At 66.7% G+C, this 54,925-nt stretch carries 62 protein-coding genes and 1 tRNA gene (2 of these 63 cut by a window edge); 42 read left to right on the top strand and 21 right to left on the bottom strand.

Annotation, left to right across the window (positions count from 1 at the left end):
- The 4 genes from mftD to mftG form a co-directional block, all read left to right on the top strand.
- Window positions 1-82 carry the final stretch of a pre-mycofactocin synthase MftD gene (gene mftD / locus AB4879_RS22480; RefSeq protein ID WP_370509346.1) on the top strand. 1,112 nt of this gene lie to the left of the window's left edge, so only the last 82 of its 1,194 coding nucleotides appear in the window; its start codon lies beyond the left edge, outside the window; its stop codon occupies window positions 80-82.
- A gap of 126 nt (window positions 83-208) precedes the next feature.
- The gene (gene mftE, locus AB4879_RS22485) at window positions 209-952 is read left to right on the top strand and encodes a mycofactocin biosynthesis peptidyl-dipeptidase MftE (RefSeq protein WP_370509347.1); all 744 of its coding nucleotides are present in this window, start codon (window positions 209-211) and stop codon (window positions 950-952) included.
- Window positions 949-2,361 carry a mycofactocin biosynthesis glycosyltransferase MftF gene (gene mftF / locus AB4879_RS22490; RefSeq protein WP_370509348.1) on the top strand — a complete coding sequence of 471 codons (1,413 nt, stop codon included), beginning with the start codon at window positions 949-951 and terminating at the stop codon, window positions 2,359-2,361. The genes mftE and mftF overlap by 4 nt, the downstream gene beginning before the upstream one ends.
- A gap of 4 nt (window positions 2,362-2,365) precedes the next feature.
- Complete coding sequence (mftG, locus tag AB4879_RS22495; RefSeq protein WP_370509349.1) at window positions 2,366-3,808, top strand: mycofactocin system GMC family oxidoreductase MftG; 1,443 nt, start codon at window positions 2,366-2,368, stop codon at window positions 3,806-3,808.
- On the opposite strand, the gene AB4879_RS22500 is transcribed toward mftG, so the two are convergent.
- Entirely contained in the window at window positions 3,719-5,365 is a 1,647-nt protein-coding gene (locus AB4879_RS22500) for an MFS transporter (RefSeq protein WP_370509350.1), read from the bottom strand. The genes mftG and AB4879_RS22500 overlap by 90 nt on opposite strands.
- Before the next feature lie 94 nt (window positions 5,366-5,459).
- Here AB4879_RS22500 and AB4879_RS22505 point away from each other — a divergent pair, with 94 nt between their 5' ends.
- Complete coding sequence (locus AB4879_RS22505) at window positions 5,460-6,110, top strand: TetR/AcrR family transcriptional regulator (RefSeq protein ID WP_102807126.1); 651 nt, start codon at window positions 5,460-5,462, stop codon at window positions 6,108-6,110.
- On the opposite strand, the gene AB4879_RS22510 is transcribed toward AB4879_RS22505, so the two are convergent.
- On the bottom strand, window positions 6,076-7,326 hold the full coding sequence (locus AB4879_RS22510; protein WP_370509351.1) for a cytochrome P450: 1,251 nt from the start codon (window positions 7,324-7,326) through the stop codon (window positions 6,076-6,078). The genes AB4879_RS22505 and AB4879_RS22510 overlap by 35 nt on opposite strands.
- 191 nt (window positions 7,327-7,517) lie before the next feature.
- On the opposite strand from AB4879_RS22510, the gene AB4879_RS22515 reads away from it, so the two are divergent.
- A complete protein-coding gene (locus AB4879_RS22515) occupies window positions 7,518-9,089 on the top strand; it encodes a carboxylesterase/lipase family protein (RefSeq protein WP_370509352.1) in 1,572 nt (523 codons plus the stop codon).
- Here the strand turns inward: AB4879_RS22515 and AB4879_RS22520 are convergent.
- From AB4879_RS22520 to AB4879_RS22535, 4 genes are read right to left on the bottom strand one after another with little or no spacing between them, the layout of a single operon-like run.
- Entirely contained in the window at window positions 9,086-9,700 is a 615-nt protein-coding gene (locus AB4879_RS22520) for a TetR family transcriptional regulator (protein WP_370509353.1), read from the bottom strand. The genes AB4879_RS22515 and AB4879_RS22520 overlap by 4 nt on opposite strands.
- Complete coding sequence (locus AB4879_RS22525; protein WP_102807130.1) at window positions 9,697-10,482, bottom strand: SDR family NAD(P)-dependent oxidoreductase; 786 nt, start codon at window positions 10,480-10,482, stop codon at window positions 9,697-9,699. Before AB4879_RS22525 ends, AB4879_RS22520 begins: the two co-directional genes overlap by 4 nt.
- A complete protein-coding gene (locus tag AB4879_RS22530; protein ID WP_370509354.1) occupies window positions 10,469-10,936 on the bottom strand; it encodes a VOC family protein in 468 nt (155 codons plus the stop codon). Before AB4879_RS22530 ends, AB4879_RS22525 begins: the two co-directional genes overlap by 14 nt.
- Before the next feature lie 3 nt (window positions 10,937-10,939).
- Window positions 10,940-12,010 carry a dihydrodipicolinate reductase gene (locus AB4879_RS22535; protein WP_370509355.1) on the bottom strand — a complete coding sequence of 357 codons (1,071 nt, stop codon included), beginning with the start codon at window positions 12,008-12,010 and terminating at the stop codon, window positions 10,940-10,942.
- Between the two features lie 108 nt (window positions 12,011-12,118).
- Here AB4879_RS22535 and AB4879_RS22540 point away from each other — a divergent pair, with 108 nt between their 5' ends.
- The 25 genes from AB4879_RS22540 to rplO all read left to right on the top strand — a co-directional run bounded on the left by AB4879_RS22540 (window position 12,119) and on the right by rplO (window position 27,277).
- Window positions 12,119-12,802 carry a hypothetical protein gene (locus AB4879_RS22540; RefSeq protein ID WP_370509356.1) on the top strand — a complete coding sequence of 228 codons (684 nt, stop codon included), beginning with the start codon at window positions 12,119-12,121 and terminating at the stop codon, window positions 12,800-12,802.
- Window positions 12,803-13,246: 444 nt separating this feature from the next.
- Window positions 13,247-13,552, top strand: a complete 306-nt coding sequence (gene rpsJ, locus AB4879_RS22545; protein ID WP_003883485.1) for a 30S ribosomal protein S10 — start codon at window positions 13,247-13,249, stop codon at window positions 13,550-13,552.
- 19 nt (window positions 13,553-13,571) lie between these two features.
- Window positions 13,572-14,225: a 50S ribosomal protein L3 gene (gene rplC, locus AB4879_RS22550; RefSeq protein ID WP_036343506.1), complete on the top strand. Its 654-nt coding sequence runs from the start codon at window positions 13,572-13,574 to the stop codon at window positions 14,223-14,225.
- Window positions 14,222-14,878 carry a 50S ribosomal protein L4 gene (gene rplD / locus AB4879_RS22555; RefSeq protein WP_370509357.1) on the top strand — a complete coding sequence of 219 codons (657 nt, stop codon included), beginning with the start codon at window positions 14,222-14,224 and terminating at the stop codon, window positions 14,876-14,878. Before rplC ends, rplD begins: the two co-directional genes overlap by 4 nt.
- Entirely contained in the window at window positions 14,878-15,180 is a 303-nt protein-coding gene (gene rplW / locus AB4879_RS22560) for a 50S ribosomal protein L23 (RefSeq protein WP_036343508.1), read from the top strand. The genes rplD and rplW overlap by 1 nt, the downstream gene beginning before the upstream one ends.
- 40 nt (window positions 15,181-15,220) lie before the next feature.
- Complete coding sequence (gene rplB, locus AB4879_RS22565) at window positions 15,221-16,057, top strand: 50S ribosomal protein L2 (RefSeq protein ID WP_036343509.1); 837 nt, start codon at window positions 15,221-15,223, stop codon at window positions 16,055-16,057.
- A gap of 15 nt (window positions 16,058-16,072) precedes the next feature.
- Window positions 16,073-16,354: a 30S ribosomal protein S19 gene (gene rpsS / locus AB4879_RS22570; RefSeq protein WP_003892827.1), complete on the top strand. Its 282-nt coding sequence runs from the start codon at window positions 16,073-16,075 to the stop codon at window positions 16,352-16,354.
- Complete coding sequence (rplV, locus tag AB4879_RS22575; protein ID WP_102807134.1) at window positions 16,351-16,857, top strand: 50S ribosomal protein L22; 507 nt, start codon at window positions 16,351-16,353, stop codon at window positions 16,855-16,857. The genes rpsS and rplV overlap by 4 nt, the downstream gene beginning before the upstream one ends.
- Window positions 16,857-17,699, top strand: coding sequence for a 30S ribosomal protein S3 (gene rpsC / locus AB4879_RS22580; protein WP_102807135.1), 843 nt, complete (start codon window positions 16,857-16,859; stop codon window positions 17,697-17,699). The genes rplV and rpsC overlap by 1 nt, the downstream gene beginning before the upstream one ends.
- 3 nt (window positions 17,700-17,702) lie before the next feature.
- Window positions 17,703-18,119: a 50S ribosomal protein L16 gene (gene rplP, locus AB4879_RS22585; protein ID WP_036343514.1), complete on the top strand. Its 417-nt coding sequence runs from the start codon at window positions 17,703-17,705 to the stop codon at window positions 18,117-18,119.
- The gene (rpmC, locus tag AB4879_RS22590; protein ID WP_036343516.1) at window positions 18,119-18,352 is read left to right on the top strand and encodes a 50S ribosomal protein L29; all 234 of its coding nucleotides are present in this window, start codon (window positions 18,119-18,121) and stop codon (window positions 18,350-18,352) included. The genes rplP and rpmC overlap by 1 nt, the downstream gene beginning before the upstream one ends.
- Window positions 18,352-18,648, top strand: a complete 297-nt coding sequence (rpsQ, locus tag AB4879_RS22595) for a 30S ribosomal protein S17 (RefSeq protein ID WP_036343518.1) — start codon at window positions 18,352-18,354, stop codon at window positions 18,646-18,648. Before rpmC ends, rpsQ begins: the two co-directional genes overlap by 1 nt.
- A gap of 131 nt (window positions 18,649-18,779) precedes the next feature.
- Window positions 18,780-21,131 (top strand): sulfatase-like hydrolase/transferase, encoded by a 2,352-nt coding sequence (locus AB4879_RS22600; protein ID WP_370509358.1) that lies wholly within the window; start codon window positions 18,780-18,782, stop codon window positions 21,129-21,131.
- Between the two features lie 21 nt (window positions 21,132-21,152).
- Complete coding sequence (locus tag AB4879_RS22605) at window positions 21,153-21,857, top strand: hypothetical protein (RefSeq protein WP_370509359.1); 705 nt, start codon at window positions 21,153-21,155, stop codon at window positions 21,855-21,857.
- Between the two features lie 4 nt (window positions 21,858-21,861).
- Complete coding sequence (locus AB4879_RS22610) at window positions 21,862-22,740, top strand: formylglycine-generating enzyme family protein (RefSeq protein WP_370509360.1); 879 nt, start codon at window positions 21,862-21,864, stop codon at window positions 22,738-22,740.
- Between the two features lie 256 nt (window positions 22,741-22,996).
- On the top strand, window positions 22,997-23,365 hold the full coding sequence (rplN, locus tag AB4879_RS22615; protein ID WP_003892852.1) for a 50S ribosomal protein L14: 369 nt from the start codon (window positions 22,997-22,999) through the stop codon (window positions 23,363-23,365).
- Window positions 23,366-23,683, top strand: a complete 318-nt coding sequence (rplX, locus tag AB4879_RS22620; RefSeq protein ID WP_036343525.1) for a 50S ribosomal protein L24 — start codon at window positions 23,366-23,368, stop codon at window positions 23,681-23,683.
- Window positions 23,684-23,688: 5 nt separating this feature from the next.
- Window positions 23,689-24,252, top strand: a complete 564-nt coding sequence (rplE, locus tag AB4879_RS22625; protein ID WP_036343526.1) for a 50S ribosomal protein L5 — start codon at window positions 23,689-23,691, stop codon at window positions 24,250-24,252.
- A gap of 4 nt (window positions 24,253-24,256) precedes the next feature.
- Entirely contained in the window at window positions 24,257-24,442 is a 186-nt protein-coding gene (locus AB4879_RS22630; protein WP_019510998.1) for a type Z 30S ribosomal protein S14, read from the top strand.
- An 88-nt stretch (window positions 24,443-24,530) separates the two neighbouring features.
- Window positions 24,531-24,929: a 30S ribosomal protein S8 gene (gene rpsH, locus AB4879_RS22635; RefSeq protein WP_071947464.1), complete on the top strand. Its 399-nt coding sequence runs from the start codon at window positions 24,531-24,533 to the stop codon at window positions 24,927-24,929.
- A 21-nt stretch (window positions 24,930-24,950) separates the two neighbouring features.
- Window positions 24,951-25,490, top strand: coding sequence for a 50S ribosomal protein L6 (gene rplF / locus AB4879_RS22640; RefSeq protein WP_370509361.1), 540 nt, complete (start codon window positions 24,951-24,953; stop codon window positions 25,488-25,490).
- Between the two features lie 3 nt (window positions 25,491-25,493).
- A complete protein-coding gene (rplR, locus tag AB4879_RS22645) occupies window positions 25,494-25,901 on the top strand; it encodes a 50S ribosomal protein L18 (protein ID WP_036343534.1) in 408 nt (135 codons plus the stop codon).
- A 25-nt stretch (window positions 25,902-25,926) separates the two neighbouring features.
- On the top strand, window positions 25,927-26,640 hold the full coding sequence (rpsE, locus tag AB4879_RS22650; RefSeq protein WP_172507332.1) for a 30S ribosomal protein S5: 714 nt from the start codon (window positions 25,927-25,929) through the stop codon (window positions 26,638-26,640).
- 2 nt (window positions 26,641-26,642) lie between these two features.
- Window positions 26,643-26,837, top strand: a complete 195-nt coding sequence (gene rpmD / locus AB4879_RS22655) for a 50S ribosomal protein L30 (RefSeq protein ID WP_102807140.1) — start codon at window positions 26,643-26,645, stop codon at window positions 26,835-26,837.
- On the top strand, window positions 26,834-27,277 hold the full coding sequence (rplO, locus tag AB4879_RS22660) for a 50S ribosomal protein L15 (protein WP_102807141.1): 444 nt from the start codon (window positions 26,834-26,836) through the stop codon (window positions 27,275-27,277). Before rpmD ends, rplO begins: the two co-directional genes overlap by 4 nt.
- A 58-nt stretch (window positions 27,278-27,335) precedes the next feature.
- Here rplO and AB4879_RS22665 read toward each other — a convergent pair whose 3' ends face one another.
- Window positions 27,336-28,262, bottom strand: a complete 927-nt coding sequence (locus AB4879_RS22665) for an LLM class flavin-dependent oxidoreductase (RefSeq protein WP_370509362.1) — start codon at window positions 28,260-28,262, stop codon at window positions 27,336-27,338.
- A gap of 59 nt (window positions 28,263-28,321) precedes the next feature.
- On the opposite strand from AB4879_RS22665, the gene sppA reads away from it, so the two are divergent.
- Window positions 28,322-30,127 (top strand): signal peptide peptidase SppA, encoded by a 1,806-nt coding sequence (gene sppA, locus AB4879_RS22670; protein ID WP_370509363.1) that lies wholly within the window; start codon window positions 28,322-28,324, stop codon window positions 30,125-30,127.
- On the opposite strand, the gene AB4879_RS22675 is transcribed toward sppA, so the two are convergent.
- The 4 genes from AB4879_RS22675 to AB4879_RS22690 are packed head-to-tail and all read right to left on the bottom strand — an operon-like array spanning window position 30,108 to window position 33,775.
- The gene (locus tag AB4879_RS22675) at window positions 30,108-31,022 is read right to left on the bottom strand and encodes a class I SAM-dependent methyltransferase (protein WP_370509364.1); all 915 of its coding nucleotides are present in this window, start codon (window positions 31,020-31,022) and stop codon (window positions 30,108-30,110) included. The two genes, sppA and AB4879_RS22675, sit on opposite strands and share 20 nt — an antisense overlap.
- Window positions 31,022-31,948 (bottom strand): class I SAM-dependent methyltransferase, encoded by a 927-nt coding sequence (locus AB4879_RS22680; protein ID WP_370509365.1) that lies wholly within the window; start codon window positions 31,946-31,948, stop codon window positions 31,022-31,024. The genes AB4879_RS22675 and AB4879_RS22680 overlap by 1 nt, the downstream gene beginning before the upstream one ends.
- A 4-nt stretch (window positions 31,949-31,952) precedes the next feature.
- Window positions 31,953-32,858, bottom strand: coding sequence for a class I SAM-dependent methyltransferase (locus tag AB4879_RS22685; RefSeq protein ID WP_102807145.1), 906 nt, complete (start codon window positions 32,856-32,858; stop codon window positions 31,953-31,955).
- Window positions 32,855-33,775 (bottom strand): class I SAM-dependent methyltransferase, encoded by a 921-nt coding sequence (locus AB4879_RS22690; protein ID WP_370509367.1) that lies wholly within the window; start codon window positions 33,773-33,775, stop codon window positions 32,855-32,857. Before AB4879_RS22690 ends, AB4879_RS22685 begins: the two co-directional genes overlap by 4 nt.
- 284 nt (window positions 33,776-34,059) lie before the next feature.
- On the opposite strand from AB4879_RS22690, the gene secY reads away from it, so the two are divergent.
- The 6 genes from secY (at window position 34,060) to AB4879_RS22720 (ending at window position 38,636) form a co-directional block, all read left to right on the top strand.
- The gene (secY, locus tag AB4879_RS22695) at window positions 34,060-35,385 is read left to right on the top strand and encodes a preprotein translocase subunit SecY (RefSeq protein ID WP_370509368.1); all 1,326 of its coding nucleotides are present in this window, start codon (window positions 34,060-34,062) and stop codon (window positions 35,383-35,385) included.
- Complete coding sequence (locus AB4879_RS22700) at window positions 35,382-35,927, top strand: adenylate kinase (protein WP_102807148.1); 546 nt, start codon at window positions 35,382-35,384, stop codon at window positions 35,925-35,927. The genes secY and AB4879_RS22700 overlap by 4 nt, the downstream gene beginning before the upstream one ends.
- 6 nt (window positions 35,928-35,933) lie before the next feature.
- A complete protein-coding gene (gene map / locus AB4879_RS22705) occupies window positions 35,934-36,731 on the top strand; it encodes a type I methionyl aminopeptidase (protein ID WP_102807149.1) in 798 nt (265 codons plus the stop codon).
- A 141-nt stretch (window positions 36,732-36,872) separates the two neighbouring features.
- Window positions 36,873-37,388: a sigma-70 family RNA polymerase sigma factor gene (locus tag AB4879_RS22710; protein ID WP_083120617.1), complete on the top strand. Its 516-nt coding sequence runs from the start codon at window positions 36,873-36,875 to the stop codon at window positions 37,386-37,388.
- Entirely contained in the window at window positions 37,385-38,098 is a 714-nt protein-coding gene (locus AB4879_RS22715; RefSeq protein ID WP_370509369.1) for an anti-sigma factor, read from the top strand. The genes AB4879_RS22710 and AB4879_RS22715 overlap by 4 nt, the downstream gene beginning before the upstream one ends.
- A gap of 28 nt (window positions 38,099-38,126) precedes the next feature.
- Entirely contained in the window at window positions 38,127-38,636 is a 510-nt protein-coding gene (locus tag AB4879_RS22720) for a MarR family transcriptional regulator (protein WP_370509370.1), read from the top strand.
- Here the strand turns inward: AB4879_RS22720 and mmsB are convergent.
- The 5 genes from mmsB to AB4879_RS22745 all read right to left on the bottom strand — a co-directional run bounded on the left by mmsB (window position 38,633) and on the right by AB4879_RS22745 (window position 44,453).
- Window positions 38,633-39,502, bottom strand: coding sequence for a 3-hydroxyisobutyrate dehydrogenase (gene mmsB, locus AB4879_RS22725; protein WP_370509371.1), 870 nt, complete (start codon window positions 39,500-39,502; stop codon window positions 38,633-38,635). The two genes, AB4879_RS22720 and mmsB, sit on opposite strands and share 4 nt — an antisense overlap.
- 16 nt (window positions 39,503-39,518) lie before the next feature.
- Complete coding sequence (locus AB4879_RS22730) at window positions 39,519-40,685, bottom strand: acyl-CoA dehydrogenase family protein (RefSeq protein ID WP_370509372.1); 1,167 nt, start codon at window positions 40,683-40,685, stop codon at window positions 39,519-39,521.
- Between the two features lie 7 nt (window positions 40,686-40,692).
- On the bottom strand, window positions 40,693-42,213 hold the full coding sequence (locus AB4879_RS22735; protein ID WP_370509373.1) for a CoA-acylating methylmalonate-semialdehyde dehydrogenase: 1,521 nt from the start codon (window positions 42,211-42,213) through the stop codon (window positions 40,693-40,695).
- A gap of 93 nt (window positions 42,214-42,306) precedes the next feature.
- The gene (locus AB4879_RS22740) at window positions 42,307-42,984 is read right to left on the bottom strand and encodes a response regulator (RefSeq protein WP_370509374.1); all 678 of its coding nucleotides are present in this window, start codon (window positions 42,982-42,984) and stop codon (window positions 42,307-42,309) included.
- The gene (locus AB4879_RS22745) at window positions 42,981-44,453 is read right to left on the bottom strand and encodes an ATP-binding protein (RefSeq protein WP_370509552.1); all 1,473 of its coding nucleotides are present in this window, start codon (window positions 44,451-44,453) and stop codon (window positions 42,981-42,983) included. The genes AB4879_RS22740 and AB4879_RS22745 overlap by 4 nt, the downstream gene beginning before the upstream one ends.
- Before the next feature lie 165 nt (window positions 44,454-44,618).
- On the opposite strand from AB4879_RS22745, the gene AB4879_RS22750 reads away from it, so the two are divergent.
- Entirely contained in the window at window positions 44,619-45,995 is a 1,377-nt protein-coding gene (locus AB4879_RS22750) for a cation:dicarboxylate symporter family transporter (protein WP_370509375.1), read from the top strand.
- A 347-nt stretch (window positions 45,996-46,342) separates the two neighbouring features.
- Window positions 46,343-46,416: transfer RNA gene (locus AB4879_RS22755), tRNA-Leu, on the top strand.
- Between the two features lie 32 nt (window positions 46,417-46,448).
- Here the strand turns inward: AB4879_RS22755 and AB4879_RS22760 are convergent.
- Window positions 46,449-47,645, bottom strand: coding sequence for an alpha/beta hydrolase family protein (locus AB4879_RS22760; protein ID WP_370509376.1), 1,197 nt, complete (start codon window positions 47,643-47,645; stop codon window positions 46,449-46,451).
- 611 nt (window positions 47,646-48,256) lie between these two features.
- Here AB4879_RS22760 and AB4879_RS22765 point away from each other — a divergent pair.
- Window positions 48,257-49,480, top strand: coding sequence for a hypothetical protein (locus AB4879_RS22765; protein ID WP_370509377.1), 1,224 nt, complete (start codon window positions 48,257-48,259; stop codon window positions 49,478-49,480).
- Between the two features lie 58 nt (window positions 49,481-49,538).
- Here the strand turns inward: AB4879_RS22765 and AB4879_RS22770 are convergent, their stop codons facing one another.
- Together AB4879_RS22770 and AB4879_RS22775 are read right to left on the bottom strand one after the other, a co-directional pair.
- Window positions 49,539-49,919, bottom strand: a complete 381-nt coding sequence (locus AB4879_RS22770; RefSeq protein WP_370509378.1) for a ChaB family protein — start codon at window positions 49,917-49,919, stop codon at window positions 49,539-49,541.
- 224 nt (window positions 49,920-50,143) lie between these two features.
- Complete coding sequence (locus tag AB4879_RS22775; RefSeq protein WP_370509379.1) at window positions 50,144-51,178, bottom strand: YihY/virulence factor BrkB family protein; 1,035 nt, start codon at window positions 51,176-51,178, stop codon at window positions 50,144-50,146.
- Between the two features lie 148 nt (window positions 51,179-51,326).
- Here AB4879_RS22775 and AB4879_RS22780 point away from each other — a divergent pair, with 148 nt between their 5' ends.
- The gene (locus AB4879_RS22780; RefSeq protein ID WP_102808926.1) at window positions 51,327-52,283 is read left to right on the top strand and encodes a mechanosensitive ion channel family protein; all 957 of its coding nucleotides are present in this window, start codon (window positions 51,327-51,329) and stop codon (window positions 52,281-52,283) included.
- 37 nt (window positions 52,284-52,320) lie between these two features.
- Here AB4879_RS22780 and AB4879_RS22785 read toward each other — a convergent pair whose 3' ends face one another.
- Together AB4879_RS22785 and AB4879_RS22790 are read right to left on the bottom strand one after the other, a co-directional pair.
- Window positions 52,321-52,764, bottom strand: a complete 444-nt coding sequence (locus AB4879_RS22785) for a hypothetical protein (protein WP_233209434.1) — start codon at window positions 52,762-52,764, stop codon at window positions 52,321-52,323.
- A 269-nt stretch (window positions 52,765-53,033) separates the two neighbouring features.
- Window positions 53,034-54,925, bottom strand: partial view of an Ig-like domain-containing protein gene (locus tag AB4879_RS22790; RefSeq protein ID WP_370509380.1) — the 3' portion only. 1,027 nt of this gene lie beyond the right edge of the window; the window shows 1,892 of its 2,919 coding nt (coding positions 1,028-2,919); the start codon falls outside the window, past its right edge — the gene reads right to left on this strand; the stop codon is at window positions 53,034-53,036.

Genomic DNA, 54,925 nt, shown 5'->3' on the forward strand with positions numbered 1-54,925 from the left:
TCACGACCTGACGGCCGAGGACATCTTGGTGCCGGACGGCTTCGTCCGGGCGCTCGGAGTGCCCGGCGGCGGGACGCACTGAACCCGCCATAACCCAGCCTCTGGTGCTGGCGTGACTGACGGGACGACGGTGACGGCTCCGGATGGGCGCCACCGTCCCGATTGCGAAAGAAATCCGTCTTCTCCTCGAACAATTGGCGCACAGCAGGTGAATTCGGCCTACCATCGGCGCGTGGCTTTCCGGAGCGAGCTGGGCAACTCGACATCGAGTCAGCTTCGCGATACCTCGCCAACGATCTTGATCCCGGTCGGTTCGACCGAGCAGCACGGCCCGCACCTGCCGCTGGACACCGACACCCGCATCGCCGCCGCGGTGGCCCGGGCCGCCACCGAGCACCTCAACGGTTCCGATCATGATCAGTTTCTGCTCGCGCCCGCGATCGCCTACGGTGCGTCCGGCGAGCACGAGGGCTTTGCCGGGACGGTGTCGATCGGCACCGCGGCGCTGACGACCGTGCTGGTCGAGTACGGCCGTTCGGCGTGTGGCTGGGCGCGACGGGTGGTCTTCGTCAACGGTCACGGCGGCAATGTGGAAGCCATGCGCTCGGCGGTGCGTCTATTGCGCGCCGAGGGCCGCGACGCCGCCTGGTGCGCGTGTGTCGCCGAGGGCGGAGATGCCCACGCCGGTCATACGGAAACGTCTGTATTGCTACATATTTCGCCGGCGGACGTCCGTACCGACGCCTGGTGTAGCGGGAACCGGGCCCCACTGGCTACCCTTTTGCCGCAGATGCGTCTCGGGGGGGTGGCCGCGGTGAGTGAGGTGGGGGTGCTCGGTGACCCGACGACGGCGACTCCGGTCGACGGTGAGCGCATCTTCACGCAGATGGTCGCCGATTGTTCGCAACGCGTCGGCCGGTGGCGACCGGCCGCCGACGGGATGTTGATATGACCCAGCCGCGGTTGCCCGACGGCTTCGCGGTACAGGTCGATCGTCGGGTGCGCACACTCGCCGAGGGCTCGGCCCTGCTCGGGGGTTCTCCGACCCGGTTACTGCGCCTGGCGCCGGCGGCCCAGACCTTGCTGGACGGCGGCCGCCTCGAGGTGCGCGATGCGGTGAGCGCTCAGTTGGCCCGCACCCTGCTGGACGCCACCGTCGCCCACCCCCGCCCCGCGGGCGGTCCGTCGCATCGTGATGTCACCGTGGTGATTCCGGTGCGTAACAATCCCTTTGGGCTTTATCGGTTGATCATGTCCCTGCGTGGTATGCGGGTGGTGGTCGTTGACGACGGATCTGAGATGCCGGTTCAGGCCGACGATTTCGCCGGTGCTCGGTGCGACGTCGAGGTGATACGGCACGCTCGCAGCAAGGGTCCGGCGGCGGCCCGTAACACCGGGCTTACCTCTTGCGCAACAGATTTCGTCGCCTTCCTGGACTCCGACGTCGTACCGCGGCGCGGCTGGCTCGAGGCGCTGCTGGGTCATTTCTGCGACCCTGCGGTGGCGCTGGTGGCCCCGCGCATCGTCGGGCTCGGACACAGCGATCAACTGGTCGCCCGCTACGAGGCGGTGCGGTCGTCACTGGACCTCGGTGAGCGTGAGGCTCCGGTGATGCCCTACGGCCGGGTGTCCTATGTTCCCAGCGCGGCGATCATCTGTCGGCGTTCGGCGCTGGTGGAGGTCGGGGGTTTCGACGAGACCCTGCCGTCGGGTGAAGATGTCGACCTGTGCTGGCGGTTGATCGAGTCGGGCTCTCGGCTGCGCTACGAGCCGATCGCGCTGGTCGCCCACGAGCACCGCACTCAGATGCGAGAGTGGCTGGGCCGGAAGGCGTTTTATGGCAGCTCGGCGGCTCCGTTGTCGATCCGGCACCCGGACAAGATGGCCCCGGTGGTGATTTCGGCATGGAGCCTGCTGGTGTGGTTGCTGATGACCATGGGCTCGGTGAGCGGTTACCTGGCCTCGCTGGTGTTCGCCGGGGTGACCACCCGCCGCACGGCCAAGGCCATGCAGAACACCGACGCGGGCATGTCCGACGTGGTGGTCCTGGCTCTTCGCGGTATCGGCGCCGCGGCACTGCAGCTGTCGGCGGCCATCTGCCGGCACTACTGGCCGCTGGCGTTGGTGGCGGCCCTGCTCTCCCGGCGGTGCAGGCAGGCGATCCTGGTGGCCGCGGTCCTCGACGGGGTGCAGGACTGGATCACCCGCAATCGCAGCACCGATGTCGAGGGCAAGCCGATCGGCCTGTTCGCCTACCTGCTGCTCAAGCGCCTCGACGATCTGGCCTACGGCGCCGGGCTGTGGACGGGTGTCATCCGCGAGCGCACGTTGCGGCCGCTGAAGCCGCAGATCAAAACCTGACTTGGTGACCGACCACAGCACCCGCAGCGACGTCCTGATCGTCGGTGCCGGAAGCGCCGGATCCGTGCTGGCCGAGCGCCTCTCGGCTGATCCGACGTGCCGGGTGACCGTTGTCGAAGCCGGCCCCGGCCCGGACGAACCGGGTGTCCGGGACCTCACCCGTAACGGCTTGCAGCTGCCGATCGGCGCGGCGAGTCCGCTGGCCCAGCGCTATCGCACCCGCCTCACCGACGATCCGGCCCGAGACGCCGACATCGTCCGCGGTGTGACGGTGGGCGGCTCCGGTGCGGTCAACGGCGGTTACTTCTGCCGGGCGCTGCCCGCCGACTTCGACGGGCCTGCCCTGCCGGGCTGGTCGTGGAGCGAGGTGATACCCCACTACCGGGCCATCCAGACCGATCTGGATTTCCCCGACCGCGCCGACGGTGGCCCCATCGCCATCCGGCGTACCAACGAACTCGTCGGCAGCACAGCAGCTTTCGTCGACGCCGCGCGCGCCGCCGGACTGCGCTGGTTGCCCGACCTCAACGCCGAGCCCATCGGGGAGAACTCGCCCCCCGGCATCGGGGCCGTGCCGCTGAACATCGTCGACGGTGTGCGCGGCGGCCCCGGCGCGGCCTTCCTGGAGCCGGCCGCCGCGCGCCCGAACCTGACCGTGCTGCCGCGGACCCGGGTCCTGCGCGTCCGGCTCTCCGGTGGCCGCGCCGTGGGCGTCGAGATCGTCGGTCCGGGCGGGCCGGGTGTGGTGGAGGCCGACCGGGTGGTGCTCTCGGCCGGCGCCATCTCCTCCGCGCAACTGCTCATGCTCTCGGGCATCGGACCCGCCGCGACCCTGCGCCGGCTCGGCATTGCGGTATCGGCCGACCTTCCCGTGGGGCAGCGGACCTGGGACCACCCGGAGTGGGTGCTCCCGACAACGTGGACCGTCGCCCCGCAGCGGCCGGTGCTCGAAGTGGTGCTGGTGATCGATGGCATCGAGATCCGGCCGTACACAGGTGGTTTCATCGCCATGGTCGGCGACGGCACCGCCGGCCGTCCGGATTGGCCCCATCTCGGGGTGGCGCTGATGACCCCTCGGGCCGCTGGGCGCGTCTCGCTGCAGTCCGCCGACCCCATGGTCGCCCCGTCGATACAGCACCATTACGACAGCGCGGGCGAGGATACCGCCGCATTACGGCGTGGCTGCGAGTACGCCACCGAGGTACTCGGAACCACAACGCAGCTCGGAGAGCCGATGTGGTCGACCTCCCAGCATCTCTGCGGCACGGCGCCGATGGGTCTCGATCCCGATGAGCACGCCGTCGTCGATCCGCGGTGCCGGGTGAAGGGGATCGATCGTCTCTGGGTGGTGGACGGCTCAGTGCTGCCCCGCATCACCAGCCGCGGCCCCCACGCGACGATCGCGATGATCGGCCACCGTGCCGCCGAATTCGTCTCGGCGGGTTAACTTTCGGACCAGCCGCAGTTGGCGACCGTCACGGCCGGGAGCCCACAGCCCGATCAGCACCGCGGCGAGCGCGACGAGAATCGCGAGCACCACGATCGAGCTCTGCATTGCGTGCAGGAATGCCGACTTGCTGATGTCGGCCACCTGAGCGCCGGCCGGCCCCAGCCGGCTGGACACGGCCAGCGCCTCGGCCAGCGACCCACCGGCGGCTTGACGAACCGGCGGCGGGAATGCTGCGAGTTGGTCGCCGAGGCGATGGGTGTATTGGCCGGCCAGCACCGAACCCGCCAGAGCGATGCCGAGCGCGGCGCCGACTTCGCGGACGGTGTCGTTGACCGCCGACGCCACACCCTGCTTGTCGTCGGGTGCGGCGTTCATGATGGCCGAGGTGGTCGGCGCGGTGCACAATCCGACCCCGGTGGCCAGTACCAGCAGCGGCCAGGCCAGGCTGAGGTAGGACGAGTCCACCCGCAGGGTGAGCAGACAGACGAATCCGGCTGTCAGGAAGAGCGATCCGGTGAAGACGACCATGCGCAACCCCAGCCGCGGCAGATACCACGATGAGGTCACGGACAGCACGGCCAGCGGGAGTACCAGCGGCGTCAACGCCAGCGCGGTTTGCAACGCCGAGTACCCCAAAATCAGCTGCGTGTACTGCATGACCAGGAACATGAATCCGAAGTTGGCCAGGAACAGCACTGCGATCGCCGCCGCGCCGGTGGCGAAATCGGCTCGCCGGAACAGGGATACGTCGAGCAGCGGATGCGTGCGATGGACCTCGAGTACGCCGAATGCCACCGCCAGCGCCAGCCCCGCAGCCAGGCAGCAGATCACCAGCGGATCCGACCAGCCCCGTTGGGGCGCCTCCACGATGCCGAACACCAGTACCGCGACGGCGCCTGCGATGAGTACTGCACCGGGCCAGTCGAGCGGGGGAGTGGTCGCGTCGCGGGAATCGCTGACCGTCCAGGTCAGCGCGAACAACAGCACACCTGCGCCGGCCAACGCCCAGAAGATCGACTGCCACGGCCAAAAGCGGAGCAGCACACCGGAACCCAGCATTCCAAGGATCGCGCCGCTGCCGGCCACCGCCGCCCAGATCCCGACTGCCTTCGTGCGTTCCGACTTCGGATAGACCACCGTCAGAAGGGAGAGGGTGGCCGGCATGACGAACGCGGCCCCCGCTCCGGCGACCGCTCGGGCGGTGATGATCTGAATCGGTGTATCGAGGAAGATCGGCGCCAGCGATGCCATCGTGAAAATGGCCAGCCCGATCAGCAGCGCGCCGCGGCGGCCGTAGCGGTCGCCGATGGCCCCGGCCGGAAGTAGCAGGCAGGCCAGCACGAGGGTGTAGCTGTCCACGACCCAGGTCAGCTGGGACTGGTTGGCCGACGTCGAGACGGCGATGTCGCCCAGTGCGGTGTTGAGGGCGATCATCGAGGAGATCACCAGCGCCACGCCCAGGCAGGCGACGGTCAATGTCCACGTTCGCTGCAGAGTCGAGACGTCCCGGAGTCGGGTGTCGGTACCCTTGTCGGGCCGGATCAAGGTGTCCACACGGGAGCCTTCCTTCGGTCGCAGTCCAACTATGGGACTATCCGTCTCAAAAATATTCAAACGTGCTGACCGGGCACCGGGGAGGATTCCACTCATGGCGAGCCGACGCAGCGACCCCAGACCTGCGCGTTCGCGCGCGCGGTTACTGGACGCCGCAACGGCATTGCTGCGCGCCGGCGGCCCCAACGCGGTCACGGTCGATGCCGTAACCCGCGGCGCCAACGTCGCGCGGGCGACTCTGTACCGGCATTTCCCCAGCGGGAACGACCTGCTGGCTGCCGCGTTCCACAGCCTGATTCCGCCCGCCCCGATGCCGCCGGAGACCGGGACGTTGCGGGAGCGCCTGCTGGCGCTGTTGCAGGCGCAGGCCGACCTCATTTCGGAAACCCCGGCCCTGCTGTCAGCGACCTACTGGCTGGCGCTGGGTCCGGACATGGAACACATGCCCGGCAAGACCGGGGACGCGGACAGCCCGGAGGTTCGCACGCTGCGCGAGCGGGTCGCTCAGCAGTACGGCGCTCCATTCGACGCGATCTTCGACAGTCCCGATGCCCGGCGTGAACTCGGCGAGGTCGACCGCGCGCAGGCCATCATGCTGTTGATCGGCCCGCTGGTTGCCGGTCGGATCAGTACGCTCGCCGACTTCGACTACCGCGAGTGCGCACGCGCCGCGGTGGACGGCTTTCTGGCCGTCCACCGGGTCAGCGAAATCACCTCAGCGAGTAGCGAATCGGCAGGCGTTTGAGGCCGCCGACGAAGGTGGTGGCCATGAGTTCCGGCTCGCCGGCGAGTTCGATGGAGTTGATGCGCGGGACGAGTTCGGTAAAGAAGCTGTTCATTTCCATGCGGGCCAGCGCTGCGCCCAGGCAGAAGTGCACGCCGTAGCCGAAGGACAGGTGCTTGTTGGGGTCGCGGCCGACGTCGAAGCGCATCGGGTCGGCGAAGACCTCTTCGTCACGGTTGGCCGAGACGTAGGACAGCAGCACGGCTTCGCCCTTGGCGATGGGGACCCCGCGGACCTCGGTGTCGGCTTGGGCGGTGCGCATGAACTCCTTGACCGGCACGATGCAGCGGATCATCTCCTCGACCGCGGTGCCCATCAGGGACGGATCGTTCTGCAACCGCTGTAGCTCACCCGGGTTGCGGATGAGTTCCAGTAGCCCGCCGGCGATTCCGGCACTGGTGGTGTCGTGGCCGGCGCTGGCGACGATGACGTAGTAGGAGGCGGTGTCCATGTCGGACAACGGTTCTCCGTTGATCGTGGCGTTCGCGATCGCCGAGCTGAGGTCCTCGGTCGGGTGCTCCCGGCGCGAGGCGGTCAGCGCGTTGAAGTAGTTGAAGAAGTCCAGCAGCACCGCGAGCATGTCGTCGGTCTTGCCGCCGCGCTGGAACTCTTCGTCATCGCCGCCGAACATCTCCTGGGTGAGCTTGAGCATCCGCGGGAAATCCGACTCCGGCAGGCCCAGCAGCGACAGGATGATGTAGAGCGGAAAGTTGACGGCGATCTCCTGCACGAAGTCGAGCTCCGGCCCCTGCTCGAGCATCTTGTCGACGTAGATCTTGGCCAGTTCGTCGCAGCGGGTCTTCAACGCGCGCATGGCTTTCGGGCGGAACCAGTCGGCGCCGATCTTGCGCAGGTCGCGGTGCAGCGGGTCATCCATGTGAATCAGCGTGCGCAGACCGATCCCGGCTTCCATCTGCGCGCGCAACACGTCGTCGGCTTCGGCGATCGCCAGCAGGGGCCGCGGATCGTTGGTGAACAAGTCGTTCTGCCGTTCGATGTCCATGATGTCGGCGTGCTTGGTGATCGCCCAGAACGGCCGGTATCCGTCGGCCTCGACCCACGATACGGGGGCATGTGCACGCAGGTGAGCAAGCGATTCATGCATCCGCTTCTCATCGGTGTAGCCCAGCGGACTGGCCAGAACCCGGGCCGCTTTGTCCATGATCCGTGGGGTCATCGGGTCTCCTTGCTCAACTCTTACCAGAAACTTGACGGGTGTCAGGTTCCTAGTTTGGCGTCGATTCTGCCAGGTCGCAGGCAAATCGCGGGAATTGCCAGGTCATGGCTCGAGCGGGCCGCCGCGTAGGCTCGATTCTCGTGCCACACCAATCGAGGAGCCGACGAGTACAGCGCGCAATCGTGCTGCTCATGGCCTTGGTCGTGGCCGCGTGCGCGCGGAACAGCGCTGAGCCGCAACGTCAGGTCGCCGCGGCCGCCGAGCCGGGGCCGGCGGTGGTGCAGACCGCGGCCGGTGCGCTGCGCGGCGTGGTGGCGCCGGGTTACCGGGTCTTCACCGGCATTCCCTACGCGGCCGCACCGGTGGGGCCGCTGCGCTGGCAACCGCCGCAGCCGGCGGCGCCGTGGCCCGGCGTGCGTGATGCCACCAAGCCCGGCGTGCGGTGCATCCAGGACACCACGTATGACCCCGACTACGGGCGGCCCACCGGCGAGGACTGCTTGAACCTCAACGTCTGGACCCCGGATGGTGCGAGCCGCTCCCATCAGAAGCCGGTGATGGTGTGGATTCATGGTGGTGGCTTCCTCAACGGCAGTGCCGATATCTACGACGCGCGATGGATGGCCACCCAGGGCGACATCGTCGTCGTCACCGTCAACTACCGGCTGGGAACCCTAGGGTTCCTGGCGGATCCCGCGTTGAGCCCGGACGGCGATGTTGGCAACTACGGCCTGGCCGATCAACAGGCCGCGCTGCGGTGGGTTCGCGACAATGTCGCCGAATTCGGTGGTGATCCGACCAAAGTCACGATCGCCGGTGAATCGGCAGGTGCGATGTCGGTGTGCGATCACCTGGTCGCGCCCGAGTCGGCAGGCTTGTTCCGCGCCGCGATCCTGCAGAGCGGACCCTGCCAGGCGCAGGCCGATCGGCCCACCGCGCAACGGGTCAGTGCCGAGTACGCGTCCGCGGCGGGGTGCACCGATCCGGCCGCGGTGGCGGCGTGCTTGCGAGCGCTGCCGACCGAGGCCCTGCAACGCGCCCCGCTCTATGTCGGATTCGGCCCCGACAAGCTGACCGGTCCGGTCACCGGTACCGACCGGTTACCGGTTGACCCGATGACCGCGTTCGCGTCGGATCGGGTGCCCCGGACGCCGGTGCTCGTCGGCAGCAACGGTGACGAGTTCGCGATGTTCGCCGCAATTCAATATCTCAAGGATCGACAGTTGCCGCCTTACCCGCAATTGATGGCGAAGACGTTCGGGGCGGACGCCGCCGCGGTCGCCGAGCGCTATCCGCTGGAACGGTACGCGGGCAGTGTGGGCCTGGCGTACTCCGCCGCGGTCACCGACAGTGTATTCGCTTGTCCCGCAGACCGAATCGCGTCGAGTCTAGCGCGCACCGGGCCGGTGTACGCCTACGAGTTCAACGACCGCACGGCCCCGGCGCCCGACCCGCTGCGCGCGGCTCCGTTCCCGGTGGGGGCCAGTCACTCGCTGGAGTTGCGGTACCTGTTCGACGTCGGCGGCGCCCGGCCTCTGGACCCGGCGCAACGCATGTTGTCCGACCAGATGGTCGCCTACTGGAGCCAGTTCGTGAAGACCGGCACTCCTGAGGTGTCGGGGTTGCAGGAGTGGCCGGAGTTCGGCTCCGACGAGGCCACCGGCAAGCGAATATCGCTGCAGACCGGGGAATTGACGGTCACCACTGACTTCAGTTCGCGGCACCAGTGCCCGTTCTGGACCAGCCGCAGCGGTGCGCGCTAGCCGCTCCAGCGCGGGTGGGCCACCACGGCCAGTGCTTCGGCTACGTCGGCCGCCAGTGGCCGACGCCGGTCTCCGTGATTCCTCACCCACTGCTGAAAGGCGAAATCTGCTGCTGCGAAGGATAATTGGACCAGCAGCCCGGGGCGCAAATCTTGACTCGGGTCGACGGCCATACGCGCAGCCACGAGCTGAATCATCTGTTCGCGGTCTGCGGTGGACAGCAGCGTCGCCCGGTCGAGCAATTCGGGTGCGGTCAGGATCGCCGCGCGCCAGTTCTCCAGATCGACATCCTCGAAGGACCCGACGCGGCTGACGATCGCGGCGGCCAGGGCGACGTCGGGTGCCTCGTCGGGCGGTCGACGCACCAGCAGCGACGCGATCGCGGCGTTGCCCCGCTGGACGGCCCCGAGCAGCAGATCCTCCTTGGTCGCGACGTGGCGGAAGAATGTTCGCGGCGACACCGATGCTTCGGCGGCGATGTCGTCGGTGGTGACGTTGCCGAATCCCCGTGCGGCGAAAAGGCGGTAGGCCGCGGCGTGGATATCGGCGCGCACCTGTGCCCGTTGCCGGTCCCGCAGGGTCGGCGGCCGCTCCGCGGGCGGGCTGCTCACCGGTAGGTTCCCATCCCGCCGTCGATGTTGATGGTCTGGGCGGTCATGTACGAGGCGTCACGGCTGATCAGGAAGGCCACCACCGCGCCGATGTCGGTGTGGGTGTCGCCGATGCGGCGCAGCGGGACGCCTTTGACGATCTTGTTGTAGATGTCGGGGTGTGCGTCGCTCCATCCCGCGACGCCGTCGGAGTTGGCGAATGGGCACACCACGTTGACCCGGATGTTGTCGACACCCCATTCCAGCGCAGCGACTTTCGACATACCGCGAATCGCCTCCTTGGCTCCGGCGTAGGCCCCGAACGACTTCTGTCCGCCGGTGCCGCTGCCGGAGCCGAAGTTCACGATGGACCCGCCGCCGGCGGCTTTCAGGATCGGGTAGGCGGCCTGCATGAGGAAGAAGGTGGCCCGCGGACCGATGTCGAAGACGAGGTCGTAGTCCGCCATGGTGATGTCGGTGAACGGCTTGGGTTCATCGGTGGCGATCGCGTTGTTGATCAAAGCGTCTATTCCACCGAACGATTCGACCGCGACGTCGATGATGTGCTGATAACTGGAGTGGTCGCACAGGTCGGCGACCAGCGGGACGGCGTGCTGGTCATCGCGCAGGGCACCGGCGACCCCGATCACGCCCGGGTCACGGTCGACCAGCAGCACCGAGGCGCCGCGTTCGAGTAGCGCCGCGCTGATTCCGCGGCCGACTCCCCGGGCCGCCCCCGTGACGATCACCCGGTGGCCGCTCAGCGATCCGGGATGCCAGTAGGTCGCCTCAGGGGACACCACGATGTAACTCCTCCGATGTGCGTGCAGTACCTGGGAACTCGATGAATTCCACCGCTGTTCCGTCGGGATCCTTGACGAAGAACATTCGAACTCCGGCGATGTCGAACGGTGTCTGATCCGGCGTGAAGCCCGCCGCCTGCACCTGCCGGTAGGTGTCGTCGAGGTCGGTGACCGACAGCGAGATGTTCTGGTTGCCGACGAACGACCGCTTCGCCGGGCGGCTCGCAGTACCCAATGACAGCAGCTCGACTGTCACTCCGCCGATCACGCCGCCTACCACCCGGCCCTGGTTCCCGTCGCCGCCGCCCAGCGCGTGGTCGAACGGCTCGCCGGCCATGGTCTGGTCGAACAGCACATCCATGCCGAGCAGCCCCCGGTAGAACACCAGCGCCCGGTCCATGTCGGTGACTCCGACCACCAGGTGTGAAAACCTAAGATCCCGAAGGCTTTCCACTCGTCACCTGGCCAGGTGCGGTGCGGCCCGGCCGGCGATCAGCGGCAGGTCGAGATACGTCTTGATGCCGGGGGCGGCTTCGCAGACATAGGGGATGGCGCTGATGCAGTGGTTGGCGGTGGCCACCACGCCCGGATTGCGCTTGAGGCCCTCCTCGACCGTTTCCGGTTGCAGTCCTTTGAAAGTCAGCGACACATCGCAGTCGCCGGTGACCTCCACCTCGAAGCGTTCACCCTTCTCGCCGAGCGTCCACGGGGGGTCGAGTTCCACGTCGCACATCAGCCAGTTCACCGCGGCCGTGACGACCGGCTCGTCGTCGACGATGGCCTGCCACTTGAAGCGCCGGGCGGCCACGGTGCCCGCCTCCATCGGAACCACCAGCTGGTCGGTCCCGTGGACGGCGACGGCGACCTCCTGGGTGGAGCGGATCCGCGGATCGGACCGGAACCCCAACTGGTCGGCGACCATGCGCACCGACTGTTTGAAGCCTGCTTCCAGAAGCGCGGCAATGGGTCCGCTCATCGCCTGTTCCGGTGTCAGGCCGAACCCCATCACCTCCCGTACCACCAGCGGTGCGTTGTAGGTGCGGATGTCGGAGAACTCCTCGGCCCGGACATGGGTGATGGCAGCAGTGAGGGCGGAGATCATCAACGGGAAGCGTTCGGTGATGCCGCCGGGGTGGATACCCGACCCGTGCAATGTCGCGTTGCCTGCGGTGCACGCCTCCTCGAGCGCCTGCACGGCGGGATTCTCCCGGTCCGGGTAGACCCACCCGACGGGGGTCACCACGTTCTTGCCGGAGCGCAGGATCTTGGCGACCACCGAATCGTCGGGCAGCAGGGGGGAGTACATGACGCAGTCGGCATCCATCGCCAGCAGTTCGTCGATGTCGGTCGTGGCGGCCACCCCGATCGGGGCTTCGCCGATCACCTCGCCGACGTCGCGGCCGTGCTTGTCGGTGCTGTGGACCCAGCAGCCGACGAGTTCGAGTTCGGGGTGGCGCAGCACGCCCTGGATTGCCGCCTTGCCCACACCGCCGGTTGCCCACTGAATGACGCGATACATAAGCGGCATCGTATGTCGATATGGCAGTAACTGTCACGTATTTCAGTGTGAAACCGGGCCGACGGCCCATCGGTCGGACGTATCGTCCGGCAAGGGACCTAGCTATCGGGGGCGGCGATGGACAACTCTCGTTTGGATCGCACCGGCGGCGGCGCCGGCATCGCATTTGTCATCGCGACCGTGGTGGCCGCGCTGCTGACCGGCCAACCACCCGGACCTGAGGCCAGCAACCAGGCCGTCCAACGATTCTTCATCGACCACCACAGTCAGGTGGTGCTGCAGGGGTGGTTGTACGCACTGGCAACCGGGTTGGTGATCTGGTTCGCGGTCGCGGTCCGGCGGCTGCTTCACACCGCGCCGGGCGGTCGTCACCTCGGCGATCTGTTCTTCGTCGGCACGGTGGCCGTCGCCGCGTTGTCGTTCGTCTCGATGTCGATCCGGATCGTCGCGGCGGGGGCGGCGCACGAGCTGTCGGCCTCCGCGGTGCGCGCGGTGGGAGCAGACTTCAGTCTGGTCTTGTTGGCGCTGTGCGGGTTCATCGTCGCTCTCGCGGCGACCGGCTATGCGGGCTGCGTGTTCTCGCAAGCCGTTTTGCCACGGTGGACCGGGTGGCTGGCCCTCATCGCTGCGGTGGTCAATCTGGTGGGGACGTTGAGCGTGTTCGTCGACGGTGGCCCGTTCTCCATCGAAGGCGGCTGGGGGACGTTGCTGCCCGTCGCCGCCACCGGGGTGTGGTACCTCGGCACCTCGGTCAGTTTGTTCCGGGCCCACCGGACCGCCACCCCTTACCCGGCCGGGTAAGAGCGCGCGGCAATAATTGCCCGGTACGCGGCTGCGGTCCGGGTCGGCCGGCGGTGTCGCGCGACATGTCCAAACCGACCCGCTACCAGGGTTCGGGCGGATTTAGCTGGGGCTCCGGCCGAATTTGGTTGGTGCCGCGATCTAGGGCATACTGTTCGGGTTGCCTTGAGCCGGGTTCGCCTCTCATGTGGGAGCGTCCGCCCAAGGTGTACGACCGGCGCCCGAACGGGCGCGTCCGGTCCCCATCTCGGAGTGCGGCAGATTTGTCCGTGCGTTGAGACTGCGTGAGGGCGACACACCCGACCGCGGGGGTCGGAGCACCAGAGACAGGTAAAGAGCGGCGGCGACAGCCAGCGCTGTAACTGTCCGGCCATGGCCGGCGGGAACGGCGCATGACCACCGTGTCCCTCCATGGGACCAAGCAGGAGTGAAGGTAGGAGAAGCGTGGCGGGACAAAAGATCCGCATCAGGCTCAAGGCCTACGACCACGAGGCCATTGATGCCTCGGCGCGCAAGATCGTGGAGACGGTCACCCGTACTGGTGCGAGCGTGGTTGGTCCGGTGCCGCTGCCGACGGAAAAGAATGTGTACTGCGTCATCCGCTCCCCGCATAAGTACAAGGACTCGCGGGAGCACTTCGAGATGCGCACGCACAAGCGACTCATCGACATCCTCGACCCGACGCCGAAGACCGTTGACGCTCTCATGCGCATCGATCTGCCGGCCAGCGTCGACGTGAACATCCAGTAGTAGGGGAGTCGACGAACAAATGGCACGAAAAGGCATTTTGGGCACCAAGCTGGGCATGACCCAGGTGTTCGATGAAAACAACCGGGTCGTCCCCGTCACGGTCGTCAAGGCCGGACCCAATGTGGTGACCCGCATCCGCACGCCCGAGCGTGACGGCTACAGCGCTGTGCAGCTCGCCTATGGCGAGATCAGCCCCCGCAAGGTCAACAAGCCGGTCACCGGTCAGTACGCCGCCGCCGGGGTCAACCCGCGCCGGCACCTGGCCGAGCTGCGCCTCGATGACGAGGCTGCTGCCGCCGACTACGAGGTCGGACAGGAGCTGACGGCGGAGATCTTCGCCGACGGCGCCTACGTCGACGTCACCGGGACCTCCAAGGGCAAGGGCTTCGCCGGCACCATGAAGCGTCACGGCTTCAAGGGCCAGGGCGCCAGCCACGGTGCGCAGGCCGTGCACCGCCGGCCGGGCTCGATTGGTGGCTGCGCCACCCCGGGTCGCGTCTTCAAGGGCACCCGGATGTCCGGCCGCATGGGTAGCGATCGCGTCACCACGCAGAACCTGTTGGTGCACAAGGTCGATGCCGAAAACGGCGTGCTGCTGATCAAAGGTGCGGTCCCCGGCGTCAACGGCGGGCTCGTGATGGTTCGCACGGCAGTCAAACGAGGTGAGAAGTGACTCTGAAGGTTGACGTTCGCACTCCGGGCGGCAAGACGGACGGCACGGTTGAACTACCGGCTGACCTCTTTGACGTCGAACCCAACATCGCGTTGATGCATCAGGTGGTGACCGCGCAGCTGGCTGCCAAGCGGCAGGGCACGCACGCCACCAAGACTCGCGCTCAGGTTTCCGGCGGCGGCAAGAAGCCGTACCGGCAGAAGGGCACCGGTCGCGCCCGGCAGGGTTCGACCCGCGCGCCGCAGTTCACCGGTGGTGGCGTCGTGCACGGCCCGCAGCCCCGCGACTACAGCGAGCGGACCCCGAAGAAGATGATCCGCGCCGCACTGCGCAGCGCGCTGTCGGACCGGGCCCGCAACGAGCGGATCCACGCGATCACCGAGGTGCTCGAGGGACAGACCCCGTCGACCAAGAGCGCCAAGGCGTTCCTGGCCTCGCTGACCGACCGCCGCAAGGTGCTGATCGTCATCGGCCGCACCGACGAGATCGGCGCGAAGAGTGTGCGCAACCTGCCCGGTGTGCATGTGATCTCGCCGGACCAGTTGAACACCTACGACGTGCTCAACGCTGACGACGTGGTGTTCTCGGTCGAGGCCCTGAACGCCTACATCAGCGCTAATACAAAGGACGAAAAAGAAGGAGTGTCGGTCTAATGGCAACCATCACCGACCCCCGCGACATCATCCTGGCGCCGGTCATCTCGGAGAAGTCCTACGGATTGATCGAGGACAACGTCTACACGTTCGTCGTCGCTCCCGGCTCGAACAAGACGCAGATCAAGATCGCCATCGAGAAGATCTTCAAGGTGAAGGTCGACTCGGTGAACACGCTGAACCGGCAGGGCAAGCGCAAGCGCACCCGCACCGGCTACGGACAGCGCAAGGGCACCAAGCGCGCGATCGTGACCCTGGCCCCCGGCAGCAAGCCGATCGACCTATTCGGAGCTCCCGCCTGACCCGGCGGGAACGACTGCAGATAGAACTCAGGAATAGATAATGGGAATTCGCAAGTACAAGCCGACGACCCCCGGTCGCCGCGGTGCCAGCGTCTCCGATTTCTCCGAGATCACTCGCTCGACTCCGGAGAAGTCGCTGATCCGCCCGCTGCACAGCACTGGCGGTCGTAACGCCCACGGCCGAATCACCACCCGCCACAAGGGCGGCGGGCACAAGCGTGCCTACCGGGTGATCGACTTCCGGCGTAACGACAAGGATGGCGTCAACGCCAAGGTCGCTCACATCGAGTACGACCCCAACCGCACCGCGAACATCGCGCTGCTGCACTACCTGGACGGCGAGAAGCGCTACATCATTGCGCCGCAGGGTCTTTCGCAGGGTGACATCGTGGAGTCGGGCGCCAACGCCGACATCAAGCCCGGCAACAACCTGCCGCTGCGCAACATCCCCGCCGGTACCGTGATCCACGCTGTGGAGCTGCGTCCCGGTGGCGGTGCCAAGCTGGCCCGTTCGGCCGGCTCGAGCATCCAGCTGCTGGGCAAGGAAGGCGCCTACGCCTCCCTGCGTATGCCGTCGGGTGAGATCCGCCGCGTCGACGTGCGCTGCCGCGCCACCGTCGGCGAGGTCGGCAACGCCGAGCAGGCCAACATCAACTGGGGCAAGGCCGGCCGCATGCGGTGGAAGGGCAAGCGCCCCACCGTCCGTGGCGTGGTGATGAACCCGGTCGACCACCCGCACGGTGGTGGCGAGGGCAAGACCTCAGGTGGTCGCCACCCGGTCAGCCCGTGGGGTAAGCCCGAAGGCCGCACCCGCAAGCCCAACAAGCCGAGCGACAAGCTCATCGTCCGACGCCGGCGCACCGGCAAGAAGCGCTAGGCAGGAGATTAAGACATGCCACGCAGCCTGAAGAAGGGTCCGTTCGTCGACGACCATCTGCTCAAGAAGGTCGACGTCCAGAACGAGAAGAACACCAAGCAGGTCATCAAGACCTGGTCGCGTCGTTCGACCATCATCCCCGACTTCATCGGTCACACCTTCGCCGTCCACGACGGTCGCAAGCATGTGCCGGTGTTCGTCACCGAGGCGATGGTCGGCCACAAGCTGGGCGAGTTCGCACCGACGCGCACGTTCAAAGGTCACATCAAGGACGACCGGAAGAGTAAGCGGCGATGACGACTGCAACCACCGAATACCCGTCTGCGACGGCCAAAGCGCGCCACATCGGGATCTCGGCGAGTAAAGCTCGCCGGGTGATCAACCTGGTCCGCGGCAAGAGTGTCGAGGAAGCTCTCGACATCCTTCGCTGGGCGCCGCAGCAGGCCAGCGAGCCGGTCGCCAAGGTGATCGCCAGCGCTGCCGCCAACGCGCAGAACAACGACGGTCTGGACCCGGCGACCCTGGTCGTCGCGACCATCACCGCCGACGAGGGCCCGACCGCCAAGCGCATCCGGCCACGCGCGCAGGGTCGCGCGTACCGAATCCGCAAGCGCACCAGCCACATCACGGTGATCGTCGAGAGCCGTCCGGAGCGCAAGGAGCGCTCTGCGACGTCTGCTCGCTCGCGTCGTGCTCAGGCAAGCAAGGCGGCCGCGACGGCGCCGGCCAAGAAGGCTCCTGCCAAGAAGGCTCCGGCTGCCAAGAAGACGGCCGAACAGACGAAGGAGGGCTCGGAGTAGTGGGCCAGAAAATCAACCCCCACGGCTTCCGGCTCGGTATCACCACCGACTGGAAGTCCCGGTGGTACGCCGACAAGCAGTACGCGGATTACGTCAAGGAAGACGTGGCGATCCGCCGGCTGCTGGCCACCGGTCTCGAGCGCGCCGGCATCGCCGACGTGGAGATCGAACGCACCCGTGACCGGGTCCGCGTTGATATCCACACCGCGCGTCCGGGCATCGTGATCGGCCGTCGTGGCACCGAGGCCGACCGCATCCGCGCCGACCTGGAGAAGCTGACCGGCAAGCAGGTTCAGCTCAACATCCTCGAGGTGAAGAACCCGGAGTCGGTGGCGCAGTTGGTCGCCCAGGGTGTCGCCGAGCAGCTGAGCAACCGTGTGGCGTTCCGCCGCGCGATGCGCAAGGCCATCCAGTCGGCCATGCGGCAGCCCAACGTCAAGGGCATCCGCGTGCAGTGCTCGGGCCGTCTCGGCGGCGCCGAGATGAGCCGTTCGGAGTTCTACCGCGAAGGCCGGGTGCCGCTGCACACGCTGCGCGCCGACATCGATTACGGGCTGTACGAGGCCAAGACCACGTTCGGCCGTATCGGCGTGAAGGTGTGGATCTACAAGGGCGACATCGTCGGTGGCAAGCGTGAGCTCGCCGCCGCCGCGCCCGCCGCCGACCGTCCGCGCCGTGAGCGTCCGTCGGGCACCCGCCCGCGCCGCAGCGGTGCTTCGGGCACCACCGCGACGAGCACCGAAGCCGGTCGTGCCGCGAGTGAAGAGACCGCGGAATCTGCGGTTCCCGTCACTGCGGAGGCGCCGGCCGTCGAGCCCGCCGCTGAAAACACGGAGAGCTAACTCATGCTGATTCCCCGTAAAGTCAAGCACCGCAAGCAGCACCACCCCAGGCAGCGTGGTATCGCCAGCGGTGGAACGTCGGTGTCGTTCGGTGACTATGGCATCCAGGCACTGGAGCACGCCTACATCACCAACCGGCAGATCGAGTCCGCTCGTATCGCCATCAACCGGCACATCAAGCGTGGCGGCAAGGTGTGGATCAACATCTTCCCGGACCGCCCGCTGACCAAGAAGCCCGCCGAAACCCGCATGGGTTCGGGCAAGGGTTCGCCCGAGTGGTGGGTGGCCAACGTCAAGCCGGGTCGCGTGCTGTTCGAACTGAGCTACCCCAATGAGCAGATCGCGCGCGAAGCACTGACCCGCGCGATCCACAAGCTGCCGATCAAGGCACGCATCGTGACACGAGAGGAGCAGTTCTGATGGCTGTTGGCATCAGCGCCGGCGAACTGCGTGAGCTCACCGAAGAAGAGCTGACCGACAAGCTGCGGGAATCCAAGGAAGAGCTGTTCAACCTGCGCTTCCAGATGGCCACCGGGCAGCTGGACAACAATCGCCGGCTCCGCACCGTGCGTCAGGAGATTGCGCGCATCTACACCGTGCTGCGCGAACGTGAACTGGGTCTGGCCGCCGGACCCGCTGGTGAGGAATCGTAATGGCAGAAACAAAGGGCACCAAGCACACTGAGCGCACCGAGGAGTCGCGCGGCCGCCGCAAGACGGTCATCGGCTACGTGGTCAGTGACAAGATGCAGAAGACGATCGTCGTCGAGCTGGAATCCCGCAAGAGCCACCCGCTCTACGGCAAGATCATCCGGACCACGACGAAGGTCAAGGCGCACGACGAGAACGGCGACGCCGGTATCGGCGACCGCGTCTCCCTGATGGAGACCCGCCCGTTGTCGGCGACCAAGCGCTGGCGCCTGGTCGAGGTCCTCGAGCGCGCCAAGTAATTTCTCTGCGCGAGCAGACGTAGAAGCCCCCGCACGCCCGGCGTGTCGGGGGCCTTTGCGTCTGGTGGCCTTCATGCCAGACTCGTGTCTGCTTGGCATCCCACGGCAGCCTCGAGAAATGGGGAACGCGTATGACCACGGAGTTCAACGGCAAGATCGAACTGGATATCCGCGATTCCGAGGCGGACTGGGGCCCGTACGCGGCGCCCACCGCGCCCGACAACGCGCCCAACGTGCTCTACCTGGTGTGGGATGACATCGGCATTGCGACCTGGGACTGCTTCGGCGGACTGGTGTCCATGCCGGCGATGTCGCGGATCGCCGAGCGCGGTGTTCGGCTCTCGCAGTTCCACACCACGGCACTGTGTTCCCCGACTCGGGCGTCGCTGCTGACCGGCCGGAACTCGACCACCGTCGGGATGGCGACCGTCGAGGAGTTCACCGACGGTTTCCCCGGCATCAACGGCCGGATTCCCGATGACACCGCATTGATCTCGGAGGTGTTGGCCGAGCGCGGCTACAACACGTACTGCGTGGGCAAGTGGCACCTCACGCCGATCGAGGAGTCCAGCCTCGCGGCCACTCGCAGGCATTGGCCGTTGTCGCGCGGCTTCGAGCGGTTCTACGGCTTCATGGGCGGTGAGACCGATCAGTGGTACCCCGAGCTGATGTACGACAGCCACCCGGTGGAGGCGCCTGCCACCCCCGAGGAGGGCTACCACCTCTCGAAAGACCTGGCGGACAAGACAATCGAGTTCATCCGCGACTCCACGATGATCGCTCCCGACAAGCCGTGGTTCACCTATCTGTGCCCGGGGGCCGGGCACGCACCGCACCACGTGTTCTCCGAATGGGCCGACCGTTACGCCGGAACGTTCGACATGGGTTACGAGCGGTACCGCGAGATCGTGCTGGAGAACCAGAAGAAGCTCGGCATCGTGCCCCCGGAGACCGAACTGTCCGCGGTGAATCCGTACAACGACGTGACCGGACCCGACGGCCAGCCGTGGCCGGAGGGGGACACCGTGCGTCCGTGGGAATCGCTGTCCGACGAGGAGAAGCGGCTGTTCTCCCGGATGGCCGAAGTCTTCGCCGGCTTCCTGTCCTATACGGATGCCCAGATCGGCCGAATCCTGGACTATCTGGACGAATCCGGCCAACTGGACAACACGATCATCGTGGTGATCTCCGACAACGGCGCCAGCGGCGAGGGCGGCCCCAACGGGTCGGTCAACGAAGGCAAGTTCTTCAACGGATACATCGACACCGTCGAAGAGAGCATGCGGTTCTTCGACGAACTGGGCGGTCCCACCACCTACGGCCATTACCCGATCGGGTGGGCGATGGCGTTCAACACGCCCTACAAGCTGTACAAGCGCTACGCGTCGCATGAAGGTGGCATCGCTGACACCGCAATCATCTCCTGGCCCAACGGAATTGCCGCGCACGGTGAAGTTCGGGACCACTACGTCAACGTCAGTGACATAACGCCGACCATCTATGAGTTGCTCGGCATCGACGTTCCGGAGACCGTGAAGGGAATTGCCCAGAAGCCGCTCGACGGAGTGAGTTTCAAAGCAGCGCTGGCGGATTCGACGGCGGAGAGCGGCAAGGAGACCCAGTTCTACACGATGCTGGGCACGCGGGGCATCTGGCACAAGGGATGGTTCGCCAGCGCGGTGCACCCCGCTTCGCCGTCCGGTTGGTCGCATTTCGAGGACGATCGCTGGGAGCTGTACCACATCGAGAACGACCGCAGCCAATGTCACGACCTCGCGGCCGAACACCCCGAGAAGCTCGCGGAGTTGCAGAAGCTGTGGTTCAGCGAGGCGGAGAAATACAACGGCTTGCCGCTGTCCGACCTCAACGTGGGGGAGATGCTCGGCCGCTGGCGGCCCACCCTGGCCGGTGACCGACCGCGCTACATCTACTACCCGAACACCGCGCCGGTCGGGATGGGCGCCTGCGTCAACATCGTCGGCCGCTCGTTCTCGGTGCTGGCCGAAGTGAACATCAGCAGCCCCGACGTGCGCGGGGTGATGTTCAAGCAGGGGGCCGGCCACGGTGGCTACGTCTTGTTCGTCGACGACGGACGCTTGCAGTTCGTCTACAACTTCTTCGGGGAAGACGAACAACGGGTGATCGCCCCGGACCCGCTGCCCCTCGGGGACCACATCCTGGGGGTGGGTTACGCCCGGACCGGCACGGTCGACGGCAGCCACACCCCGGTCGGCGACGCCACGCTGTATGTCGACGGGGCCGCGGTGGCCACGCTGGCCGGTGTGAAAGCCCACCCGTTCACGTTCGGGTTGGCCGGTGGCGGGGTCAGCGTCGGCCGGAATCTCGGGCAGGCGGTCTCGGCCGCCTACCAGGCACCTTTCAGCTTCACCGGAGGAACCATCGCGCAGGTTGTGGTCGACGTGTCGGGCGCTCCGTACGTCGACGCGGAGCGCGAGCTCGCGGCGGCCTTCGCCAGGGACTGAGCGCCGCGTCATACTGGAGCTGTGACTCGGCTGGTGTGTGCCGCTGCGGCGGTGATGGTGCTGGCCGTTCCAGGCGTTGCCGCCTGTGCGCGAAACAGCGACGGGACCCCGGTCCGTGCCGAGGCGTCCACCTCCGCCGGCAGCGTCGCACCCACGTCGGCGGCGCCGTCGACCCGGGAGACCGACGAGCCCGAGTCGTCGCAACCAGGCGTACTGGAGACCACCAAGGTGCCGGTCCCGCCGAACGCCGTCGTGTGTAAGCAGGACCAGCAGGGGCAGACGGCGGTGGCCGCCGTCGCAGACCCGGCCGCGCCCAAGATCACCATTCGGGTGCCGCCCGGATGGTCGGTGACCCCCGGCGCCGGTGACGTCGGTGCGTCGCTGTCCGGGCCGGACGACATGGTCGCCAAGGTGACCATCGAGGCCACCCCGCTGGAGGCGGCCGCCGCTTTCGCCCGATACGGCGACGACGTGATGGCCAAGTATCCGATCAGCACGCTGAGCCTGTTGCCCGGCGACTTCTGCGGATTCAGCGGGCAGAAACTGATCGGCACCTGGGCCCAGGATCCTGACGAGTCGCTGGAGTACCACGACCGCATCGCTCACATCTGGACCAACACCGGCAACTACCTGGTCGCCGTGCACGTGGAGGCGCCGGCGGGGGCCCCCGATTTCGACGAGGCCGCCTCGGTGCTGACCGACAAGTTCAGCATCGTCATACCCTGAAGCCATGCTCACCGAGCTTGTCGAGGTGCCCGGCGGGGCGTTCCGGATGGGGTCGACGAGCTTCTATCCCGAAGAGGCGCCGATCCACACGGTCACCGTGGACGCCTTCGGCATCGAGCGGCACCCCGTCACCAACGCGCAGTTCGCCGAGTTCGTCGCTGCCACCGGGCATGTCACCGTTGCCGAGAAATCGCTTGACCCCGCGCTGTATCCCGGTGTGCCGCAAGCGGATCTGCAACCCGGCGCGTTGGTGTTCCGGTCCACGGCGGGGCCGGTGGATCTGCGGGACTGGCGGCAGTGGTGGGACTGGGCGCCCGGGGCGAACTGGCGCGCACCGTTCGGCCCCGGTAGTGACATCGCCGACAAGGCCGATCATCCCGTCGTGCAGGTGGCCTATCCCGATGCGGCCGCCTACGCGCGGTGGGCCGGCAGGCGCCTGCCGACGGAAGCGGAATGGGAGTACGCCGCGCGGGCAGGCAGCACCACGGACTACGCCTGGGGCGCCGAGTCGACGGTCGACGGATCGTTGATGGCCAACACCTGGCAGGGCCGGTTCCCGTATCGCAACGACGGGGCGCTGGGGTGGACGGGAACTTCGCCGGTGGGGGCGTTCCCGCCGAACGCATTCGGGCTGGTCGACATGATCGGCAACGTCTGGGAGTGGACGACCACGCGGTTCTCGGCCCATCACGTTCTGAACCAGAAGAACGGCTGTTGCCCGCCGCCGATCGAGCCCGATCCCGCCGTCAGCCAGGCTCTCAAAGGAGGCTCGCATCTGTGCGCGCCGGAGTACTGCCACCGGTACCGGCCCGCCGCGCGTTCACCCCAGTCGCAGGACACCTCGACCACCCACATTGGCTTTCGTTGTGTGGTGAGCGGCTGACCTGCGCCGAGATCGACGTACTGCAGGTCCCCTCTCGCACGTTGCCTGCGGTTCGTCGATTTGGGCGGAGAAAGCTCATGGATTTGGAGCTTTTTCGCTCGTCACCTAGCATGTAGGGGTTGCCTAGGGCAGACCTCGGCCGGCGTTCGTCGGCCCTGCGTGCTCTTGGGTGACAAAGACCGCGCACGACAGGCTTCATTTTGGATTGCCTTTAGGGATTTTGTCGTGCACACAGTTACCAGATCGAGGAGATCTAGTGATTCAGCAGGAATCGCGGCTCAAGGTCGCCGACAACACGGGCGCCAAGGAGATCTTGTGCATCCGTGTTCTGGGTGGCTCGTCGCGGCGCTACGCCGGCATCGGCGACGTCATCGTGGCGACCGTCAAGGACGCCATCCCCGGTGGCAACGTCAAGCGTGGTGACGTGGTCAAGGCCGTCGTGGTGCGCACCGTGAAGGAACGTCGCCGCGCCGACGGCAGCTACATCAAGTTCGACGAGAACGCCGCCGTCATCATCAAGAACGACAACGACCCGCGAGGCACCCGCATCTTCGGACCGGTCGGTCGTGAACTGCGCGAGAAGAAGTTCATGAAGATCGTCTCGCTGGCCCCGGAGGTTTTGTAAATGAAGGTCCACAAGGGCGACACCGTCCTCGTCATCGCCGGGAAGGACAAGGGCGCCAAGGGCAAGGTCCTGCAGGCCTACCCGACCCGTAACCGCGTCCTCGTCGAGGGCGTCAACCGGATCAAGAAGCACACCGCGCAGTCGGCCAACGAGCGTGGCGCATCTTCGGGCGGCATCGTCACCCAGGAAGCTCCGATCCACGTCTCGAACGTGATGGTGGTCGACTCCGACGGCAACCCGACCCGCGTCGGCGTCCGCCGCGATGAGGAGACCGGCAAGAACGTCCGCATCGCCAAGAGCAACGGCAAGGACCTCTGAGAGATATGACTACCGCAGAAAAAGTTCAGCCCCGGCTGAAGGCGCGCTACCGCGAAGAAATCAAGGACGCGCTCAACAACGAGTTCAACTACGCCAACGTCATGCAGATCCCCGGCGTGGTCAAGGTCGTCGTGAACATGGGTGTCGGTGACGCCGCCCGCGACGCCAAGCTGATCAACGGCGCGGTCAACGACCTGGCGCTGATCACCGGTCAGAAGCCGGAGATCCGCAAGGCCCGCAAGTCGATCGCACAGTTCAAGCTGCGCGAAGGCATGCCGATCGGTGCGCGGGTCACGCTGCGCGGCGACCGGATGTGGGAGTTCCTGGACCGGCTGGTGTCGATCGCGCTGCCGCGTATCCGCGACTTCCGCGGCCTGAGCCCCAAGCAGTTCGACGGCCACGGCAACTACACCTTCGGACTCGCTGAGCAGTCGGTGTTCCACGAGATCGACGTCGATTCGATCGACCGTCCGCGCGGCATGGACATCACCGTCGTCACCTCGGCGACCAACGACGACGAAGGTCGGGCGCTGCTGCGCGCGCTGGGCTTCCCCTTCAAGGAGAACTGAGCAGATGGCAAAGAAGGCACTGGTCAACAAGGCCAATAAGAAGCCGAAGTTCGCCGTGCGGGCCTACACCCGCTGCAACAGGTGCGGACGCCCGCACGCCGTGTTCCGCAAGTTCGGCCTGTGCCGAATCTGCTTGCGCGAGATGGCCCATGCCGGCGAACTGCCCGGTGTGCAGAAGTCCAGCTGGTAACAGACCCCTACAGAACAGGTGCGCAGCAGGCCCCCAAGGGAATCGACCCGAGTGGGAACCGTTGCGAGGAAGGTAGACAGGCCCAGTCATGACTATGACGGACCCGATCGCAGACTTTTTGACACGTCTGCGTAACGCCAATTCGGCGTATCACGACGAAGTGACCCTGCCGCACTCGAAGATCAAGGCGAACATCGCCGAGATCCTCAAGAGTGAGGGGTATATCAGCGATTTCCGCACCGAGGATGCTCGGGTCGGCAAGTCGCTTGTTGTCCAGCTCAAGTACGGCCCCAACCGGGAGCGCAGCCTCGCCGGGCTGCGCCGGGTGTCCAAGCCCGGTCTGCGGGTGTACGCGAAATCCACCAATCTGCCGCGGGTTCTCGGTGGCCTGGGCGTGGCGATCATCTCCACGTCCTCCGGCCTGCTGACCGACCGCCAGGCGTCCCGACAGGGCGTGGGCGGCGAAGTCCTCGCTTACGTCTGGTAGCGGGATAGGAGAAGCAGAACTATGTCGCGTATTGGTAAGCAGCCGGTGGCCATTCCCGCCGGAGTTGATGTGACGATCGACGGTCAGAATCTGTCGGTCAAGGGCCCGAAGGGCACGCTGGAGCTCTCGATCGCCGAGCCGATCACCGTGTCGCGCAGCGACGACGGCGCGATCGTGGTGAGTCGGCCCGACGACGAGCGGCGCAGCCGTTCGCTGCACGGTCTGTCCCGCACGCTGGTGTCCAACCTGGTGACCGGTGTGACCCAGGGTTACACCACGAAGATGGAGATCTTCGGCGTCGGTTACCGCGTCCAGCTCAAGGGCAGCAACCTCGAGTTCGCGCTCGGGTACAGCCATCCCGTGGTCATCGAGGCCCCGGAGGGCATCACCTTCGCGGTGGAGACGCCCACCAAGTTCTCGATCTCAGGTATCGACAAGCAGAAGGTCGGCCAGATCTCGGCGAACATCCGTCGGCTGCGCCGCCCGGACCCGTACAAGGGCAAGGGCGTGCGGTACGAGGGTGAGCAGATCCGCCGCAAGGTCGGAAAGACAGGTAAGTAAGCCATGGCTCAAGCACAGAAGGCAGCCAACGATCGGACGCCGGTCGGCACGAGTGTCTCGGCCGCGCGCCGGGTTTCGCGCCTGCGTCGGCACAACCGGCTGCGTAAGAAGGTCGTCGGCACCGCCGAGCGGCCGCGTCTGGTGGTCAACCGCTCCTCGCGGCACATCCACGTGCAGCTCGTCAACGACGCCGAGGGTGTCACGGTCGCCGCAGCGTCGTCGATCGAGGCCGACGTCCGCGCCGTCGAGGGTGACAAGAAGGCCCACAGCGTGCGCGTCGGTCAGCTGATCGCCGAGCGTGCCAAGGCTGCAGGCGTCGAGGCCGTGGTGTTCGACCGCGGCGGCAACACCTACGGCGGCCGCATCGCGGCGCTGGCCGACGCGGCTCGCGAGAACGGACTCAAATTCTAATGATGAACAACGGAAGGACCGCATGATGGCGGAGCAGACCGCAGCCGGCAGCGCGCCGGATACCGGCGCCCCCTCAGCCGGCACCCGTACCGACGTACAGCGCGGCGGACGTGACGACCGCGGTGGCCGTGGCCGCCGTGACGATCGTGGCGACCGCGGTGGACGTGGTGGCCGCGACGGCGGCGAGAAGAGCAACTACCTCGAGCGCGTCGTCACGATCAACCGGGTCTCCAAGGTGGTCAAGGGTGGTCGGCGCTTCAGCTTCACCGCCCTGGTCATCGTCGGTGACGGCAACGGTCTGGTCGGTGTCGGCTACGGCAAGGCCAAAGAGGTGCCCGCCGCGATCGCCAAGGGTGTCGAGGAAGCTCGCAAGAACTTCTTCCGCGTCCCGCTGATCGGTGGCACCGTCACCCATCCCGTGCAGGGCGAAGCCGCGGCCGGTGTCGTGATGCTGCGTCCGGCCAGCCCCGGTACCGGTGTCATCGCCGGTGGCGCGTGCCGTGCCGTGCTGGAATGCGCTGGCGTGCACGACGTTCTGGCCAAGTCGCTGGGCAGTGACAACGCGATCAACGTGGTGCATGCCACCGTTGCCGCGCTCAAGCTGCTGCAGCGTCCTGAAGAGGTGGCCGCTCGTCGCGGGCTGCCGATCGAAGATGTTGCGCCGGCAGGCATGCTGCGCGCGCGTCGGGAGAGCGAAGCGCTGGCTGCCGCAGCAGCGCGTGGTGAAGGAAGCGCATAACCATGGCAGAGCTGAAGATCACCCAGGTGCGCGGCACTATCGGTGCCCGCTGGAAGCAGCGTGAAAGCCTGCGGACCCTGGGTCTGAGGAAGATTCGCCAGACGGTGGTTCGCGAGGACAACCCGCAGACGCGTGGCCTGATCAAGGCTGTGCACCACCTCGTTGAAGTAGAAGAAGTGGTTGAGGCTAAATCATGAGCGTCATCAAGCTGCACGACCTGAAGCCGGCCCCCGGCTCCAAGACCGCGAAGACCCGCGTCGGTCGCGGTGAGGGCTCCAAGGGCAAGACGGCCGGTCGTGGCACCAAGGGCACCAAGGCCCGCAAGAACGTGCCGGTGACCTTCGAGGGCGGGCAGATGCCGATCCACATGCGGCTGCCCAAGCTCAAGGGTTTCCGTAACCGGTTCCGCACCGAGTACGCCGTCGTCAACGTCGGCGACCTGAACAAGGCCTTCCCGGAGGGCGGCACCGTCGGTGTCGACGACCTGGTGGCCAAGGGCCTCGTTCGCAAGAACGTGCTCGTCAAGGTCCTCGGCGACGGCAAGCTGACCGCCAAGGTCGACATCACCGCACACAAGTTCAGTGGCAGTGCCCGTGAGGCCATCACCGCTGCAGGCGGTTCGGTCACCGAGCTCTGACCCAGATCCACGAAGAAGCCCCCGCCGCGCACTGCGTGTCGGGGGCTTTTTTCGTTGTTCAGCTCAGCTGCGGAATGACGTCAGCGGCAAGGCGTTCCATCTGCTCGCGATCCTCGGCCAGGCTCGCGCCGACCGGGTGCAACAATAGCGTCTGCGCGCCGGCGTCGATCACCTCACGCAGACCGCGCACGACATCCGATGCCGTGCCGGATACCGGAACCGCGTCCACGCCGGGCATCGAACCGTAGATCCGGCGCAGACCGGCCAGCACCCGCTCGCGTGCTCTGGCGGCGTCGTCGTCGACGATCAGGTAGACCCGCTTTCCGATCCGGAACGCGTTCGGATCCTTGTGCTGCTCGGCCAATTCGGTGCGCACGGTCTGCACGGCGGTCGCGAAGTTCGCCGTCGTCGAGGATCCCGCACCCATGAACGCGTCGCCGTGGCGCACCGCGCGAGCGATCGCGCGAGGGGCATTGGCGCCGAACCAGATCGGCGGGTGTGGCCGCTGCACGGGCTTGGGCGCGATCGGCAGATCATCGACGTCCCGGAACCGGCCGTGAAACGTCACCCGCGGATCGTCGGACCACGCCGCCTTCATCAACTGCAGGCCTTCGGTGAAGCTGCTGATGAATGTGGCCGGGTCGACGCCGAACGCCTCGAACTTTCGCCGGCCACCGCCGGGCGCCACACCGAGTTCCAGGCGCCCATGGCTGAGCCGGTCCACGGCGGTCACCGTCGAGGCCAGCTGCAGCGGGTCGTGCAGGGAGGTGATCAACACGGCGACCCCCAGCCGCAGGGTGGTGGTGCACGCCGCGGCCCAGGCCAGCAGCTCCATCGGTGCGATCATCGGCGACGGGCCGATGATCTGCTCGATCGTCCAGCCGCCCTCGAAACCGAGGTCCTCGGCACGGGTCAGATAACTCCGCAGCCCCTCGCCGTCGAAGCCGTCGACGTCGAACTGCGGTATCGAGATCGAGTACTTCACCACTCCACCGTACGAGCGCACAGAAGGGCTGCAGCGCCGGCGTGGGTAACCTCGACTGTATGTTCGCCTTCCTGCCCGCGATTCCGGGCGCCGACGACCTCCGCGACGCGCTGCGGCGCATCGACACCGCCCGGCACCACGGGGTGCCCGATGGCTGCATCCTGGAGCTCGACCTGCAGACGGTGCCGCCGGAGTCCAGCGGCTTCGACCCGCTGACCTTCATCACCGGTGGGGGCCGGACGATGCTGCTGCGCGACGCGGTCGCCGCGATCCATCGCGCGGCAGAGGATCCGCGGGTGGCGGGACTGATTGCCCGCGTTCAGCTTTCGGCCGCGCCGGCCGGACCGGTGCAGGAACTGCGCGCTGCCATCGCCGCCTTCACCGAGACCAAGCCGTCGCTGGCGTGGGCCGAAACCTACCCCGGCACCTTGTCGTACTACCTGGCGTCGGCCTTCTCCGAGGTGTGGATGCAGCCGACGGGCACCGTCGGGCTGATCGGTTTCGCCACCAACGCCCTGTTTCTGCGCGACGCCCTGGACAAGGCCGGTATCGAGGCGCAGTTCGTGACGCGCGGCCAGTACAAGTCGGCAGCCAATCTGTTCACCCAGGACCACTACACCGACGCGCACCGCGAGGCCGATTCCCGGCTGATCGCCAGCCTGCACAGCCAGGTGTGGCAGGCCATCGCCGAGTCGCGGCACATCGACGTCGCGGCGGTCGACGAACTGGCCAACCAGGCGCCGCTGCTGCGTGACGCCGCGGTCGACGGACACCTGGTCGACCGGATCGGCTTCCGCGACGAGGCGTACAGCCGGATCGCGGAACTCACCGGCCGGGAAGGTGTTTCGCCGGAATCCGGTGACGCCGACTCGGGTGACAACGCCCCGCCACGGCTGTATCTGTCCCGCTACGCGCACGCCGGCAAGGGTGGTCCCGCGGTGCCGATGCCGTCGGTGCCGGGCCGCAAGAAGCGGCCCAAGATTGCGGTGGTCACCGTCTCCGGGTCGATCGTCAGTGGCCGCGGCGGCCCGCAGGGCCTGCCGATCGGACGGTCCAGCGCCGGCGGCGACACCATCGGAGCGGCGCTGCGCGAGGTCGCCGCCGACGACGACGTCGACGCGGTGGTCGTGCGGGTGGACAGTCCCGGCGGCTCGGTGACGGGCTCGGAGACGATGTGGCGGGAGGTGAAGCGCCTGCGCGCCAAGGGCAAGCCGGTGGTGGCCTCGATGGGCGCGGTCGCCGCATCGGGCGGTTACTACGTCGCGATGGCCGCCGACGCCATCGTCGCGAACCCGGGCACCATCACCGGGTCGATCGGTGTGCTGACCGGCAAGTTGGTGGCCCGGGGCCTGAAGGAGCGCCTGGGGGTCGGCTCGGACAGTGTGCGCACCAACGACAACGCCGACGCGTGGTCGGTCAATGCGCCGTTCACCCCGGAACAGCAGGCACTGGTGGAGGCCGAGGCGGATCTGTTCTACACCGACTTCGTGCAGCGGGTGGCCGAGGCCCGGCACATGTCCGTCGAGGAGGTCGAGGCGGTGGCGCAGGGCCGGGTGTGGACCGGTGCCGATGCCCTCGAGCACGGCCTGGTCGACGAACTCGGTGGGCTGCGGACGGCGGTGCGACGGGCCAAGGTGCTCGCCGGGATCGACGCCGACACCAAGGCCGAACTGGTCAGCTATCCCAGCTCGTCGCTGCGGGACTTCCTGCGTCCCAAGCCGTCGTCGCAGCCGGCCGCGGCCTCACTGCCGGAAGCCATCGCGGTGCTGATGGGCCAGTCCATCAGGGGCGTGGTCGATCAGAGCGAGCGTGCGCTGACCGGAACCAGTGCGCTGTGGCTGGGGTTCAACCCAGAGTGGCGCTGACGTAGACGATTTCGCCGAACGGGTCGTTGTCGGCCCGCTCGGGCCGGGCCGGCAGTCCGAGCCGGCGGAACAGCTCCTCGTCGGCCACCCCGGTGACGTCCCAACCCTTCCCGGTCAGGTACTCCATCACGTGGCTGCGGGGGCCGGCGTAGACCAGCGATCCCATGTCGATGTCCAGCCCCTGATCACGGGCCTGGGCTGTCATCGCCGTACCCTTCGACGGGTCGAAATCCATGATCCCGGGCACGAATTCGGTGGCTACCGCGCTACCGGGTGCACTCAACTCGGTGATCGTGTCGAACAACCGGTCCTGAGCGTCGGACGGCAGATAGACCAGCAGTCCCTCGGCCAGCCATGCGGTGGGCAGGCTCGGATCGAACCCGGCGGCGCGCAGGGCTGCGGGCCAGTCCTCGCGCAGATCGATGCCGACAGTGTGGCGCTGCACCGGGGGCTGCGCACCGAGGTCGTCGAACACGCCGGTCTTGAATGCGATGACGTCGGGCTGATCGATCTCGAACACCACGGTGCCCGACGGCCACGGCAGCCGGTATGCGCGGGCATCCAAACCAGACGCCAGGATCACGACCTGCCGGATGCCGGTGCCGGTCGCCGAGATGAAGTAGTCGTCGAAGAACTTGGCCCGCACGCCCATTGCGTCGATCATCGACTGCACGCGCTCGGGTGCGAGGTCGCCGAATGCCGAGGTGTCGAGTTCGCCGTCGATCATCTTGATGAAGAAGTCGATGCCGACCGCGCGAACAAGTGGATCGGCGAACGGGTCGTTGACGAGCTGGCGCGGGTCCTTGGTGGCCAGCGCGCGGCCGGCGGCCACGGCTGTCGCGGTGGCGCCGACGCTGGAGGTCAGGTCCCAGCTGTCGTCATCGGTGCGTGTCATCACTGCTCCTGTGCTCGGGTGGCGGTCAGGTAACCGGTGCTGTCGCTGAACTGCACCAGTGTTTCGTCGTCGGGCATGTCAAAGCCGTTGGCGGCGTAGGACTCCCGGGTGCTCACCGTGCTGATGCGCCACCCGCGTTCGGCCAGGTAGTCTCCTGCCGAGTTGCGCTCGCCGTCGTAGAACAGGGCAGGCAGATCGATGTCGGAGCCGATCTGTGCCGAGTACTTCTTGAACCGGTCGCGCCAGCTGTCCGGCAGTGTCATTCCCGTGGCCATGAATTCGGTGGCGAAGCGGCTTCCCGGTGCCGACATCGCGGTGACGTTGTCCAGCAACCTGTCCTGCGCCTCGGGGGGCAGATAGATCAACAACCCTTCGGCGATCCACGCCGTCGGCTGGGAGACGTCGAAACCGTGTTCCCGCAACGCCGTCGGCCAGTCGTCGCGGAGATCGACGGCGACGGTGCGGCGATCGGCGGTGGGCGAAACTCCCAGATCGGTCATCACGCGGGTCTTGAACTCGATGACCTGAGGCTGGTCCAACTCGAAGACCACCGAGCCGGCCGGCCAGCTCATCCGGTATGCGCGGGTGTCCAGGCCCGACGCCAGGATGACCGCCTGACTGATGCCGTCACGGGCAGCGTTGGTGAACACGTCGTCGAAAAACCGGGTGCGCACCGCGATCTGCTCGGTCATCCGGCGGCGGTTGAGCATCGGGTCGTCCTCGATGTTGGCCTCGCCGTTGGCCACCCGGATGAGGGACTCCACGCCGACGGCCTTGACGAGTGCGTCGGCGTACGGGTCGTGGATGAGAGCGTCCGGGCCGCGGGAGGCCAGCGCTCGCGACGCCGCCACCGATGTCGCGGTGGCGCCGACGCTGGACGCCAGGTCCCAGGTGTCGCCGTCGTAGCGGGTGTGTGTCTGGCTCATGGTGTTACTTCCGGATTGCGGTCACGGACACGGAGTTCCGTAGTGATTCGGTCAGGGTGGTCTCGGGGAAGGGCCGTCCGTACGCGGCGAACAGGTCTGCGCGCGCCTGGGAGCCGACCTGCCAGCCCTGCTGTTCGAGATAGCCGATGACGGGGTTGCGTTCCCCGTCGTAGAACAGGTCGGACATGTTGATGTCCAGGCCTCGTTCGCGCCATTGGTCGCTGATCGCTTTGGAGCGGTCGGCCAGACCGCGGCCGCCGTCCGGGTGGTATTCGGTGGCGATCCGGCTGCCGGGTGCCGACAGCGCGGTGATGTTGTCGAACAACCGGTCCTGGGCCTCCGGCGGTAGATAGACCAGCAGGCCCTCGGCGCTCCAGGCGGTGGGCAAGGTGGCGTCGAAACCGTTGGCTCGCAGCGCTGCCGGCCAATCGTCGCGCAGGTCGACGCTGACCGTGCGCAGGTCCGCGGTGGGGGAGGCGCCGAGCGCGGCCAGCGTCTCGGTCTTGAAGTCGATGACCTGGGGCTGGTCGATCTCGTAGACGACGGTGCCCGCCGGCCAGTCCAGCCGATACGACCGGGAGTCCAAGCCGGAGGCCAGGATGACCGCCTGCCGCACTCCTGCTGCGGCTGCAGTCAGGAAGAAGTCGTCGAAGAAGCGGGTTCGCACCGCCATCACATCGGTCATCACCCGGGCGGTCTCGGCACCGTCCATGGCTGCCATGTTGATGTCGCCGTCGACCATCTTCGTGAAGACGTCGATCCCGACTGCGCGGACCAGAGGCGCGGCGAACGGATCGTCGATCAGTGCGTTCTCTTCGCGGCTGGCCACCGCGCGGGCGGCGGCCACCATGGTGGCGGTGGTGCCGACGCTGGTGGCCAGGTCCCAGGAGTCGGAGTCGCTGCGGCTCATCGGGCGCCGCCGTAGACGGCGCTGAGGTAGTAGAGCTTGCCCATCGGCTCGTCGTCATCGAAGGTCCCGCGCCGGCCGGCGGCCAGCAGGTCGTTGACCGGGGAGCGGTCGACCTGCCAACCGTGGTCGGCCAGGTAGTCGCTGGCCTCGTTGCGCTCGCCCAGGTAGACCAGCGAGCCGAAGTCGAGGTCGAAGCCGTTGTCGCGCCAGTGCGCGGAGATGGTTTCCATCTTTTCGCGCGACTCTTCCTGTTCCTCGGGATTCGACGGCGGCGCGGTGTCGATGGCCACCCGGCTCCCGGGAGCGGACAGCTCGGTGACGGTGTCCAGCAGACGGTCCTGAGCGTCCGGCGGCAGGTAGCCCAGCAGACCCTCGGCGCTCCATGCGGTGGGCGCCTGCGGGTCGAAGCCGGCCTCGCGCAGCGCGGTGGCCCAGTCGTTGCGCAGATCCATCGCCACCGGCCTGCGCTCACACGTCGGTGTGGCGCCCTGTTCGGCCAGCGTCTGGGTCTTGAATGCGATGACGTCGGGCTGGTCGATCTCGTAGACGACCATGCCGGCCGGCCAGTCCAGGCGGTAGGCGCGCGAGTCGAGGCCGGAGGCGAGGATGACGACCTGTCGGACACCGGCGTCGGCGGCGTCCTGGAAGAACTCGTCGAAGAATTTCGTGCGCACCGCCATGTTGTCGGTCATCCGGGTGACGCCCATGGCGCTCTGGTCGTCGGGGGTGGGCAGGTCGCCGGTGGCCATCTTGGTGAAGAAGTCGATGCCGACGGCGCGCACCAGGGGTTCGGCGAACGGATCGTCGATCAAGGGGTCGCGCTCCCGGCTCGCCGCGGCGCGGGCGGCGGCGACCAGCGTCGCGGTCGCACCCACGCTGGAGGCCAGGTCCCAAGTGTCGTTGTCCGTACGCGTCATCGTTTGACCCTCACTGCCGCCATTTATACTTAGCTGAGTTAACCACTATCGACTGTACGTTGTTCCCGCTGTGCGATTCCTGAGCGCGCGGCGGCCGGCGGTGGCCTTGATCCGCGGATTCCCGCCCTGCCTGGGCCAACTGTTACTCTCGTAGACTGTTTGAGCGAGCGGTGCCGCAGGCGGAAATCCTGGCGGCGATCGGCGCAAGGCAGGATTACCCGAACGCTGGCCAGGCCAGCCCCAATGGCACGCTGTGACTCACGTCCGGCTGCCCAGGAGGAAGAGTGCTCTCGGCTTTCATCTCTTCGCTCAGGACGGCCGACCTGAGGCGAAAGATCCTGTTCACGTTGGGTGTTGTGATCCTGTACCGGGTCGGCGCCTCGCTGCCGTCCCCCGGGGTCAACTACAAGAATGTCCACCAGTGCATCGAGCAGGTGAGCGGCGGTGCCGGAGGGCAGATCTATTCGCTGATCAACCTGTTCTCCGGCGGCGCGCTGCTGCAGCTGACGGTGTTCGCGGTGGGCGTGATGCCCTACATCACCGCCAGCATCATCGTGCAGCTGCTCACGGTGGTCATCCCGCGTTTCGAACAGCTGCGCAAGGAGGGTCAGGCCGGCCAGGCCAAGATGACCCAGTACACGCGCTACCTGGCGATCGCGCTGGCCATCCTGCAGGCCACCAGCATCGTGGCCCTGGCCGCCAATGGCGGACTACTGCAGGGCTGCACCCTGGACATCCTGCAGAGCCAGAGCATTTTCTCGCTGATCATCATCGTCCTGGTGATGACCGCGGGCGCCGCCCTGGTCATGTGGATGGGCGAACTGGTCACCGAGCGGGGCGTCGGCAACGGCATGTCGCTGCTGATCTTCGCCGGTATCGCTGCCCGCATCCCCGCTGAGGGCAAGAGCATCCTGGATAGCCGTGGCGGCCTGATCTTCGCCGCGGTCTGTGGGGCGGCTTTGCTGATCATCATCGGCGTCGTGTTCGTCGAGCAGGGCCAGCGCCGCATCCCGGTGCAGTACGCCAAGCGCATGGTCGGCCGGCGCATGTACGGCGGCACCTCGACCTATCTGCCGCTGAAGGTCAACCAGGCCGGCGTCATCCCGGTCATCTTCGCGTCGTCGCTGATCTACATTCCGCACCTGGTCACTCAGCTGATCCAGAGCGGGCGCACCACCCCGAGCAACGGCTGGTGGGACCGCTTCGTCGCCAACTATCTGACCAACCCGGCCGATCCGGTGTACATCGGCATCTACTTCGGGCTGATCATCTTCTTCACCTACTTCTATGTGTCGATCACGTTCAACCCTGATGAGCGTGCCGACGAGATGAAGAAGTTCGGTGGCTTCATCCCCGGCATCCGACCGGGCAAGCCGACCGCTGACTATCTGCGGTACGTGCTGAACAGGATCACCCTGCCCGGCTCGATCTACCTGGGTGTGATCGCCGTCCTGCCGAACGTCTTCCTGCAGATGGGCAATAGCGGCGGCGTCCAGAACCTGCCGTTCGGCGGTACCGCGGTTCTGATCATGATCGGTGTCGGTTTGGATACGGTCAAACAGATCGAGAGCCAGCTCATGCAGCGCAACTACGAAGGGTTCCTGAAGTGAGAATCGTTCTGTTGGGACCGCCGGGCGCGGGCAAAGGAACTCAGGCGGTCAAGCTGGCGGACAAGCTCGGGGTGCCGCAGATCTCCACCGGTGACCTGTTCCGGCACAACATCAGCACCGGCACCGAGCTGGGGCTGGAGGCCAAGAAGTATCTCGACGCCGGCGACCTGGTTCCGGCGACGCTGACCAACGCGCTGGTCGACGACCGGCTCAACGACGCGGATGTGGCCGGCGGCTTCATCCTCGACGGCTTCCCCCGTTCGGTCGAGCAGGCCGAGGCGCTCAAGCAGATGCTGGCCAAGCGCGACTTGCTGCTCGACGCCGTGCTCGAGTTCCGGGTGCCCGAGGACGAGCTGGTCGGGCGGCTCAAGGGCCGTGGTCGCGCCGACGACACCGAGGACGTCATCCGCAATCGGTTCAAGGTGTACCGGGACGAGACCGCGCCGCTGCTCGACTACTACTCCGAAGAGCTCAAGACCGTCGACGCCGTCGGCAGCCTCGATGAGGTGTTCGCCCGGGCGCTGCACGCACTCGGTCGCTGAGTTTCGATGGTTTCACTGCCCGGGCTGCGCAATCGCAAAACCGTTCCCGCCCGCACGCCGGGGGAGCTGGATGCGATGGCCGCTGCCGGCGCCGTGGTGGCGGCAGCGCTGCGCGCGGTCCAGGCGGCCGCCGCTCCCGGGGTCTCGACCAAGGACCTTGACGACGTCGCCGAATCGGTGATCCGGCAGGCCAACGGCATCCCGTCGTTCCTCGGCTATCACGGCTACCCGGCCAGCATCTGCTCGTCGGTCAATGACCGTGTGGTGCATGGCATTCCGATGGCGGACGAGAAGCTCGCCGATGGCGATCTGGTGTCGATCGACTGCGGTGCGATCATCGACGGCTGGCATGGCGACGCCGCTGTCACGTTCGGGATCGGCACCCTGATCGCGATGGACGAGGCGTTGTCGGCGGCGACGAAGCAGTCGATGGAAGCCGGTATCGCGGCGATGATCCCCGGTAACCGGCTCACCGACGTCTCGCACGCCATCGAAACGGGAACCCGCGCCGCCGAACAGACCTACGGCCGCCGGTTCGGCATCGTCGCCGGCTACGGCGGGCACGGCATCGGCCGAGCCATGCACATGGACCCGTTCCTGCCCAACGAGGGCGAACCCGGCCGCGGGCCCACTCTGGTCGCCGGATCGGTGCTCGCGATCGAACCGATGCTGACGCTGGGCACCACCAAGACCCGGATTCTGGCCGACGAGTGGACCGTCGTCACCGCCGACGGATCACGCGCCGCGCACTGGGAACACACCGTCGCCGTCACCGACAGCGGCCCGCGCATCCTCACTGTCTGATCCGCGCCGAGACCGCCACCATGGCTGGTGATCGGCCCGGATCACGACCCTGAGGTCGATTTCGCGGCTGGACGACAGGCGCCACGCGCACACTGTGAACCAAACACCCGCCGGTTACGTGTATCAGCCGGGAGGTTGACCATGGACGACCCGGAGGCGGCGTTGGTTCGGGTGCTCTACGAGGAGCACGCGGCCGCGCTATGGCGCTATGCGCTGCGGCTGACCGGCGATCCGGCCCGCGCGGAGGACGTGGTTCAGGAGACTCTGCTGCGAGCCTGGCAGCATCCGGAGGTCGCCGGCGACGCCGAGCGTTCCGCCCGGGCGTGGCTGTTCACGGTGGCTCGCAACATGATCATCGACGAACGTCGCAGCGCCCGGTTCCGCCGGGAGACCGACTCGCTGAACACCGAGGGGGCGCCGGAGCCCGCGGGGCCTGACGAAGTCAACAGCGCGCTCGACCGGCTGCTGATCGGCGATGCGCTGGCGCAACTGTCGCCCGATCATCGCGCCGTGGTTCGCCGTTCCTACTATCTTGGCTGGACCACAGCGCAGATCGCGGCCGACCTTCAGATCGCCGAGGGGACGGTGAAGTCGAGGCTGCACTATGCGGTGCGCGCGCTACGGCTGACGTTGCAGGAGATGGGGGTGACCCGGTGACGGATCTGCACGATCCATACGAGACATGGGACGCCGCCTACGTCCTGGGGTCGCTGTCGAGCACCGAGCGCCGCGAGTACGAGGCGCACCTCAGCGGATGCGGGCGCTGCCGTTCGTCGGTCGGTGAACTCAGCGGCATGCCAGCGCTGCTGGCCATGCTCACCCCCGACGAGGTGACCGCCATCGATACCGGCGGGATGGAACCGCCGCCGTTGCGTCCACAGCTGCTCGACGGCGTGCTGTTCGAGGTGCGCAGGCGTCGCCGCCGGGGACGGTGGATCACCTGGTCGGTGGCCGCCGCGGCCGCCGCCGTGCTGGCCGTGGGTGTGTTCGTCGCGATCAAGCCGGCCCCGTTCAGCGCGCCCACCCCCGCCCCGCAGGTGTCGGCCGCGACGGTCAGCATGACACCGGTGATGCCGTCGTCGTTCGAGGCGACGATCCAGGTCACTCCGATGGGGTGGGGCACTCACATCCAGATGACCTGCACCTACCACCAGGAGATCGGCGCCGACGCGACCGATGACGCGGACAAGCTGGCGATGTACGCCGTCGGTCGCGACGGCAGCCGGGTCCAGTTGGCGACGTGGATGGCGCGCGAAGGGGAGTCGGCCTCGCCGACCGGCAGCACATCGATGCCGATGGTGAAGATCGCCGCGGTCCAGGTCGTCAAAGCTGAGACCGGCGACGTGCTGCTGCAGCGCAACCTATAGGTCTCGACCATGCGGTATGAATGTGCGGATGGCCGAATCAATCCCACCCACCAAGCCGGACCCGATCGCCGCCGCGCGACGCAACTGGGAGCGCGCCGGATGGGGTGATGTCGCCGAGGGCATGGTTGCGGTGACCTCGGTGATGCGGGCCCATCAGATTCTGCTGGCCCGGGTGGAGAATGCGTTGCGCCCCTACGATCTGAGCTTCTCGCGGTTCGAACTGTTGCGGCTGTTGGCTTTCAGCCGCACCGGGGCGTTGCCGATCACCAAGGCCTCGGACCGGCTGCAGGTGCACGTCACCAGCGTCACGCATGCCATCCGCCGACTGGAGGCCGACGGATTGGTCAGGCGGGTGCCACATCCCACCGACGGGCGCACCACGCTGGTCGAGATCACCGACCTGGGGCGTTCGACGGTGGAGGACGCCACCGCAACGCTCAATGAGGTGGTATTCGCCGACATCGGGATGGCGGCGCCGGAAGCCCGGGCGCTGGTCGCGTCGATCGAGACGCTGCGCCACCACGCGGGGGATTTCTAACGCAGGGTTTCGATGACCGCGCTGAAGTCCAGGTCGGCGTGCTCTTCGGCGAATTTGGCGTAGATCTCGGCGGCGTGGGTGCCCAGCGGGGCGGTGGCGCCGGTCGACGACACCGCATCCATCGCCAGTCCGAGGTCCTTGTTCATCAGCGCGGTGGCGAACCCCGGCTGGAAGTTGTTGTTGGCAGGCGACGTCGAAACAGGTCCGGGCACAGGGCAGTTCGTGTGGACCGCCCAGCAGTTGCCGGTGGCGCCGGTGATCACGTCGAACAGGGACTGCGCCGACAGGCCCAGCTTCTCGGCCAGCACGAAGGCTTCGCCCACGGCGATCTGCTGCACGGCCAGCACCATGTTGTTGCACAGCTTGGCGGCCTGGCCGGCACCAGAGGATCCGCAATGAATCACCTTGCTGGCCATCGGATCCAGCACGGCGCGGGCCCGATCCAGTGCGTCGGCGTCACCGCCGACCATGAATGCGAGCGTGCCCGCGGTGGCGCCCTTGATGCCACCGGAGACGGGGGCGTCGAGCTGAGCCATCCCGGCGGCAGATGCCTGCGCGTTGACTTCGCGGGCGTCGTCGACGGAGATCGTCGAGGTGTCGATAAACAACGTGCCCGCCGTGGCGGCCGGAAGTGCTTCGGCGTAGCAGGCTTTCACGATCGCGCCGTTGGGCAGTGAGGTGATGACGACGTCTGCCTCGGCGACCGCGGCGGCGCCGGCGTCGAACACCGTCGCGCCCTGCTGCTCGGCAGCCGCACGTAGTGCCGGCACCGGGTCGAAGCCCCGCACCGTGTAGCCGGCGTTGACCAGGTTGGCCGCCATCGGACCGCCCATGTGGCCCAACCCCAGGAACGCGACCGTCGTCATGTGTGGCTCCTTTGCCTCATGCCGTTACGCGTGCCCGGGCGGCTTCTGCTCGCCCGATGACCACGCGCATGATTTCGTTGGTGCCCTCCAGGATTCGGTGCACCCGCAGATCGCGAACGATCTTCTCGATCCCGTACTCGCGCAGGTAGCCGTAGCCGCCGTGCAGCTGCAACGCCTGGTCGGCCACCTCGAAGCAGGCGTCGGTGACATACCGTTTGGCCATTGCGCACAGCGCGACCTTGTCCGGTTCGTCGTTGTCCAGGGCGACAGCCGCGCGCCACAGCATCAGCCGCGAGGTTTCCAGCGCGGTCGCCATGTCGGCCAGCGTGAACCGAATGGTGGGCTCGTCGAGCAGCGCCCCGCCGAAGGCCTGGCGATCGGCCAGATAGCTTGCGGCTTTCTCATAGGCGGTCTGGGCGCCGCCCAGTGAGCACGCCGCGATATTGAGACGGCCGCCGTTGAGGCCGTTCATCGCGATGCCGAAGCCGGTGCCCTCACCTTCGGGTCCGCCGAGCATCGCCGATGCCGGTACCCGCACACCGTCGAGGATCACCTGCGCGGTGGGCTGCACGTTCCAGCCCATCTTCTCTTCCTGGGCGCCGAAACTGAGTCCGGGGGTGTCCTTTTCGACGATGAACGCCGAAATGCCACGCGGGCCGTCGGCCCCGGTGCGGGCCATCACGACGTACATGTCGGAGGTGCCGGCCCCGGAGATGAACTGCTTGACCCCGTCGAGCACGTAGGCGTCACCGTCGCGAACCGCCTTGGTGCGCAAGGCCGAGGCGTCGGAGCCCGCACCGGGCTCGGTGAGGCAGTAGCTGGCGATGGCTTCCATCGATGCCAGCCGCGGGATCCAGGACTTGCGCTGCTCGTCGGTGCCGTAGGTGTCGACCATCCACGCGCACATATTGTGGATCGACAGGAACGCCGCCAGCGCGGGGTCGGCGGTGGAGAGCTGCTCGAAGATCCGCACCGCGTCCAGGCGTCGCAGCCCGCTGCCGCCGACGTCCTCGGCGCAGTAGATGGCGGCCATCCCCAATTCGGCAGCCTCACGCAGGACGTCCACCGGGAGCTCCTTGGAGTGATCCCAGTCCAGGGCATGCGGCGCAAGACGTTTGATCGCGAACGCGGCCGCCGTTTCGGCGATCACGCGATCGTCATCGTCGAGGGCGAAGAAGCTCATCACCCCTCTAGTTCATCGTCGGGATGACGAACTCGGCGCCGTCCTTGATGCCCGACGGCCACCGCTCGGTGACGGTCTTGGTCTTGGTGTAGAAGAGGATCGAGTGCGGTCCGTGCTGGTTGAGATCTCCGAAGCCGGAACGCTTCCAGCCACCGAAGGTGTGGTAGGACACCGGAACCGGGATCGGCACGTTCACACCGACCATGCCGACCTGAACCCGGGACACGAAGTCGCGGGCGGCGTCACCGTCGCGGGTGAAGATCGCCACGCCGTTGCCGTACTCGTGTTCGGTCGGCAGCCGCAGCGCCTCTTCGTAGTCGTGGGCTCTGACGATGCACAGCACCGGCCCGAAGATCTCATCGGTGTAGATCGACATGTCGGTGGTGACGTGGTCGAAAAGGGTGGGTCCGATGAAGAACCCGCCTTCGAGGCTGTTGTCGTCGAACGTCAACTCGTCACTGGCCTTGTCGCGACCGTCGACCACGATCTCGGCTCCGGCGGCCACCCCAGCGTCGATGTAGTCGCGGACCCGCGTGAGGGCGGCGGCGGTGACCAGTGGGCCGTAGTCGGCCTTGGGGTCCAGGCTGTGCCCGACGCGCAGCTCGTTGATCCGCTCGACGAGCCTGCCGCGCAACCGGTTTGCTGTTTCTTCGCCGACGGGCACCGCGACGCTGATGGCCATGCAGCGCTCCCCGGCACTGCCGTAACCGGCGCCGATCAGGGCGTCGACGGCCTGGTCCAGGTCGGCGTCGGGCATGACGATCATGTGATTCTTGGCGCCGCCGAAGCACTGGGAGCGCTTACCGTTGGCCGCCGCGGTGGAGTAGATGTACTGCGCGATGTCGGAGCTGCCGACGAAGCCGACCGCCTTGATGTCGGGGTGGTGCAGGATCGCGTCGACGGCTTCCTTGTCGCCCTGCACCACCTGGAAGACACCGGCGGGCAGGCCGGCTTCGAGGAACAGCTCGGCAAGGCGGACGGGAACGGAGGGGTCGCGCTCGGAGGGCTTGAGGATGAACGCGTTACCGCATGCCAGGGCGGGGCCGGCCTTCCACAGCGGGATCATCGCCGGGAAGTTGAACGGCGTGATGCCGGCGACGACGCCGAGCGGCTGGCGGATCGAGTACACGTCGATGCCGCCGCCGGCGCCTTCGGTGAACTCACCCTTGAGCAGGTGCGGGATGCCGATGGCGAACTCGATGACCTCGATGCCGCGTTGGATGTCGCCCTTGGAATCGGGGACGGTCTTGCCGTGCTCGATGGACAGCAGCTCGGCGAGTTCCTCGGTGTTGGCGTTGACCAGCTCGATGAACTTCATCAGGACGCGGGCGCGGCGCTGTGGATTCCAGGCGGCCCATTCCTTCTGGGCTTCGACCGCGGAGGCGACAGCAGTGTCGACGTCGGCGGCCGACGCCAGCAGTACCTGGGCCTGCACCTCACCGGTGCTGGGGTTGAAGACGTCCGCGGTGCGCGTGCTGCTGAGGTTGCTGCGCTTGCCGTCGATGAAGTGCTGAATGGTTGTGCTCATGACTGCCCCTTGGCTGACCTTGCCGCTGAATACTAGGACATCCTAGTAATGCGTTGACCTCCTCCGCAAGGGGCCGGCGCGCTCGATGACGCGTCAACGCCACTGATAGCGAGTGCTGGGCCGGCCCGTCTTGCCGTATTCGGTCAGGCGGGTGACGGTGCCGTCGTCGGCCAGCCGTTCCAGGTAGCGCCAGGCCGTCACCCGGGAGACGCCGACCAGTTTGGCGGCCTCGTCGGCGGTCAGTCCGTCGGCGCGGTCGCGGACCGCGCGGGCGATCTCGTCGGTGGTCCCCGGTGCGGCGCCTTTGGGGGCCACCGACTTGTCGGTGCTGCGAAGCTCGGCGAGCGCACGGTCCACCTCGGCCTGGCTGGCCGCCTCGGTGCCCGCAGGCAGTGCCTCGCGGTAGCGGCGGTAGCGCTCGAGGCGATCGCGGAACGCCGCGAACGTGAACGGCTTGAGCAGATAGGCCAGCGCGCCATGGGCGACGGCGGCGCGCACCATCTCCAGATCGCGTTCGGAGGTGATCGCGATGATGTCCGGCGCGGGGCGAAGACCGGACAGCGCCGAGGCCAGCGCGATCCCGCTGGCGTCGGGCAGGCCGAGATCGAGCAACACCAGGTCGACCGGGGACTCGGCTTCGGCGGCGATGCGCATCGCATCGCGTGCGGTGTTGGCTATGCCGACAACCGTAAAGCCTTGCAGCCGAGACAGATACGCGTTGTGCGCTTCGGCGATGAGTGGTTCGTCCTCAACGATCAGCACGGCGATCATCGGATGGTCACCGTCACCACCGAGCCGTAGGTGACGTCGGCGCTCAGGGTGCCGCCGTGCCGGTTGACGATCTGCGCCACCAAGGCGAGCCCGAGGCCGTGGTGTCCGGCGCCGCCGTCGGACTTGGTCGAGTAGCCGCGCTCTCTGGCACGCGCGAAGGTGTCGGGGTCCATGCCCGCGCCACTGTCGGCGACCTGGATCTGCAGCCGCTCGTCGCTCTGGTTGACGGTCACCTCGACCCACGGGTCGTCGCGGTCGCAGGCATCCATCGCGTTGTCGATCAGATTGCCCAGCACGGTGACCATCTCCTGCGGGCTCAGCAGCGCCTCGGCGGGCAGGTGGGTTTCCTCGGTGATGGTCAGCTCGATGCCGCGCTCGTCGGCCTCTGCGGTCTTGCCGAGCAGCAGCGCCACCAGTGCGGGTTCGCTGACGGCATCGGACACCCGGTCGACGAGCTGCTGGGACAGCGCCAATTCCTGGGTGGCGAACTTGACCGCCTCGTCGGGACGGCCCATCTCCACCAGCGTGATGACGGTGTGCAGTTTGTTGGCCGACTCGTGGGCTTGGGCGCGCAGCGAATCGGTGAAACCCTGCAGCGAACTCAATTCGCCCAGCGCGCCTTGTAATTCGGTGCGATCGCGGATGGTCACCACTTCGGAGTCCGACGCGCTGACCGCAGAGCGGTTGACCACCAGCACGCGGTCGTCGGTGAGCCGAACCTCGTCGCGCACGCCGGGATCGTTGCCGCGCAGGAACTCTGGCAGATCGGCGCGTGTGATGGGCCCGGCCGGCAGGGCCAGCAGCCGTCGGGCTTCGTCGTTGGCCAGCGCGACGCCGTTGCGGTCCAACACGATCAGACCTTCGGAGACCGAGTGCAGGATGGCATCGTGGTGGTCGTACATCACCCGCAGCTCGTCGGGTGCCAAGCCGTGGGTCTGGTGCAGGACACGCCGGCGGATCGCCCAGATGCCGACAAAGGACAGGGCCAGTGCGCCGGCCGCGACAGCGACGATCATCAGCCATTGCGAATGCCAGCGCGCGGACAGGCTTTCGAGCGTGATGCCGGCGGCGACCAGCCCGATGATCTGTCCGCCCGCACTGCGGACCGGCGCGATGGTGCGCACCGACGGGCCGAGCGTGCCGGTGTAGACCTCGGTGTAGGTCTGGCCGCGCAGCGCGGGCTCGATGGTCCCGATGTACTTCTGGCCGATCTGCTCGGGGTTGGTGTGGGTGAACCGGGTGCGGTCGGGCGCCATGATCGTGATGAAGGCGATGCCGGTGCTCTTGCGGACGGCCTCGGTGACCGGCTGCAGAACGGGTGCGGCGTTGCCACTTTCGATTGCTTCCGCGGTGGATGGCGCGTCGGCCAGGGCGACGGCGATCGCCGTCACCTGCTGGCGGGCGGCCTCGTCGCCGTGGCGTTTGGCGTCGAACACGGCAAACGCGCTGCCGGCCGCCACCACCAGCATGATCACCGCGGCTTGCAGCGCGAACGCCTGACCCGCCAGTGAGCGCGGCAGTACGGCCACTGCTCACCTCCGCCTGAACGTAATGAACTAAAGCGTGACCTGCGTCACGTGCTGATTAACCATCCTTGCAGACCCAACGCTGTCAGTACTGGAAGGAAACCGCTCATGACCACGGTTGTGGATCGCCAAGGCGGCGACGACAAGCCCGCGCCACCCAAGCGCCGGGATCGCACCCACTGGCTGTACCTGGCTGTCATCTTCGCGGTGGTCGCCGGCGTCGCCGTCGGCCTGGCGGCTCCGTCGGTCGGCAAGGAGGTGGGCGTTCTCGGGACGATGTTCGTCAGCCTGATCAAGATGATGATCGTCCCGGTGATCTTCTGCACGATCGTGCTGGGTATCGGCTCGGTCCGAAAGGCGGCCACCGTCGGCAAGGTCGGCGGGCTGGCTTTCGGCTACTTCCTGGTGATGTCGACGATCGCGTTGGGCATCGGCCTGCTGGTGGGCAACCTGCTGCACCCGGGCAGCAGCCTCAAGCTGTCGGGCTCGACCGCTGCCAAGGGCGCCGAGTTGGCCGAAAAGGCGCATGAGTCAGGCGGTTTGATGGACTTCATCCAGCACATCATCCCGACGTCGCTGTTCTCCTCGCTCACCGACGGCAATGTGCTGCAAGGGTTGTTCGTGGCACTGCTGGTCGGGTTCGCGATCCAGGCGATGGGCACCAAGGGTGAGCCGATTCTGCGCGGGATCGAGCATCTGCAGCGGCTGGTGTTCAAAGTCCTGTCAATGGTGTTGTGGCTTGCGCCGATTGGCGCGTTCGGCGCGATGGCGAACGTGGTCGGCCAGACCGGGTGGAGCGCGGTGACCAACCTGCTGGTGCTGATGTTGGGCTTCTACCTGACGTGCGTGGTCTTCGTCTTCGGTGTTCTGGGGACGATGCTGCGGATGGTGTCGGGTGTTTCGATCTTCAAACTGGTGCGCTACCTGGCGCGGGAGTACCTGCTGATCTTTGCGACCTCGTCGTCGGAGTCGGCGTTGCCGCGGCTGATCGCCAAGATGGAGCACCTGGGCGTGCAGCAGAGCACCGTGGGTGTGGTTGTGCCGACCGGATATTCGTTCAACCTCGACGGCACGGCGATCTACCTGACGATGGCATCGCTGTTCATCGCCGATGCGCTCGGTGACCCGCTGTCGGTGGGGGAGCAGATCGGTCTGCTGGTGTTCATGATCGTGGCGTCGAAGGGGGCGGCCGGGGTGAGCGGGGCCGGGCTGGCGACGCTGGCCGGCGGTCTGCAAGCGCACCGGCCGGAGCTGCTCGACGGGGTCGGGCTGATCGTCGGGATCGACCGGTTCATGTCCGAGGCGCGCGCGGTGACCAACTTCTCCGGCAACGCGGTGGCCACCCTGCTGGTCGGCTCGTGGACCAAGACGGTGGACATGGCCAAGGTCAACGGTGTGCTGTCCGGCCGCGACCCGTTCGATGAGCTGAGCATGCTCGACAACGACCATGCGTCGGCGCCGCAGAAGGAGGCTGTCGCCGCCTGATCACAAGCCCACGACACCCCGGGAGCCCTTCCCCCGGGGCGTCGTGCCGTCGTCAGACGCAATTGGCCGTGAAACGGAAAAAGCCCGGCTGTCGGGGGGGCCGCCGGGCCTTTCCGCGAGAAGAGCTACGCCCTGTCGCCCTTTCAACGTAGCGCAGTTCGCTGTGAATCCAGGCTCAGGATTAGGTCAAAGCTGTGAGTTACCAATGACTTCAGTAAGGGCGAGCTGGTGATTGGTGGAGTTCTGGGCTCGCGACCTGGGGGCGACGCGAGCTCTCGTCGGACTGTGGTTGCCGAACCTCGAGGTCGCACGCGCTAACGTCAATGCCGCGCCGATCGCCCGGTGCCGCCCCCATAGCCCAATTGGCAGAGGCAGCGGACTTAAAATCCGCCAAGTGTGAGTTCGAGTCTCACTGGGGGCACCGCGGACGTGCTACTCGTCCCGTGGCAAGTCTCAGCGCCTGCCCAGGACGTCGTCCAGCCAGTCGAAGGCATAGCCCTCGAACAAGGTTGCTCCCAGCCCCTCGCAGTGGCCGCCGGCGCCTTCGGCCGCACTGAACCGCTTGAGCTCCTTGCGGATCGACGGCTGGAGGTGGTTGTACAGGGCTTCGCCCTGTGCAGCGAAGTCGCCCTCACCCTCGGTGATCAGCGTGGGGCAGGCGATCGAGCCCACACATCCGCCGAGCTCGTAGGTGAGCTGCCGCCGGATCCAGTCGCCGACGGTGGCGGCTCCCAGCGTGGCCATGCGCGACCCGTACCACTCGGTGTTGCGCGCTCCGTGGCACAGCTCCTCGAGTTGCGCATCCACGTCGGGATCCGCGTCGATGATTTTCTGCAGTTGCTCGGTTGTGCCGACCATCTTGGCGATTCGGCTGGCGAAGTCGAACTGGCCCGGGTCGGCGATCAGCGCCGCGATGCGCGGTTCGAAGGCGGCCGCACGTGGTCCCAGGTAACCGCCGAACGACCGGCCGATGATGGCCACCCGATTCGGGTCGACGCCCGGCTGGTCGATCAGCCAGGCGAACGCGGCGGCGAAGGGCACCTCGAAGTCGGGTCGCATCGCCACCCGGTGCTCGTACAGCATCCCGCCCTGGCCCGGACCTTCGAAGACGAAGAAGTTGTAGCCCCGGGCCAGCGCCATGTAGCCGGTCGCGCAGTAGCCGGCCTCTGCCGTCGAGTCATATCCGCACGGGGCGATCACAGTCGGCCGTGGGATTCCGTCGCTGCTCGCCCGGAACAGATACCCGGACATCGTCGCGCCGTTGAAGGGGATCTCCGTTGTGACAGAGGGGAATTCAAGATAGGGCAGAGCCGAGCGGAACGTGAGCCGATGCTGGCGCCACGCGTGCTGTAGTCGCTCATCGGTGATGTCGTGCCGGAGGAAGAAGAACGCCTGACGCCAATACTCCGACGCGCGAAGGTAGGCCTTACGAGCGGTCACGGCATGACCGCCCTCGGCGGCCTGGTCGGCGAGGGCCTGGGCGGTGTTGGCGGTGGCAGACCACTGCGAGTACCAGGAGTCGTAGTCGCCTTCGATGACCCGAGCGGCGGTAGCGAACGCTTCACCGAGATCGCAGGCCTCGGCCGCGATTGCGGTCAGAGTCCGGCTCAACTGCGCGTCCATATCGGCGTCGTCGAAAAGGATCTTCATGGGCGCATGTTACGGCGTTCGAGAACGCCCACGGCGAGTGTCGCCGGCGATGAGGCGTGACCGTTGCCAGGCGCGCAGCGCACACCTTCGGGGGATCGGGTAGGCCGGCAGTGCCCCGGCGTGAAACGCGGGTTTCGCGAAAAATTTGTCACCGCTCAGCAAACCCCGAAATGAATTCATTTCGGCTGTGGGCGGTGGTCGGTCTCGGCGGGGTCCGCGGTCCTGCTGCGATCCCGGTCCGCGCTCGTCGCTGTCGCGGCGGGCCCCTGGGCGTCGACCGGCGCGTGCAAACGCCGCGAAATTTATATAAGCCTGGTTATGGTACTGAAAGGTAACTTAGAAGACAGGTTCAGCAAACTGTTTATCTTACCCTCAGGTAAGTTAGGCCAACGAAAATGGTAGCTGCCGGCCCTCCTTCGTTCACCGAGGGGCAACCTCGCGGAGCCGCCAGAAGTGGCGTGAACAGCGGTGTTGACCGCGCACATTGAAATGTGGCGCAGCTATCTGGGGTCCTTTCGACGCGCAAGAAAGTTTCCAGAACCTCTACTTACTGATGAGTAAGGTGCGCTACGTTTTGGCGCTTAGGGGGTTAATTTCTTCGAAGGAGAGTCATGAACGCTGCTGTTCGTCCATACGCCACCGCTGGTGTTGCGCTGGTGGGAGCGAGTGTCATCGCGATGTCGCCGCTGACGCCGCCGATGCCTGACGCTCTGGCACTGCAGCGGTCGGTGTCGTCGGTCAGCGTCGAGCTCAGCGCCGCGATCAACCCGATCGAGAACTGGGTGCAGGTTTTCCAGAAGTCCGCAGCAAACCTCGGCGAACTTGGCCAGCAGTTCGCCGCCGATCCTGCCCCGATCCTCAAGCAGATCGTCGAAAACCAGCTCGCCAGCCTGAAGGCCTTGCAAACGGCGTATACCAATGACGCGGCGAACCTCAAGCTGATCTTCCAAGGCGTCCCCGGTGCACTGGAGACCGCTCGCGGCCAGCTCCAAAGCGGTGACATCGTGGGCGCGTTCGACACCATCAACAACACCGTCGTGATCCCGCTCGCGCTGAACCTCGTTACGGTCGTCTCCGATTCGACCGTCCCTCTGGTGAACACGGTGAACAACTTCGCCAAGGCCTTCGCCACACTGCCCAACACCGTGTTTCAGGTAGTCCTGCCGATGACCTTCCCGCTGGTGTCGACGATCAACGCCGCCGTGCAGACGATGCAGGATGTCTATGACGGTGCCGCCGCCTCCGACCCGGGTGCCGTCATCAACGCTCTGGTGAACCTCCCCGCGAATCTGGTCGGGGGCTTTCTGAACGGGTCGGGCACCGTCCTCGGATTGCTGCCCGCTCCGGGCCTTCTGACGCCCTACAGCTCCGACTTCGGCTTCCTGGGCAGTGGACCGATCGCCAGCCTGCTTCAGCTGCGCGACGTCATCGCCGAAGCCATCGGAGCCACCCCGCCGGCCACCGCGGCCATCAGTGCCGCGGCCAAGGCGCCGGCTGCCGCCAAGACGGTAACCCTGTCGACCGCCGCCCCGGCGGCAACCGGCACGGCGTCGGCGGCCAGGAGTGCCACCAAGGCCGCGTCGGACAGCGCGGCTGCCGACACCGCGACCGAAGCCGATGCGGCCGAATCCGCCACTGGCGGAACCGGTTCCACCAAGGCCAGCGCCAAGGCAACCCCTGCCGTGACGGCGGCGGCTTCCAGTGCCGGTGGCTCGGATTCGTCCAGCGGCACCAAGGCCGGATCCTCGTCCGCCGGCAGTCACGACTCGAAGGCCGGGAGCGGCAAGAAGAGTTCGTCGGGCAAGTCCGGCAGGAACGCGAAGGCCGGCAAGTAGTTTCGATCCGATGGCGCCAGCTGGCCCAAGGAGGGGTCGGCTGGCGCCATCGGCGTCACTAGCGACTGTGCGCAGCTTCGCGACGGTTGGTCTTCCTGATCGCAGCGACCAGATCGCTCTTGTTCATCGTCGAGCGACGCGGAATGTCGAGCTTGCGCGCGATCTCGGTCAAGTGCTTTTTGGTCGCATTGGCATCGACCCCCGCAACGCTGTCGCCCTTGGTGTTCTTGGCCTTCTTCTCCCAGTGGTCGCCCACCTTCTCGAACTTGTTCTCCAGCGCGCTGTAGGCGACTCGGTAAGCGCGCTCGGCGTCGCTGTATTCCTTGGCGGCCGCGTCGTGTGCTTTGGCGAAGGTGCGCTGGGCCTTCTTGCCCGACTTCTGCAGGGTGCTTGGCAGTTCACTCTTCTTCGGCTTGCCGTTCTTCTTGGTCATCGGCACAGTGCGCTCCTTTCGAGTTGATCCGGCGTAGGCCGCCACCACCCACGTGATCGGGCCGGTGGCGCCCGCTGATTCGACGCGGTCTACCCGCTGATGCGTCAGCTAAACGCGGCGCGCAACCTCATGCCGATTCGGACTGCCACGTACCTTGTGGCACAAGGAATTCGCCGGGACATGAGGCGATGCGGTGCGGCCGACCTGTCGATGTTGCCGGCCGCGCGACATCAGCGGCCGTGTTCCGCTCCCGCCGGTGCGCCGCGCTCGAGCTTTCTGCGCAGAGTCCGCAACCGCCACGGATGATCCACGTGCGGCCACATCCTCTCGATCGCGGCGTTGAACTCCGCGCCCAGAAGCACTGCGAAAGCGGTGATGTAGAGCCACAGGACAACAGCAATGGGCACCGCGAGTTGGCCGAAGACGGCGTCGTGCCGAACGCTCAACGAGAGGTACGTCCGTAGCCCGGCAGACGCCAGCAACCAGATCGCCATGGCGAGTAACGCGCCGGGCAGGTCCCGGCGCCAGGGTGTCCGCCACGGGGCCCCGACGTGGTACATCGTCGCCAAGCCGACGATCAAGACCGCGACGACCGATGGCCAGAAGAACAGGTGAAGTGTGCGAAGCGTGGTCTCCTCGACGGAATCCGGCGCCACCCACTTCACGATCCGCGGACCAAACACCATGGGCGGCAACACTGCCCCCGCACCCAGCAGCAGGCCGATGGTGAGTCCCAAAGCCAGCAGGCGCCGCCGCCAGCCGGGTCGCGGTTCGAGGTCATAGGCGATCGTGATCGTCTCGAGGTAGCGGTTCACCGCCCGTGAACCGGTCCAGACGCTCAGCAGGAGGGCAATGGACACGACACCTCCGCGCGTTTCGGTCAGCACGGTGTCCACCAGCTGCTTGTAGGTGGCATAGCTGGGATCCGACAGGAACGACCTGGGGATTCCGAGTACGAGTTGGCGGAAACTGTCCCGGCCCTCCGGACCGAGGGCGGCTGCGACGAATCCGAGTGAACCCACGACCGCCAACAGCAACGCCGGCAGCGAGATCAACGTGAAGAACGCCGCCTCGGCCGCCAACCCCGGGACCCGGTCCTCGAGTGTCCCGCGGCCGGTACGGCCGATCAGCCGGCAGGTCTGCTGCAACGGCCGGGGCAGGTGGACAAATACCGCGTGACCGCGACGCCGCAGGGTCCAGCGCGCGGAGGCCGCGGCCTCCGACACGCGCGACCACGCGTCGTGCTGCCTGCTTCGCGATGACACTGCACCCAGCGTAGGAGAAGACGGCCCGCCACCAGCGGCGCGCAATGAATGGACCCGACCGGATCGGCCTGCAGCCCCCGACTGAATCGGTGTCCGGGCCCGCGGGAGGTGAACCTATCCGGCTTTCCGGGTACGTAACGTCGTGAACATGGATGCACGCAACTTGGCCTTGGAATGGACGGACACCACCCGGCACTGGCTCGTGGAGGTGCCGATCCGCCTGGCGGTGTACCTGATCGTCGTTCTGATCGTCCGATATCTGCTGCACCGGATGATCGACCGTGCCACTACCGGCCGGAGCGGCAAGAGCAGCGTCGAGGAGCGCCCCCAGGACGCCAAGCCGACCTTGCTACGCCGCTTTCGGCATGGCGTCCCGGTGACGACGATCAACGATCAAGCCAGCACTCGACGCCAGCAGCGTGCTCACACGATCGGGTCGGTCCTGAAATCCACCGTGTCGATAATTCTGCTGTCCTGGCTGGTGCTGGCAGCTCTCAACGTGGTGGGGGTGAATCTCGCGCCGTTCATCGCCTCGGCCGGCGTGATCGGCCTCGCGATCGGATTCGGTGCCCAGAACCTGGTGCGCGACTTCGTCAGTGGCGTGTTCATGCTGCTCGAAGACCAATACGGCGTGGGTGACGTCGTCGACCTCGGCGAGATGAGCGGCGAGGTCGAAAGCGTCGGTCTGCGCATCACCACCGTCCGCGACATCGACGGCACGCTGTGGTACGTCCGTAATGGGGAGATCTCCCGGGTCGGCAACATGAGCCAGGAATATGCGGTCGCCCGTATCGAGGTGCCGGTCGCGTTGACCGCCGACGTCGAGCAGGCGGAGCGGGTGGCGCTGGAGGCGGCCGCACAGGCTATCGCGGATCCGACAGTGGGCGGAAAGGTGCTCGGCGAGCCCGAGATGCTCGGTGTCCAAGAACTTGCCCCGGACCTGCTGAGGCTGCGGATGACGTTGAAAACCCGGCCGGGCGCGCAATGGTCGGTGCAGCGCCGCCTTCGGCGGGAGATCCTGCAGGCCTACGACGAAAACGGCATCGAGCTGCCGTATCCGCGCGGACGCATCCACGCCGTGGTGGGCGGGACCGCCGAGAAGTGAGGCGCGACGGGGCGGCTACCGCAGCGGAGAGAAGAGATTATTGGGGGTAGCCCAGACTCCAGCCCCGGTACATCCAGCCGGACCCCACATGAGGACTCGGCAGAATCTGGATGTTGTGGCCATCGCCGTACCCGCGCTTGAGTCCTTGAACGCCGCCCGAGATGTACGTCCCATCACCGCGGGCAATGTCGATGTGAGCGCCGTAGGGGCTCTTGCTGAAGACGAGCGCTCCCCGCGGAGCATCCATATCGGTGTGTATCTCACCCTGCTGCAGCAGGGTTTGGTACATCGTTTCGGCGGCACCATCCCAGCCGTACTTCGCCTGCGGCACGTCAAAGGCATAGGCCACGAAAGCCTCGCACCCGTAGGGGCCGAACATGTCTGACCCGAGCGCACTTTCGGCCTTGGCGATGGCGTCTTCGGCTCCAGGGATCCGTTCAGCGGAGGCACTGGGCGCGAACAGGAGTGTCGCGGCAAGCAACGTTGCCGAGATTACGAGACAAATGCGGGCGTTCAACTCATGGCTCCGATCCGACGTGAACGTTGGCCTCGTCGATGGGGCCGTGACTCGGTCTGCTCGTACGAGCCGCAAAGCTCGATCCAGATAACTTAATGGGTCCGTTCAGGTTGTGTTCAGATACCCGTCACGAGGTCGTCAAAACCGCTGGTGATCGGAATTCCACCGGCAGACGACCGAATGGCAAAGCGGACTCGTGACCGGATTGGCCGGCCACGCTGAGTTCCGCCCGCTCAAACGGCCGTCTCGGACTGAGGGATCGCCGACACGACTGTCAGGTCATAATCGGAGACCTGCCATGCCTTCATCAGCGCGCTCAAGGAGAACTCGCGGCCGCCCGTATCCAGTGCGCTGTCGTTGACCCACACCTTTCCGTTCGTCACATCCACCTTGAGCACCTGTATTTGGTGGTTGTAGTCGGTGAAGTTCGGGTTGGCGCTGGACGCCTTCCAGCCGGGGAGCGACGAATACAACGCGTTGTTGTTGATACCGACCGTTACCGCCTTACCTTGCGCCAGAGCGGCATCCATGTCGTTGAGTGCGCGTTGCCCGTCCGCGGGTGTCGCGGCGGAAATCCGCTTGCCGTTCGCGTCGTAGGTCCCGTACACAGTGTTGACTGCCGTAACCGGGTAATGATCCTGCATCAGGACGACGGCGTCTTTCGGCCACGCGCCCATTTCGATCAGCTCACTGAGGAACATCTTCCGGCCGGGGATGACGACGCTGTCGAGCTCCTTGGCCCAGTTGACAACCGTGATCTCGTCGACGGTTTGGGTCCCGGTGACCTGTGCGGCCGCCATCGCCGACGACATCAACAAGCAGTTCCAGAAGCTCTGCTGGCGGTGCAGTTGCGCCAACTCGGTCACGTCACCGCCGTACACGCCGGTACCCGTGACGGTCACGTTGATCGTCCGGTCGATGGTGTCGGGCTTGGCGATCCCCATCGTCACGGCGACAGAGTGCAGCACACCTTGAACGAAGCCCGCAAACCCCGGCAACTGAGCACGGCTGCCGTTGTTGACCGTAATGGTGAAACTGTCGCTGATGCCCGGGGCCACCATGTCGGGGTTGGGCGTGTAGACGTAGTTTCCAGTTGCCTCATCCACGGACAGCGAACCGTACTTCGGCTGTGTCTTCACCGAATACGTCACCGGGAAGCCATTGTTGCTCTTGGCGTTGAGCTCAATGGTGATCACCTTGTTGGTGCCCCACTGGCCCCACACGTTCGGCGCGACGGTCGGTGACTGATTGAAGAAGGTGTACGACAGTGCCTGTGTGAACCCGCTCCACATCGACTGCAGCGCCGCAATCACGTTGACGGAGGACGCTTTCCGAGCGTTAGCCGTCGGAGTGCTTGTAGTAGACGGGCTGTCGGTCACTACCGATGCGGCCGCCAGTGTGATGGCCGATCCGGGCCCCCCAGGGTTGCCCGTGTTGCCGTAGGAGCCATTGTCACCCGGCGTGGCGTTGGTGCTTATCCCGCCGGTGCCGTAGTTGCCGTAGTTGCCACCGCCGCCACCGGTACTCGGGCGAGGACCGCCGGTTCCGCCGTCGCCGCCGTCGCCGCCATTGCCACCGTCTCCGCCGGCGCCACCGTTGCCATAAACGCCCTGACCGCCTTGGCCACCGGCTCCGGCCCGGCCACCCGTGCCGCCGTCGCCCGCGACACTCTGGTTCGATCCGTCGCCGCCTTGGCCACCCTTGCCGCCGTCTCCGCCCTTGCCGCCTTGGCCGCCGAGGCCGAAGCTCCATCCGGCTCTGCCGCCGTCTCCACCCCAGCCGCCATACCCGCCGTCGGCGCTCGCACCACCGACTCCGCCGATTCCGCCGACGCCGCCGTCGCCGCCGCGACCGCCGATCGCGTTCTGGTCGTTGGTGGCGCCACCGGCTCCACCGGCTCCGCCCCGACCGCCCTGCCCGCCGACGCCACTCGAGCCGGAAATTCCGTTGGACGGCATTGCGAAGAGGTAGGCGCCTCTGCCGGCTTGGCCTCCGAGGGCACCACCGGGGCCACCATCTCCGCCGGCACCGCCATTACCGCCGTCGTAACCATTTCCGGTGGTGACGTTGTACGCCTTCGCCCAGTAATTGAAGCCACGTCCGCCGACACCGCCCCAGCCGCCCT

Source organism: Mycobacterium sp. SA01 (genome assembly GCF_041287105.1).
In the GTDB taxonomy this organism is placed as follows: domain Bacteria; phylum Actinomycetota; class Actinomycetes; order Mycobacteriales; family Mycobacteriaceae; genus Mycobacterium.

What these genes read in the sequence shown, in the direction of transcription:
- mftF (WP_370509348.1), top strand. Translation starts at nt 949, where the DNA reads ATGACCCAGCCGCGGTTGCCCGACGGCTTCGCGGTACAGGTCGATCGT.
- AB4879_RS22505 (WP_102807126.1), top strand. Translation starts at nt 5,460, where the DNA reads ATGGCGAGCCGACGCAGCGACCCCAGACCTGCGCGTTCGCGCGCGCGG.
- AB4879_RS22510 (WP_370509351.1), bottom strand. Translation starts at nt 7,326, where the DNA reads ATGACCCCACGGATCATGGACAAAGCGGCCCGGGTTCTGGCCAGTCCG.
- AB4879_RS22515 (WP_370509352.1), top strand. Translation starts at nt 7,518, where the DNA reads ATGGCCTTGGTCGTGGCCGCGTGCGCGCGGAACAGCGCTGAGCCGCAA.
- AB4879_RS22535 (WP_370509355.1), bottom strand. Translation starts at nt 12,010, where the DNA reads ATGCCGCTTATGTATCGCGTCATTCAGTGGGCAACCGGCGGTGTGGGC.
- AB4879_RS22540 (WP_370509356.1), top strand. Translation starts at nt 12,119, where the DNA reads ATGGACAACTCTCGTTTGGATCGCACCGGCGGCGGCGCCGGCATCGCA.
- rplC (WP_036343506.1), top strand. Translation starts at nt 13,572, where the DNA reads ATGGCACGAAAAGGCATTTTGGGCACCAAGCTGGGCATGACCCAGGTG.
- rplW (WP_036343508.1), top strand. Translation starts at nt 14,878, where the DNA reads ATGGCAACCATCACCGACCCCCGCGACATCATCCTGGCGCCGGTCATC.
- rplB (WP_036343509.1), top strand. Translation starts at nt 15,221, where the DNA reads ATGGGAATTCGCAAGTACAAGCCGACGACCCCCGGTCGCCGCGGTGCC.
- rpsS (WP_003892827.1), top strand. Translation starts at nt 16,073, where the DNA reads ATGCCACGCAGCCTGAAGAAGGGTCCGTTCGTCGACGACCATCTGCTC.
- rplV (WP_102807134.1), top strand. Translation starts at nt 16,351, where the DNA reads ATGACGACTGCAACCACCGAATACCCGTCTGCGACGGCCAAAGCGCGC.
- rplP (WP_036343514.1), top strand. Translation starts at nt 17,703, where the DNA reads ATGCTGATTCCCCGTAAAGTCAAGCACCGCAAGCAGCACCACCCCAGG.
- rpmC (WP_036343516.1), top strand. Translation starts at nt 18,119, where the DNA reads ATGGCTGTTGGCATCAGCGCCGGCGAACTGCGTGAGCTCACCGAAGAA.
- rpsQ (WP_036343518.1), top strand. Translation starts at nt 18,352, where the DNA reads ATGGCAGAAACAAAGGGCACCAAGCACACTGAGCGCACCGAGGAGTCG.
- AB4879_RS22600 (WP_370509358.1), top strand. Translation starts at nt 18,780, where the DNA reads ATGACCACGGAGTTCAACGGCAAGATCGAACTGGATATCCGCGATTCC.
- AB4879_RS22610 (WP_370509360.1), top strand. Translation starts at nt 21,862, where the DNA reads ATGCTCACCGAGCTTGTCGAGGTGCCCGGCGGGGCGTTCCGGATGGGG.
- rplX (WP_036343525.1), top strand. Translation starts at nt 23,366, where the DNA reads ATGAAGGTCCACAAGGGCGACACCGTCCTCGTCATCGCCGGGAAGGAC.
- rplE (WP_036343526.1), top strand. Translation starts at nt 23,689, where the DNA reads ATGACTACCGCAGAAAAAGTTCAGCCCCGGCTGAAGGCGCGCTACCGC.
- AB4879_RS22630 (WP_019510998.1), top strand. Translation starts at nt 24,257, where the DNA reads ATGGCAAAGAAGGCACTGGTCAACAAGGCCAATAAGAAGCCGAAGTTC.
- rpsH (WP_071947464.1), top strand. Translation starts at nt 24,531, where the DNA reads ATGACTATGACGGACCCGATCGCAGACTTTTTGACACGTCTGCGTAAC.
- rplF (WP_370509361.1), top strand. Translation starts at nt 24,951, where the DNA reads ATGTCGCGTATTGGTAAGCAGCCGGTGGCCATTCCCGCCGGAGTTGAT.
- rplR (WP_036343534.1), top strand. Translation starts at nt 25,494, where the DNA reads ATGGCTCAAGCACAGAAGGCAGCCAACGATCGGACGCCGGTCGGCACG.
- rpsE (WP_172507332.1), top strand. Translation starts at nt 25,927, where the DNA reads ATGGCGGAGCAGACCGCAGCCGGCAGCGCGCCGGATACCGGCGCCCCC.
- rpmD (WP_102807140.1), top strand. Translation starts at nt 26,643, where the DNA reads ATGGCAGAGCTGAAGATCACCCAGGTGCGCGGCACTATCGGTGCCCGC.
- rplO (WP_102807141.1), top strand. Translation starts at nt 26,834, where the DNA reads ATGAGCGTCATCAAGCTGCACGACCTGAAGCCGGCCCCCGGCTCCAAG.
- sppA (WP_370509363.1), top strand. Translation starts at nt 28,322, where the DNA reads ATGTTCGCCTTCCTGCCCGCGATTCCGGGCGCCGACGACCTCCGCGAC.
- AB4879_RS22675 (WP_370509364.1), bottom strand. Translation starts at nt 31,022, where the DNA reads ATGACACGCACCGATGACGACAGCTGGGACCTGACCTCCAGCGTCGGC.
- AB4879_RS22680 (WP_370509365.1), bottom strand. Translation starts at nt 31,948, where the DNA reads ATGAGCCAGACACACACCCGCTACGACGGCGACACCTGGGACCTGGCG.
- AB4879_RS22685 (WP_102807145.1), bottom strand. Translation starts at nt 32,858, where the DNA reads ATGAGCCGCAGCGACTCCGACTCCTGGGACCTGGCCACCAGCGTCGGC.
- AB4879_RS22690 (WP_370509367.1), bottom strand. Translation starts at nt 33,775, where the DNA reads ATGACGCGTACGGACAACGACACTTGGGACCTGGCCTCCAGCGTGGGT.
- map (WP_102807149.1), top strand. Translation starts at nt 35,934, where the DNA reads ATGGTTTCACTGCCCGGGCTGCGCAATCGCAAAACCGTTCCCGCCCGC.
- AB4879_RS22710 (WP_083120617.1), top strand. Translation starts at nt 36,873, where the DNA reads ATGGACGACCCGGAGGCGGCGTTGGTTCGGGTGCTCTACGAGGAGCAC.
- AB4879_RS22720 (WP_370509370.1), top strand. Translation starts at nt 38,127, where the DNA reads ATGGCCGAATCAATCCCACCCACCAAGCCGGACCCGATCGCCGCCGCG.
- mmsB (WP_370509371.1), bottom strand. Translation starts at nt 39,502, where the DNA reads ATGACGACGGTCGCGTTCCTGGGGTTGGGCCACATGGGCGGTCCGATG.
- AB4879_RS22730 (WP_370509372.1), bottom strand. Translation starts at nt 40,685, where the DNA reads ATGAGCTTCTTCGCCCTCGACGATGACGATCGCGTGATCGCCGAAACG.
- AB4879_RS22735 (WP_370509373.1), bottom strand. Translation starts at nt 42,213, where the DNA reads ATGAGCACAACCATTCAGCACTTCATCGACGGCAAGCGCAGCAACCTC.
- AB4879_RS22740 (WP_370509374.1), bottom strand. Translation starts at nt 42,984, where the DNA reads ATGATCGCCGTGCTGATCGTTGAGGACGAACCACTCATCGCCGAAGCG.
- AB4879_RS22745 (WP_370509552.1), bottom strand. Translation starts at nt 44,453, where the DNA reads ATGCTGGTGGTGGCGGCCGGCAGCGCGTTTGCCGTGTTCGACGCCAAA.
- AB4879_RS22750 (WP_370509375.1), top strand. Translation starts at nt 44,619, where the DNA reads ATGACCACGGTTGTGGATCGCCAAGGCGGCGACGACAAGCCCGCGCCA.
- AB4879_RS22760 (WP_370509376.1), bottom strand. Translation starts at nt 47,645, where the DNA reads ATGAAGATCCTTTTCGACGACGCCGATATGGACGCGCAGTTGAGCCGG.
- AB4879_RS22765 (WP_370509377.1), top strand. Translation starts at nt 48,257, where the DNA reads ATGAACGCTGCTGTTCGTCCATACGCCACCGCTGGTGTTGCGCTGGTG.
- AB4879_RS22780 (WP_102808926.1), top strand. Translation starts at nt 51,327, where the DNA reads ATGGATGCACGCAACTTGGCCTTGGAATGGACGGACACCACCCGGCAC.